Below are 57671 nucleotides of genomic sequence, written 5' to 3' on the forward strand. Positions count from 1 at the left end.
GGGGCCAGGGCTTTCCCGCGCCGACTTTCTCGGGCGAGTTCGACGTCGTTTCGCAGGCGCTCGTGAAGGACAAGCATTTGAAGCTGCAGTTGGCGCGCGGCCGCCAACGCTTCCAGGCCATCTGGTTCAACCATACGGAGACGCTGCCCGCGCGAGCGCGCGTCGCCTACCGGCTCGCGGCCGATAGCTGGAACGGCGTCGTGCGGGTGCAGATGATCGTCGAGCACGCGGTCAGCGCGTAAGCGGCCTGCCGAACCGCGCCGGCCGAGCCGGGAGCCGTGGCGGGCGGTCGTAGCCGCCCGCCGATCGGCTATAATTTCTCCTTTTTACGAAGCAAAAAGATCGACATGGAAGCCGAACGCCTGAACGCGATCGAAGGCTCTCTGGCAGACCTGCGCCGACGCGCGGGCGAGCTACGGGGGTATCTTTGACTACGACGCCAAATTTGCGCGCCTAGCGGAAGTCAACAAGGAACTCGAAGATCCGAACGTCTGGAACGACTCGAAGCATGCCCAGGCCCTCGGCCGGGAAAAGAAAACGCTCGAAGGCGTCGTTCTGACCCTCTCCGCCCTCGATGCGGACCTGCGCGATGCGCAGGATCTGTTCGACATGGCGCGTGAGGAAGGCGACGACGATACGCTCGTCGCCTGCGAGGAAGATGCGCAAAAGATCGAGGCGCGCGTCGCCGATCTGGAATTTCGCCGGATGTTCGCGAACCCGGCCGATCCGAACAATGCGTTCATCGACATCCAAGCCGGTGCCGGCGGCACCGAAGCATGCGATTGGGCGTCGATGCTGCTGCGGCAGTACCTGCGCTATTGCGAGCGCAAGGGCTTCAAGACGGAAGTGCTCGAAGAGTCGGAAGGCGACGTCGCGGGCATCAAGAACGCGACGATCAAGGTCGAAGGCGAATATGCGTACGGCTTTTTACGCACGGAAACGGGCATTCACCGCCTCGTGCGCAAGTCGCCGTTCGATTCGTCGGGCGGCCGGCATACGTCGTTCTCGTCGGTGTTCGTCTACCCGGAAATCGACGATTCGATCGAAGTCGACATCAATCCGGCCGACTTGCGTATCGACACCTATCGCGCGTCTGGCGCCGGCGGCCAGCACATCAACAAGACCGACTCGGCCGTGCGGATCACGCACATGCCCTCGGGTATCGTCGTGCAGTGCCAGAACGATCGCTCTCAGCACCGCAACCGCGCCGAAGCGATGGCGATGCTGAAATCGCGCTTGTACGAAGCCGAGATGCGCAAGCGTCAAGCCGAGCAAGACAAGCTCGAATCGAGCAAGACCGACGTGGGCTGGGGCCATCAAATCCGTTCGTACGTGCTCGATCAGAGCCGTGTGAAAGATTTGCGCACCAACGTCGAAATCAGCAACACGAAGGCCGTGCTCGATGGCGACCTCGACGAATTCATCAGCGCTAGCCTGAAGCAAGGCGTTTGAGCGCAGCGGATACACCCATGACCGAATCGACTCTCCCCACCGTCGACGCAGCCGTCGACGAGAACAAGATCATCGCCGAGCGGCGCGAGAAGCTGCGCGCGCTGCGCGACGCGGGCATCGCCTACCCGAACGATTTCCGCCCGACGCATCACGCTGGCGAGCTGCAATCGCAGTACGAGCAGACGGACAAGGAAGCGCTCGAAGCCACGGCGCTGACCGTCTCCATCGCGGGCCGCATGATGCTCAAGCGCGTGATGGGCAAGGCCAGTTTCGCCACCGTGCGCGACGGCTCGGGCCAGATTCAATTTTTCGTCACGCCGGCCGACGTCGGCGAGCAGACCTACGAAGCCTTCAAGAAATGGGACCTCGGCGACATCGTCGCGGCTCGCGGCGTGCTCTTTCGCACGAACAAGGGCGAGCTGTCGGTTCGTTGCACGGAGCTGCGCCTGCTGTCGAAATCGCTGCGTCCCCTGCCCGACAAGTTCCACGGCCTCTCGGATCAAGAGACGCGCTACCGTCAACGCTACGTCGACCTGATCGTCACGCCCGAGGCGCGCAATACGTTCGTCGCCCGCACGAAGGCCATTTCGTCGATCCGCAAGTTCATGTCGGACGCCGAGTTCATGGAAGTCGAAACGCCGATGCTTCACCCGATCCCGGGCGGCGCGGCAGCCAAGCCGTTCACGACGCATCACAACGCGCTCGATATGCAGATGTTCCTGCGCATCGCGCCCGAGCTCTATTTGAAGCGTTTGATCGTCGGCGGCTTCGAACGCGTCTTCGAAATCAACCGCAACTTCCGTAACGAGGGCGTGTCGCCGCGGCACAACCCCGAGTTCACGATGATGGAGTTCTACGCCGCGTACACGAACTACACGTGGCTCATGGATTTCGTCGAGCAGTTGATTCGCCAAGCGGCGATCGATTCGCTCGGCACGGCGAACATCGTCTACCAGGGCCGCGAGCTCGATCTGTCCAAGCAGTTCCATCGCCTGACGATCACGCAGGCGATCCGCAAGTACGCGCCCGACTACACCGACGCGCAACTGGCCGACGCCGCATTCTTGCGTACCGAACTGAAGCGTTTCGGCGTCGACACGACGCAGCCCACGTTCCTGAACGCGGGCATCGGGGCGCTGCAATTGGCGCTGTTCGAGGAAACGGCCGAATCGCAGCTCTGGGAGCCGACCTACATCATCGACTACCCGGTCGAGGTATCGCCGCTCGCCCGCGCCTCGGATTCGGTCGAAGGCATCACCGAGCGCTTCGAGTTGTTCATCACGGGCCGCGAAATCGCCAACGGCTTCTCGGAGTTGAACGACCCGGAAGACCAGGCCGCGCGCTTCAAGAAACAAGTCGAGCAGAAGGATGCCGGCGATGAAGAAGCCATGTATTACGACGCCGATTACATCCGTGCGCTCGAATACGGCATGCCCCCGACGGGCGGCTGCGGCATCGGCATCGACCGTCTCGTCATGCTGCTCACGGATAGCCCGAGCATCCGTGACGTGATCCTGTTCCCGCACCTTCGTCGCGAGGACTGACGAGGCAATCGCGATCACGAGTTTGTAACGATCGGTAAAAGCCGTCCGCAGCCGCGCTGCCGACGGCTTTTTTACTTTCGATCCGGCCCTCGTAAAGCGCCGCGCGTGCCGCATCGCGCCGAGCCGCCGCATCCGGCCCCCGCTTCACGCTCGACGGCGGCGTTACAAATTGAAACGACGGGGTCCGTGCGATGACGGACACTATCGCTGTCGTCATACACAAGCAAAGGGCCTCTTTCAATTCGGACGGAGGTACACCATGAATAACCCGACCACATCGCCCCGCCGCCTACATCCGCTCATCGCGGTCGCCGCGGGCACCGTCATCGTCGCAAGTCTCGCCGCCACCGCCGCCATCACCGGCGTGTTCCCGAAGGCGTCGAGTTCCAGCGTTCAGAACGATCAATCGCAAACCGCGCAAGTCGGATCGCAGCCCGTCGTCGATACCGCGGCCCCGGCCCCCGCAACGAACCAGCAACAGCCGGGTAACGAGCCCGCGCAGGCCCAAGCCGTGCAACGTGCGCCGGGGCAGGTACCTTACTCGAGCCAGCCCGGCCAGCCCTCCTACGCGCAGCAGCCGCCAAGCCCGAGCGCGCCGGCGGGGCAACAGCTCGCCCAACAACCCTATGCGCAGCAATCGCAACCGTATGCACAGCCGCAACAGCCGAGCGGTCAGTCGGCGTATTGCGCGAGTTGCGGCACCGTCGAATCGATCGTGACGGTTCGTCATGAAGGGCACGGCACGGGCATCGGCGCCGTCGGCGGCGCCGTGGCCGGCGGCTTGCTCGGCAATCAGTTCGGCCGGGGGACGGGCCGCGCGGCCATGACCGTGCTGGGTGCCGTCGGCGGCGGTTTCGCCGGCAATTCGGTGGAAAAACACTTGCGCAGCGACACGGATTATCAAGTCCGGGTACGCATGGAAAACGGCCACTTGCGCTACTTCACGTATCGCCAAGCACCGCCGTTCCAACAAGGCGAGCGCGTGCATGTCGAGCGCGGCACGCTCGTAGCGGGCTAGCGCAAACGCCCCGTCATCGCGCCACGCCGCCGGCTGCGGACAATCGGCGGACGTAAAAAAGGCGACCCGGTCATGATGAACGGGGTCGCCTTTTTTTACGCCGATGCGCGACGGCTAGTCGCCCACCGCGCTCGACGCTTCACTCGGCAGCGTCTTCGATCCAAGCCAATTGGATCGCTTCCAAGATTTTTTCGCTCGATCGATCGGGGTCGTCGTTGAAGCCGTCGAGCTCCATGACCCACCGATGCAGATCGGTGAAGCGAATCAATTGCGGGTCGATCTCGGGGTGTTTGTCGGTGAGGGCCATTGCGATTTCTTGTACGTCGGTCCACTTCATGGCTGCTCCTCCTTTAAAGTCTTAATGACACTGACCATCGTAACGGCTAGTGATTCTCTTTCGCGTGGTTGATCGTGTAGCGCGGGATCTCCACGACGAGATCCTTATCTTGCGGCACGCGCGCTTGGCACGACAGCCGCGACGTAGGCTCGAGCCCCCAGGCCTTGTCGAGCAGATCGTCTTCGTCCTCCTCCGACGGCTCGAGCGCTTCGAAACCTTCACGCACGATCACATGACATGTGGTGCAAGCGCAAGACTTTTCGCATGCGTGCTCGATCTCGATACCGTGCTCGAGCAGCGCATCGCAAATGCTTTCACCCGGCGCGGCCTCGAACACCGCCCCCTCCGGGCACAGTTCGACGTGGGGCAGGACAACGATTTGAGGCATAGGGAATTCCGTTCTGACTATATGGTGCGGGGCGGCGAGCGCCGACGCTCGCCTGTCATTGTAGAGCGGCACGCCGCCCGTTAGATTTCGTCGAGCTTGCGGCCTGTCAGTGCCTGGCGGATGCTCTTATCCATGCGCCTCGCGGCGAACTCGTCGGTCTCGGCGGCGAGCGACTTCGTTGCCGCCTCGATCGCATCGGCGTCCGAACCCTGCGCCGTTTCTCGCAAGCGCCCGAGGGCTTGCTCGACCTGCGCGCGCTCGTCGTCGGCGAGCAATTCGCCATCGGCCGCCAGTGCCGCCTGCGTCGCTTCGATCAAACGCTCGGCTTCGACCTGCGCCTCGCGCAACGCCCGGGCGCGCATATCGACCTCCGCCGTGCGGAAACTATCTTCGAGCATGCGAGCGATGTCGTCATCGGCCAAACCATACGAGGGTTTGACGACGACCGACGCCTCGACGCCCGAATGCTGCTCGCGGGCGAACACCGACAGCAAGCCGTCGGCATCGACTTGGTACGTCACACGAATGCGCGCCGCCCCGGCCGTCATCGGCGGAATGCCGCGCAGCTCGAAGCGCGCCAGCGAGCGGCAGTCGGAAACGAGTTCGCGCTCGCCCTGGACGACATGAATGGCGATGGCCGTCTGGCCGTCCTTGAACGTCGTGAACTCTTGCGCGCGGGCGACGGGAATCGTCGAGTTACGCGGAATGATTTTTTCGACGAGCCCCCCCATCGTCTCGACACCGAGCGACAGCGGAATCACGTCGAGGAGCAGCCAATCGTCGCCGGTGCGATTACCCGCGAGCAGATCGGCCTGAATCGCCGCACCGAGCGCGACGACTTGATCCGGGTCCAGATTGGTCAACGGCGGTTGTCCGAAAAACGCTTCGACAGCCTCGCGTATCACCGGCATACGCGTGGCGCCGCCGACGAGCACGACGCCTTTCACGTCGCTCGCGGCGATCTTCGCATCGCGCAATGCTTTCTTGGTCGGCACGAGCGTGCGTTCGACGAGCGAATGCACGAGCTGCGCGAACCGAGCCTGCGTCACTTCCACGGCGATCGGCGTGCCGTCGGACAGCGTCGCCTCGACCGTCACTTGCGGCGCCGCCGACAATGCCTCTTTCGCCGAGCGCACACGATCGAGCAGCAGACGCACGTCCTCGGGCGCGAGCCCTTGCGGCGCAAGGCCCGCCTCGGCCAAGACGTGACGGTACAGAACGTGGTCGAAATCGTCGCCGCCGAGCGCGGAATCGCCGCCCGCCGCCAGGACTTCGAACACACCCTTGGTCAGCTTCAGAATCGATAAATCGAACGTACCGCCGCCGAGATCGTAGACGGCGTACAGCCCTTCGGCGCCTTGATCGAGCCCGTAGGCGATGGCTGCCGCGGTCGGCTCGTTGAGCAGACGCAAGACGTTCAGACCGGCCAGCCGGGCCGCGTCCTTGGTGGCTTGACGCTGCGCTTCGTCGAAGTAGGCCGGCACGGTAATGACGGCGCCGACGAGTTCATCGCCGAGCGAATCCTCGGCGCGTTGCCGCAGCGTGGCGAGGATCTCGGCCGACACTTCCACGGGGCTTTTCACGCCGTCGATCGTACGAATCTGCACCATGCCCGGCGCGTCGATGAACTCGTACGGCGCGTTCTCCGCTCCCTCGACCTCGCTCTTGCCCCGGCCCATGAAGCGCTTGACCGACACGATCGTGTTGCGCGGATCGAGCACGGCCTGCGCTTTCGCCAGATGGCCGATGCGCCGGCCGCCGCGTTCCAGATAACGCACGACGGAGGGCAGCAGGACACGGCCTTCCTCATCAGGCAGCGCCTCCGGGACGCTATTGCGGACGGCGGCGACGAGCGAATTCGTCGTACCGAGATCGATGCCGACGGCGAGGCGCCGTTGATGCGGCGCGGGCGCCATGCCGGGTTCGGAGATTTGCAGTAAGGCCATTCTGATCTATATGGGTTCGTTCATCGTCGCCATTGCGGCGAGAACTCTATTATCCTGCGGGCGCGAACTCGGCGCGCTCAGTCTCAATGTTCGAGCCGCTCGATTTGGTGCGCGATCTCGCCGGCGAGGCGCTCGAGAAACATCAACTGCCGCACGGCCTCGGCGGCCGGTTGATCGGCGCCCGTATCGAGCAGCACCGCGAGCCGCTCGAAGCGCACGCGCTCGTCCTCGCGCAACTCGCCCTGCAAGGCCATCAACTCGCTGACGTTGCGCGCATCGGCCGCATCCTCCACCCGTTCGCGCCACTCCATCTGCTGCATCAAGAACGCGGGCTCCATGGCCGTGTTCTCGGCGGCGCCCACGTCGATCGCACGCAGCGAAAGCAGGTAGGTGGCCCGCTTGAGCGGATCGCGCAACGTCTGGTAAGCCTCGTTCGCGCGCGTGGCCCACTGCATCGCGACGCGCTTTTGCGCCTCGCCGGCGGCGGCGAAGCGATCGGGGTGAACTTGGGCCTGCACGGTCCGATAGGCATCTTCCAGCGCCTGCAAGTCGAGCGTAAAACGCGCGGGCAGATGGAACAGGTCGAAATGGCTGTCTTGGATCGAGGACATGGGGTCTATCGGGAGTCAATCGCCGAAAAAGCGTATCGCGCGCGGCCTGCCGGCAAGCACGCCGCGGCGCGGTACTACGCGCGCCGCCTAGAAACAAAAAGGCGGCCACCGCCGCCTTCTCGCCCGAGCGCGGGGCACGGGTGCGTCATACGCGGAACGACTCGCCGCAACCGCATTCGTCCTTCACGTTCGGATTGTTGAACTTGAAGCCTTCGTTCAACCCTTCGCGCGCGAAGTCGAGTTCGGTGCCGTCGATATAGGCGAGGCTCTTCGGATCGACGACGACTTTCACGCCGTTGCACTCGAACACCTGATCTTCCGGTTCGAGTTCATCCACGTACTCGAGCTTGTAAGCAAGCCCGGAGCATCCCGTCGTGCGTACGCCCAGGCGCAGGCCGAGTCCCTTGCCGCGACGGACAAGGTACTTCTGCACGTGCGCCGCGGCTTTTTCGGTCAAAGTGATCGCCATGATGCGGGTGCGCTTACGCGACTTGCTGCTTTGCCTCGTCGGCCGCTTGCGCGGAACCGTGACGCTGCTTGTAATCGGCCACCGCCGCCTTGATCGCGTCTTCCGCGAGGATCGAACAGTGGATCTTGACCGGGGGCAAGGCGAGCTCTTCGGCGATCTGCGTGTTCTTGATCGAGAGCGCTTCGTCGAGCGTCTTGCCCTTCACCCATTCCGTGACGAGCGAGCTCGACGCGATGGCCGAACCGCAGCCGTACGTCTTGAACTTCGCATCTTCGATCACGCCGTCGGCGCCCACGCGAATTTGCAGCTTCATGACGTCGCCGCAGGCCGGTGCGCCCACCATGCCGGTACCGACCGTATCGTCGTCCTTGGCAAACGAGCCGACGTTACGCGGGTTTTCGTAATGATCGAGAACTTTGTTGCTGTAAGACATGATCAAACTCCTAGATTCGTTTGGCGTGTGCGGTGACGAGCGCTTAGTGCGCGGCCCACTTGATCGTCGACAGGTCGATGCCGTCTTGATGCATTTCCCACAGCGGCGACAAGTCGCGCAGCTTGGCGATCTTGTTGTTGAGCAGGTTGATGACGTAATCGACATCTTGTTCCGTCGTGAAGCGGCCGACCGTGAAGCGGATCGAGCTGTGCGCGAGTTCGTCGTTGCGGCCCAGCGCGCGCAGCACGTACGAGGGCTCGAGCGAAGCCGAGGTGCAAGCGGAGCCAGACGACACGGCTACGTCCTTGATCGCCATGATCAACGATTCGCCTTCGACGAAATTGAAGCTGATGTTCAGGTTGTGCGGCACGCGGCGCTCCATGTCGCCGTTGACGTACACCTCTTCCATTTGAGTCAGGCCATGCAGCAAGCGGTCGCGCAACATGCGGATGCGTTCGTTTTCCGTCGCCATTTCCTCGCGCGCGATCCGGAACGCTTCGCCCATGCCCACGATTTGGTGCGTGGCCAGCGTGCCCGACCGCATTCCGCGCTCGTGGCCGCCGCCGTGCATTTGCGCTTCGATGCGCACGCGCGGCTTGCGGCGCACGTACAACGCGCCGATGCCCTTCGGGCCATACGTTTTGTGCGCCGAGAACGACATCAGATCGACCTTCAGGCGGCTCAGATCGATTTCGATCTTGCCCGTCGCTTGCGCGGCGTCGACGTGAAACACGATGCCCTTCTCGCGGCAGATCTCGCCGATCGCTTCGATATCCTGAATCACGCCGATCTCGTTGTTCACGGACATGACGGATACGAGAATCGTGTCGGGACGCAGCGCGGCCTTGAATACGTCGAGATCGATGAGCCCGTCGCTCTTGACGTCGAGATAGGTGACCTCGAAGCCCTCGCGTTCGAGTTCGCGGCACGTATCGAGCACGGCCTTGTGCTCCGTCTTCACGGTGATGACGTGCTTACCCTTGCTCTTGTAGAAGTGCGCGGCACCCTTGAGCGCCAGGTTGTCCGATTCCGTCGCGCCGGACGTCCAGATGATTTCGCGCGGATCGGCGTTCACGAGCGCGGCGACATCCTCGCGCGCTTGCTCGACCGCCCGCTCCGCTTCCCAGCCGTACGAGTGGCTGCGCGACGCGGGATTGCCGAACTGCTCGCGCAGATACGGGATCATTTTGTCCACCACGCGCGGATCGACAGGCGTCGTCGCGCTGTAGTCCATGTAAATGGGCAGGTGGGGCATCTGGTTACTCATCAATGGCTCCGGGGGAAATCGTTATGGCTTTCGGTTCGTCGCGTCTCACGAACTCGCGATATTGAATACGGAATTCGGCCCTTTCGGCACGGCACGCGCCGCCTCGACGGCAGGGCTTTCGGTGCGCCTGTCGCGCAACACGGCAGGCGACCCTTCCCGCGCGCGCTGCTGATCGACCAAATCCTGCAGCGACACGGAATCGAGGTACTCGACCATTTTTTGGTTCAGCGTCGACCACAACTCATGCGTCATACAATGGCCGTCGTGCTGCTTGGTGCCCTCGCACGAACCCTTGCCGCCGCATTGCGTGGCATCGAGCGGTTCGTCGACGGCGATGATGATGTCGGCCACCGTCACTTCCTGCGCCCGGCGAGCGAGGTTGTACCCGCCACCGGGCCCACGCACCGATTCGACGATCTCGTGGCGGCGCAGCTTCCCGAACAACTGTTCGAGGTAGGACAACGAGATCCGTTGACGCTGGCTGATACCGGCGAGCGTCACCGGACCCTGCTCCTGGCGCAATGCCAGGTCGATCATCGCCGTGACGGCGAAACGGCCTTTAGTGGTGAGTCTCATAGGGACGGAAAACCAGAATTCTCGACGATTTTGGTCAAGTATAAATACATGACGTTTTTAGTCAAGTATCCCCCCTTTATAGGCCCGGGTATTGGTGCCGGAATGAGCACGACGGCCGCCTATGGCTGTGCCAGCTCGGTGCGCAGATGCGCGAGCAGCCCTTCGCAAGCGGCTTCGACCTGATCGAGTACCGTTTCGAACCCTTCCCCGCCGCCGAAATAGGGATCGACTACTTCGCGGCCGCGCGCCGACGGCGCGAATTCCATCAGCAAACGCACGCGCTCGCGGCGCTCGGGCGGACATAGCCGGAGCAGATTGCTGACGTTTTCATCGTCCATCGCCAGCAGCAAGTCGAACCGATCGAAATCGGCCACGACGACTTGGCGAGCGCGCAGCGGCGACAAATCGTAGCCGCGCGTGCTTCCGGCGCGTTGCGCGCGTGCATCGGGCGCCTTGCCGACGTGCCAGTCGCCGGTGCCCGCCGAATCGATCCGGATCTGCTCGCCGAGCCCGGCGGCTTCGACCTGTGCGCGCATCACGGCCTCCGCCGTCGGCGAGCGGCAGATGTTTCCCAGACAGACGAAGCAAATAGAGACGGTTTTCATCGATCACGCCGCAAACGCGCGGGGGCCTCGGCCGAACGCAACTGCGCCGGAACGCGCGGTGGAGGCGCCGGCCTGAATTGAGTTCGTCATTATATCGGGCGGCACTCGGTCACGAAGCCTGCTGCGCGGCGGCCGGTGCGACGCCTTGGCGCACCGAGGAAGCCGTTTGGGGCACGCCGGCGTCGATCAATCCATAGGACACGGTGCGCGCCAATTCCGCCGTCACTTGGTCGGCAGCCAGCGGCTCGCGCGCCGCACCGGCGCCGCCGTACGCACGCAAGACAGCGAGAACGATCAGCGCTATTGCCAGCGCGACCGGCCAGTACTGGGAAAAATCGCCCGATCTTGTCGTTCTCATATTCGCGCCCCTTTCGCGGCGGGTCCGCGCCGATCGCGCACCCGCACTCATCCATGGCACGTATTCTATAAAGGCTATCTATCGAGACAAAGATGGGAATAGCGAATTCAGCGTTGCGTTCCGATAAACAATGAAGCCCGTCTGCCGCGCTCAGCCTTGATGGCTGCGCTGCGCGGCGTACAACTCCCGAAACGTGCGGCCCACCGGCGCCGGCATCTCGCGCGTGGCCGTCCACCCTTGGCCGAACGGCAGATGCGCGATCGAGCGCCGGCTTCCGCCCGCCCGCTCGAGCACCCTCACCGCCAGCTTCGTGACGAGCGCATAGAGCGTGGGCCGCATCGCGACGAATCCCCAGAGCGCCAGTCCCGCGCGCTCCGAGAATGGCCGTAAGCGACGCTCGACTTGCTTCTCGCGCAGCTTGCGCAAGAGATCGGAGATCGGGATGCCGACGGGGCACACCGCGTTGCATTCGCCGCACAGCGTGGCGGCCTGCGGGAGATCGAGCGCCTTGTCGAGCCCCACGTAGCTCGGCGTGAGTACGGACCCCATCGGTCCGGGATAGACCCAGCCGTAGGCATGGCCGCCGATCTTCTGATAGACGGGACAGTGATTCATGCAGGCGCCGCATCGAATGCAGCGAAGCATCTCTTGGAACGCTCCGCCGATGAGACCGGTGCGGCCGCCATCGACGAGCACCACGTAGTTGTGCTCGGGCCCGTCGAGGTCGCCCTCGCCGCGCGGCCCGGTCAGCAGCGAGAAGTAATTGGCCGCGATCTGCCCGGTGGCGCTGCGCGGCAAGAGCCGCATGGCCAACGCAAGATCCTCGAGCGTCGGCAGCACCTTTTCGATACCGGTGACGGCCACGTGCACGCGCGGCATGACCGTGCACATGCCCTCGTTGCCCTCGTTCGTCACGAGCGCGACCGAGCCGGTCTCGGCAATCAGAAAGTTGCCGCCCGTCACCCCCATGTCCGCGGACAGGAAATGCGGACGCAGCACCTCACGCGCCTCGCGCGTCATGTCGGGAATTTCGTTGAGCCGCGCCCGGCCGTGCGTGGCCGCGAACAGATCCGCGATTTCTTCTTTGTCCTTGTGAACGACCGGCGCGATGATGTGGCTCGGCGGTTCGTTGTCGTTGATCTGAAGAATGTATTCGCCGAGGTCGGTTTCGATCGACTGCACGCCCATCTCGCCGAGCACGGCGTTCAGCCGCATTTCCTCGGACACCATCGACTTCGTCTTGATGACCTTTTTCACGTCGTGCTTGCGCGCGATCTCGGCGACGAGCCGCGCCGCGTCGCTCGTCGTCTCCGCGTACAAGACCGTCGTGCCGCGGCGCGCCGCTTCACGCTCGAACGTTTCGAGCCAGACATCGAGGTTCTCGAGCGCCCGGTTACGGCGCGCCTTCAATTCCGAGCGAGTGGCCGGGAAATCGATCGCCTGCATCGCCGCCGCCCGCGCCGACACGAATTTCGTCGATAGTTTCTTCAGGTTCTGTTGCAAGCGCGGATTGGCCAAGCTGTCCTTGGTGCGCGCCTTGAAGTGCATCGATTGAACTTGCATGGAGGGGCTCGCTCGGTTCGGTCAAATGGGACGCGCTCAGCGTTCGGAATCGCCGGCCAGTACCTGGGCGATGTGCAGCACGCGCGTGGTCGTATCGCCCGAACGGCGCAGCCGCCCTTCGATGTTCAGCATGCAGCCGAGATCGCCCAGCACGACGCACCCCGTCCCGCTCGCTTGCACGTTGGCGCACTTTTCGTCGACGATGGCCGTCGAAATGTTGCCGTACTTGACGGCGAAGGTTCCGCCGAAACCGCAGCAGTGCTCGCAGTCCTTCATTTCGGTCACGGCCACGCCGCGCTGAGCAAGCAAAGCGCGCGGCTGCGCCTTGACCCCGAGTTCTCGCAGCCCCGAGCACGAGTCGTGGTAAGTGACCGGCCCCTCGAATGCGCCGGGCGCCAAGCGCACCTGGGCGACATTGACGAGAAAATCGGTCAATTCATAGACTTTCGCCCGGAGCCGTTCATATCGGCCCATCAGTTCGGGGTCGTCGCGCAGCAGATCGCCGTAATGCGAGGCGATCATCCCGCCGCACGAACCCGAGGGAACCACGACGTAGTCGAACTGCTCGAACTCGCGCAGCATCTTTTCGGCTAGATCGCGGGCGATACGCCGCTCGCCCGAATTGTAGGCAGGTTGCCCACAGCACGTCTGGGCCGGCGGCACGATCACGTCGTAACCGGCTTGCTCGAGCAGCTTGATGACCGAGAACCCGATCTCCGGGCGCATCAGGTCAATGAGACAAGTAACGAACAGTCCGACTCGCATGGTGGCCAAAAGTGAACGAAACGAGGTCGATTATCCGACGTTTGTGCCGTCCAACCACGCGAGAAGTCGAAAAAAGTGCATGCCCGCGATCCGAGGGCGTATTCGAACAGCGTTCGCTTTTTTCACAATACGAGATACAATGGGTTCACCGTTAATTGCCGCGTCAATCGATTTCCAATGAGCGAGACGAATCCGGACTCCAAAACGTCGATCCAAGTGATCGAACGCATGATGCGCCTGCTCGATGCCCTGGCTGCCCATACCGATCCGGTCAGCCTCAAGGAGCTCGCGCTGCGCACCGAGTTGCACCCGTCGACCGCGCACCGCATTTTGAACGACATGGTCACGTGCCGTTTGGTCGACCGCTCCGACCCGGGCACCTACCGGCTCGGCATGCGGCTGCTCGAACTCGGCAACCTGGTCAAAGCGCGCCTGTCCGTGCGCGACGCCGCGCTTGCGCCGATGCGCGAGTTGCACCGCGCGACCGGGCAGACGGTCAATCTGTCGGTCAGGCAAGGCGATGAGATCGTCTATATCGAGCGCGCCTACTCCGAGCGCTCAGGTATGCAGGTCGTCCGTGCGATCGGCGGGCGCGCGCCGCTGCATCTGACTTCGGTCGGCAAGCTGTTCCTCGCGGCGGACGAAGCCGCGCGCGTACGCGCCTACGCCATGCGCACGGGCCTATCGGGCCATACCCAAAACAGCATCACGGACATCTCCCGGCTGGAGCGCGAACTGAGCCAAGTCCGGCAGCAAGCTTGCGCGCGCGACAACGAAGAACTCGAGCTCGGCGTGCGATGTATCGCCGCGGGCATTTACGACGACACGGGCAAGCTCGTCGCCGGCTTGTCGCTCTCGGCGCCGGCCGACCGGTTGCAAGACTCATGGCTCGGTCAATTGAGCCAGACCGCGCTCGTCATCTCCGAGTCGCTCGGCTATCACCCCGAAGCGGCCGCCGCCGCGGAGGCGCAGCGCAAATCGAGCGCGCACTAACAACGCACTGAGCGAGCGCGGCGCGTAACGCCCCAACATGCAAAAGCCCCGCCTAGGCGGGGCTTTTTATTCAGCAAGGCCAATGGCGCGAGCCAGGGCCCGCGCCGAAATCAGGTGCCGCGTCCGCCGGCGTCCGCGCTCGTAATACGCTGGCCGCCGAAATCGTCGAGCCACTTACGCAGGCGCGTCGCGTCCGCAAAGCGCGAATACTTGCCCGTGGAGTCGAGCAGCACCATCACCATCGGCCGACCATGGATCGTCGCCTGCATGACGAGGCATTCGCCGGCTTCGTTGATGAAACCCGTTTTTTGCAGCCCGATATCCCAAGTGGGGTTCCGTACGAGCGCATTCGTGCTGTTGTAGGCCAGCACGCCCCTACCCGGATAAACGTCGTAGCTGCGGTCGGTCGAGAACTTGCGGATGAGCGGATATTGATAGGCCGCATCGATCATCTTCACGAGGTCGCGCGCCGTCGACACGTTCTCGCTCGTCAAGCCGGTCGGGCTTTCGAAGTGCGTGTCGTTCATGCCGAGCGCCTTGGCTTTGGCGTTCATCGCCGCAATGAAGGCCGGCCGGCCGCCCGGGTAATAGCGCGACAGCGCCGCCGCAGCGCGGTTCTCCGACGCCATCAGCGCGATGTGCAGCATATCCTCGCGCGTGAGCACCGAGCCCACGCGCAAGCGCGAGGTCGTATGTTTGATGTAATCGCGATCTTCATCCGTCACCTCGATTTGCTCGGTCAACGGCTCCTTCGAATCGAGCACGACCATCGCGGTCATCAGCTTCGAGATGGAGGCGATCGGTACGACGGAGGTCGAGTTCTTGTCGAACAGCACCTCGGAGGTATTTTGGTCGACGACGAAAGCGACGTTCGAACGCAGCGCGACGCCCTCGGGCGTTTCTTGCAGCCCGAAAGGCTGCCCGGCCGTCGGCGAACGCGGTTCGAACGCGACGCGGTGCACGACGCCATGACGGCTATGCCCGCGCAGCGTGTAGCGCACGCGGCGGCTGTCCTTGGCGCGCACCTCGGTCGCGGCGGCGGATTTCGCCTCTTTCTTTGCGTGCTTCTTGTGGTGACTGACGCGCGCGCCATCGGTAGCGGCAAACGCGTCGATCGGGGTCGCAACCGTCGCCACGGCGAGCCCGGCCACGATCGTGCCGAGCGCCACGCCTCTAAGCACGTTGAGCGACGAAAATAGAGCGATTTTCATGAAGTTCTGAAGCGAGGAGTGGCGAACGGTTGTCGGCAAGTGTAGTAAAGCTGCGAAAATTTCGCAATATTAAGCACTTATCGGCCGTCCTTGATCCAATTTGTAAATTCGGGAAGCGCCCGGCATGCACCATTCTTGCGCACGCGGCAGCTTCGCCTCTGGGGCCATAACCGCATAACGGCGATGTTTGTCCAAACTTGAGCGAATTGGTTCGCCCCAATTCTCAAGCGCAGCGGCCCCCGACGGCATGCGCGCGGGTGCGCCCGCGATCAAGTCGGCATAACGCGCCAACCCTGCAATCGGTTTACAGCGTTTTCCGCCATAACACAGCGCGCTGGCGCACGATCGCTACCCAGCGGGCCATCGCCCTTCCCCGGGCGCCTCCTGGCGTTGCGGCGGAAATGGCGGAAAGGGGACGAAAAACGGGGTGAAAAGGAGATGGAAACGGTTCCTTCGACGTGTCCCCACAAAGTCGCCAACGCATTGTTTTATCGACAATTTCGCGAGATGGTGCGATGCACAAAATGTGCTTGACATTTGTGCAAGCCGTTCTAAAATGGGAACCGTTGTTGCGACGCACAAAACACGTTTTGACTTAAGAAGCGCCTCGCAAGGTTTAGCCATTCCACCACTTTGGTCTGCCGGAACAGGCGGACATTCAGGAGCGAAAACATGACTCTGCTGACACCTGAGCAATTTGCCGCAGCACAGAAAGCGAATCTCGAAGCGCTGTTCGGTCTGACGAACAAGGCGTTCGAGGGCATCGAAAAGCTGGTCGAACTGAACCTGCAAGTCGTGAAGTCGACGCTCGCGGAAAGCCAGGAAAACGCACAACGTGCGCTGTCGGTCAAGGACGCGCAAGAGTTCGTCGCGCTGCAAGCCAGCCTGACGCAGCCGGTTGCCGAGAAGGTGCTGTCGTACGGCCGTCATCTGTACGAAATCGCCTCGGCCACGCAAGCCGAGTTCGCACGTGTTGCCGAAGCGCAGTACGAAGAGCAAAACCGTAAGGTGCAAGCGCTCGTCGAAAACGTCGCCAAGAATGCACCGGCCGGTTCGGAAACGGCTGTGGCCGTCATGAAGTCGGCAATCACGGCCGCCAACACGACGTACGAAACGGTTCACAAGGCAACGAAGCAAGCCGTCGAAATCGCGGAAAGCAACTTCAACGCCGCTGCCACGGCTGCGCAAAAGGCTGCTCAACAAGCTGCCTCGCAAGCTTCGCGCGCTGCCGCCACGAAGAAGACGGTCGCGTAATACTTCGGCACCCGCTCCGCGCCGACGTAGCGTAGTAAAAAATGGCGCGCTCCCGGAAGGGAGCGCGCCATTTTTGCATTTGCCCGCTACCAAGCGGATCTCCTCATTCGACACATCCGCCCGGTAGATACAAAAACGCGCCGCGCAGCTCATCGGCTAGGCGGCGCGCTGCGCTCACGGGCGCATCACTGCTTCACTTCTTGCGCTGCGGCGGCAAATCTGTGCACACGCCTTCGTACAGCTCGGCCGCCATGCCGATCGATTCGCCGAGCGTCGGGTGCGGATGAATCGTCTTGCCGATATCCGTCGCGTCCGCACCCATCTCGATCGCCAGACACACTTCGCTGATCAAGTCGCCCGCATTCAACCCCACGATGCCGCCGCCGATCACGCGATGCGTCTCTTCGTCGAAGATCAGCTTCGTGAAGCCCTCGTCGCGGCCATTGGCGATCGCGCGGCCCGAGGCTGCCCACGGGAACACCGCCTTGCCGTACTTGATCCCTTCGGCCTTGCACTGGTCTTCCGTCTTGCCCGCCCAAGCCACCTCGGGGTCGGTGTAGGCGACCGAGGGGATTTGAATCGCATCGAAGTACGCTTTCTCGCCGTGCGCGGCTTCAGCCGCGACGTGGCCTTCATGCACCGCCTTGTGGGCGAGCATCGGCTGGCCGACGACGTCGCCGATCGCGAAGATGTGCGGTACGTTCGTGCGCATCTGCTTGTCGACTTCGATGGAGCCGCGGTCGGTCACCGCCACACCCGCCTTGTCGGCACCGATCTTCTTACCGTTCGGGCTGCGGCCGACGGCCACGAGCACGAGGTCGTAACGCTGCGGCTCGGCCGGCGCCTGCTCGCCTTCGAACTTGACGTAGATGCCGTCGGATTTGGCTTCGGCCGACGCCGTCTTCGTGCGCAGCATGACGTTCGTGAAATGCTTCGCGCTGTATTTCTGCCAAACCTTCACGAGATCGCGGTCGGCGCCCATCATCAGGCCGTCGAGCATTTCCACGACGTCGATCTTCGCGCCGAGCGTCGCGTACACCGTCGCCATTTCGAGCCCGATGATGCCGCCGCCGATCACGAGCATGCGCTGCGGAATCTGACGCAACTCGAGCGCTCCCGTCGAATCGACGACGCGCGGGTCCTCGGGCATGAACGGCAACTTCACCGCTTGCGAGCCGGCCGCGATGATCGCTTGCTTGAACTTCACGACCTTCTTGCCGCCCTCGCCCTGCACTTGCATGTGATACGGATCGACGAACTCGCCGACACCGGTCACGACCTCGACCTTGCGCGCCTTGGCCATACCCGCGAGGCCCGTCGTCAACTTCTTGACCACGCCCGATTTGAACGAGCGCAGCTTGTCCAGATCGATTTGCGGCTTGCCGAACGTAATGCCGTGCTCGGCCAGCGCCGCGACTTCGTCGGTGATCAGCGCCGTATGCAGCAACGCCTTCGACGGAATACAACCGACGTTCAAGCACACGCCGCCCAGCGTCGAATAGCGCTCGACGAGCACCGTCTTCATACCGAGGTCCGCCGCGCGGAACGCGGCGGAGTAACCGCCGGGGCCCGCGCCGAGCACCAGCATGTCGCATTCGATATCGGCCGAACCCGAGAAACTGCCCGCTTGCGGCGCGCTTGCCGCTGCCGCGGCAGGTTGCGGCGCCGGTGCGCTCTTGGCCGCGGCGGGCGCCGCAGCCGGAGCCGGAGCTGCCGCGGCGGCGCCCGCCGATGCTTCGACCAATGCCACGACCGTGCCTTGCGACACCTTGTCGCCGGCCTTGATCTTCACTTCCTTCACGGTGCCGGCGACATCGCTCGGCACTTCCATCGAGGCCTTGTCCGATTCGAGCGTGAGCAGCGACTGCTCTTTCTCGATGACGTCGCCCGGCTTGATGTTGACTTCGATGACGTCGACATCCTTGAAATCGCCGATATCCGGCACCTTCACTTCAACGAGACTCATTCACGTCCCCTTCTTGTTGTCGACGATCAAAGGATCACGCGCCGGAAGTCGGCGAGCAGCGCTCCGAGATACGCGTTAAAGCGCGCGGCCGCCGCTCCGTCGATCACGCGGTGATCGTACGAGAGCGACAGGGGCAACGTGAGGCGCGGCACGAACTGCTTGCCGTCCCACACCGGCTTCATCGCGCTGCGCGACAAGCCGAGGATCGCCACTTCGGGCGCGTTGATGATCGGCGTGAAGTTCGTGCCGCCGATACCGCCGAGCGAGGAGATCGAGAAGCAGCCGCCTTGCATCTGGTCAGGCTTGAGCTTGCCGTCGCGAGCGAGCTTCGACAACTCCGCCATTTCCTTGGCGATCTCGATGAGCCCCTTCTTGTCCGCGTCGCGAATGACCGGCACGACGAGGCCGTTCGGCGTATCGGCCGCGAAACCGACGTGGTAGTACTGCTTGAACACGAGGTTATCGCCGTCCAAACTCGCATTGAACGTCGGGAACTGCTTCAGCGCGGAAACGACGGCCTTGATCACGAACGCCAGCATCGTGATCTTCACGCCGGCCTTCTCGTTTTCCTTGTTCAACTGCACGCGCAGCGCTTCGAGCTCGGTGATGTCGGCTTCGTCGTTGTTCGTGACGTGCGGAATCATCACCCAGTTGCGATGCAGATTCGCGCCCGAGATCTTCTTGATACGCGACAGCGGCTTCGAATCGACCGGGCCGAACTTCGTGAAGTCGACCTTCGGCCACGGCAGCAAATTGAGCTCCCCGCCGGTACCCGCGGCGCCGGCCGGTGCCGCGCCCGCGACCGCACGCTGGCCCGTCATGACACCCTTCACGAAGGCGGTGACGTCTTCCTGCGTGATACGGCCCTTCGGCCCGGTGCCCTGCACTTGCCCGACGTCCACGCCGAGTTCGCGCGCGAATTTGCGCACCGACGGCGAAGCGTGGCTCGGACGGCGCGCGCCCCCTTCGCCGGCCGGGATGACGGGCGCCTGCGCCAGTGCGGACGGCTGAGCGGGCACGGGATGCGTCGTCGCGTCGCGCGGCGCGTCGGACGGGGCCTCCACGGGCTTGGCCGGAGCGGCCGGTGCCGCTGCGGGAGCCGCCGCCGCGCCTTGCGCCTCGACGAGCACGATCAGCGTGCCCTCGGAGACGGAGTCGCCCACCTTGACCTTCACTTCCTTGACGACACCGGCCACGGGGCTCGGCACATCCATCGTCGCCTTGTCCGATTCGAGCGTGACGAGCGATTGCTCCTTTTCCACGCGATCGCCCGGCTTGACGGCCACTTCGATCACCGGGACGTCTTTGTAGTCGCCGATATCGGGCACCTTCACTTCCTGCACGGCGCCGCTCGCTGCGGGAGCGGGAGCGGCCGCGGGTGCCGCGGCGGCTTGCGCGGGAGCGGCCGCGCCGTTGGGCTGCGCGCTCTTCGCGGGGGCTTGCGCGCCGCCGCCGGCCGGCTCGAGCAGCACGATCAACGTGCCTTCCGAGACGGAATCGCCCTGCTTGACCTTCACTTCCCTCACCTTGCCCGCCTGCGGGCTCGGCACGTCCATCGTCGCCTTGTCCGATTCGAGCGTGACGAGAGATTGTTCTTTTTCGACGCTGTCGCCGGCCTTCACGAGAATTTCGATGACAGGCACATCTTTGTAGTCGCCGATGTCCGGCACCTTGACTTCGATCGCTTCACTCATTGTTCGTGTCTCCAGGGCACACGCAAGGCGCGCCCGCCGGGTTCGAAGCGGCGGGCGCGCATAGCCTCACGCGAAGGTGTTGCCTTAAACGGTCATCGGGTTGGGTTTGTTCGGATCGAGACTGTACTTCTTCAGCGCGTCGGCGACGAGCTCGCGCTCGATCGTGCCCTCGTCGGCCAGCGCGTTCAGCGCGGCGACGGTGACCCAGTAACGATCCACCTCGAAGAAGTGGCGCAGCTTCTCGCGCGTGTCCGAGCGGCCGAAGCCGTCGGTCCCGAGCACGACGTAACGACCCGGAACGTAGCCGCGGATTTGATCGGCGAGTGCACGGACGTAGTCGGTCGAGGCAATGACGGGACCCTTCGCGTCCTTGAGCAGCGTCTCGACGTGCGAGAGCTTGCGCGGCTCGGTCGGATGCAGCAGGTTCCAGCGCGCGATGTCCTGACCTTCGCGAGCGAGTTCGGTGAAGCTCGGCACGCTCCACAGATCGGCATCGACGTTCCAGTCGTTCTTGAGCAGATCGGCCGCCGCGATCACTTCGTTCAGGATCGTGCCGGCGCCCATCAACTGAACGCGCGGGCCCTTCGCTGCCGCATCGGCCTTCTTCAGCGAATACATCCCCTTGATGATGTGCTCGGCCACGTGCTCGCCCTGCGGGATCGCGGGGTGCTCGTAGTTCTCGTTCATCACGGTGATGTAATAGAACACGTCTTCCTGGTTCTGAACCATGCGGCGCAGACCGTCTTGCATGATCACGGCGAGTTCATAGCCGAACGTCGGGTCGTAGCTCAGGCAGTTCGGCACCGATTGCGCCCACAGCAGCGAGTGGCCGTCTTCGTGTTGCAAGCCTTCGCCGTTCAGCGTCGTGCGTCCCGCCGTACCGCCGAGCAAGAAGCCGCGCGAGCGCATGTCGCCGGCCGCCCATACGAGGTCGCCGATCCGCTGCAGGCCGAACATCGAATAGAAGATGTAGAACGGCACCATGATCTCGCCGTGCGTCGAGTACGACGTCGCGGCCGCGATCCAGTCGCACATGCCGCCGGCTTCGTTGATGCCTTCCTGCAGGATCTGCCCCGTCTCCGATTCGCGGTAGAACATGAGCTGATCGGAATCTTCCGGCACGTACTTCTGGCCGTCCTGGTTCCAAATACCGATTTGGCGGAAGAGCCCTTCCATGCCGAACGTACGCGACTCGTCGGGGACGATCGGCACGACGCGCTTACCGAGCGCCTTGTCCTTGAGCAAGATGTTCAAGATCCGCACGAACGCCATCGTCGTCGAGATCTCGCGGCCTTCGCCCGTGCCTTTGAGCAGCGGCTCGAAGGCGGACAGCTCAGGCACTGGCAGCGATTCGGCCTTTTCCCGGCGCGCGGGCAGGTAGCCGCCCAACTCCTGGCGGCGAGCACGCATGTACTCGAGTTCCTTCGAGCCTTCCTCGAACTTCAGGTACGGCACGTTGACGAGGTCTTCGTCGGAGATCGGCAGACGGAATTGATCGCGGAACACCTTGAGCTGGTCCACCTGCATCTTCTTTTGCTGGTGGGTGATGTTCATGGCCTGGCCGGCCTCGCCCATCCCGTAGCCCTTGATCGTCTTCGCGAGAATGACGGTAGGCTGGTCCTTGGCGTGCTGGGCCTCATGGAACGCGGCGTAAATCTTGTGCGGATCGTGGCCGCCGCGGTTCAGGTTCCAAATGTCTTCGTCGGACCAGTCCGCGACGAGCGCCTTCAATTCAGGCGTATTGAAGAAGTGTTCGCGGACGAATGCACCGGATTCGGACTTGTACGTTTGGTACTCGCCGTCGACCACTTCCATCATGCGGCGCATGAGCACGCCCGTCTTGTCGCGCGCGAACAACGCGTCCCAGCGGCTGCCCCAGATGACCTTGATGACGTTCCAGCCGGCGCCGCGGAACTCCGATTCGAGTTCCTGAATGATCTTGCCGTTGCCGCGCACCGGACCGTCCAGGCGCTGCAAGTTGCAGTTGATGACGAACACGAGGTTGTCGAGCCGCTCGCGTCCGGCCATGCCGATCGCGCCGAGCGATTCCGGCTCGTCCGTTTCGCCGTCGCCGAGGAACGCCCAGACCTTACGGCCTTCCGTCTTGGCGATGCCGCGCGCTTGCATGTACTTCATGAAGCGGGCTTGGTAGATCGCCATGATCGGGCCGAGACCCATCGACACGGTCGGGAACTGCCAGAAATCGGGCATCAGCCACGGGTGCGGATACGACGAAATGCCCTCGCCGCCGACTTCCTGGCGGAAGTTGTCGAGCTGGTTTTCCGTAAGCCGGCCGAGCAAGAAAGCGCGCGAGTAGATACCGGGCGACGAGTGGCCCTGCACGAACACGAGATCGCCGCCGTGTTCGGGCGACGGTGCATGCCAGAAATGGTTGAAACCGACGTCGTACAACGTGGCGGCCGACGCGAACGAGGCGATGTGGCCGCCGACGTTCGTATGCTTACCGGCGCGCAGCACCATCGCGATCGCGTTCCAGCGCGTATACGAGCGGATGCGGTGCTCGAGATCCTGGTCGCCCGGGATCTTCGCCTGGCGCGAAACGGGAATCGTGTTGATGTACGGCGTCTTAGCCGAGAACGGCAGATGTTCGCCGTGCACGCGCGCGAACTCGATCTGTTTTTCGATCAAGTAATGCGCACGGTCCGGACCGACGGCAGAAATGACCCCTTCGAGCGCGTCGAGCCATTCGCCGGTTTCCTGGGGGTCGTCGTCTTTATCGGCGGCGACATATTTCATGACTTCGTCGGGCACAGCGGACATTCTCGTCTCCTGGATTTTGGGGAATGCTCTACGAATGGACGACGCAGACCGGGTCGGACCGCGGCAACTGTCGGCGATTGTAAAGAGGCTTGCAGGGCCTTAGCAATCAATTTTTCGAATTACGAGATCATTTCTCATAATGCGGAATATTGCTGCGACGCACCCAAAATGAACGGCGATCGTGCGTGAATGTGTCGTCAGTTGCATCAAACGAGGCTGGAATACCCCTGTTTTACGCCAATTGGCGGTGTCGCGCTGCGCTACAATTCGAGCCATGTTGACCGATCGGCTTTTCGCACGTTCGGCGCGGTCGTCCGGACACCGGGCGGATTCGGCGCCGTCACGTTGGCACCACGGACCGTGGTGGTCCAATTCGTATTTGCTCACGCCTTTACTTTCCATCCTGGTGTTCCTGGTGGTGATGAGCCTCATCCTCTGGAGCTTGAACAGGCGCGAGCAACAGCAGCAGGAAGACACGTTGTATCGCAACGTGGCGTGGGCGCAGCAGCAGATCCGCCTGTCGATGACCGGCGCGCAAGAACAATTGCAGGCGCTCGCGCGCGACATCGCGGCCGGGCATTCGGATCAGCACGGCTTCGAGATGTCGACGGCCGACATCATGCAGGCGCACCCCGAGATTCTTTATCTGAACTGGTATACCGTTCAGAAATCGCCGCGCTGGCCGGACACGCCGCTGCCGCTGGCGGGCCAACGCTTCGCACGGCTGACCGACGCTCAGATGGACGAGGCCGTGCGGGCCGCGTTCGCCGATGCGCGCAGCACGCGGCGCCAGGTCTACTCGCCGCTCATCTATGACGACGTCGGCAACGGCTACCTCACGCTGCAAACGCCGATTTACCGGGATCGCGAATTCTTGGGTTCGATCGCGGCCGTCTTCTCGATCGAGGGCATCCTCAAGCACGACATCCCGCCCGAGCTCTCGGCGAAGTACAAGATCTCGATCACCGACGCGAACAACCGCGAATTGGCGACCACGTCGACGCGCCCGCGCCTGCCGCGCGACATCTTCTACGACTTGCCGCTCGATCCGCCCGGCCAAGGCGTGACCGTACGCGTCTATGCGTTTCCGCAAGTCACGAACTTCACGAACAACACGCTCGTGTGGCTCGTGGCTGGGCTCTCGTGCTTCGTGCTCTGGAGCCTATGGAGCTTGTGGAAGCACACGCGCCAGCGCTTCGAGGCGCAGCAGGCCCTGTACGCCGAGGCGTTTTTCCGTCGCGCGATGGAAAACTCCGTGCTGATCGGCATGCGCGTACTCGATATGCATGGGCGCATCACGCACGTGAATCCGGCGTTTTGCCGTATGACCGGCTGGGATGAAAGCGACCTCGTCGGCAAGACGGCGCCGTTCCCTTACTGGCCGCGCGATTCCTACCCGGAGATGCAACGCCAGCTCGACATGACGCTGCGCGGCAAGGCGCCCTCCTCGGGCTTCGAATTGCGCGTGCGGCGCAAGGACGGCTCGCTCTTCCACGCTCGGCTGTATGTATCGCCGCTCATCGACAGCTCGGGACGTCAAACGGGCTGGATGTCGTCGATGACCGACATCACCGAGCCCAAGCGCGCGCGCGAAGAACTCGCCGCCGCGCACGAGCGCTTCACGACGGTGCTCGAAAGCCTCGACGCGGCCGTGTCCGTGCTCGCGGCCGACGAAGCGGAATTACTGTTCGCGAACCGCTACTACCGGCATTTGTTCGGCATCCGCCCGGACGGCCACTTGGAGTTGGCGGGCGGTGGATTCGACAGCGCGCAAGCCTCGTCCGATTCGATCGATATGGTCGATACCTACGCCGGATTGCCGGCCGCCGCGCTGACGGAAAGCGCGGCCGACGCGCAAGAAATCTACGTGCAAAGCATCCAAAAGTGGTTCGAAGTGCGCCGCCAGTACATCCAATGGGTGGACGGCCATCTCGCGCAGATGCAGATCGCGACCGACATCACCACGCGCAAGCAGGCGCAGGAACTCGCGCGCCAGCAAGAGGAAAAGCTGCACTTCACGAGCCGCTTGATGACGATGGGCGAGATGGCCTCGTCGCTGGCGCATGAATTGAATCAGCCGCTGGCCGCGATCAACAACTACTGCTCGGGCACGGTCGCGCTCGTGAAGGCCGGCCGCACCACGCCCGACACGCTGCTGCCCGTGCTCGAAAAGACTGCTCAGCAAGCGGTGCGCGCCGGTATGATCATCAAACGCATCCGCGAATTCGTGAAGCGCAGCGAGCCCAAGCGGCAAGCGGCGCGCGTATCGGACATCGTGGCCGACGCCGTCGGTCTGGCCGAGATCGAAGTCAGAAAGCGGCGTATCCGTATCCTGACGGAAGTGCGTTCGCGCCTGCCCGTCATCTACGTCGATCCGGTGCTGATCGAGCAGGTGCTCGTGAACTTGCTCAAGAACGCCGCGGAGGCCATGCACGACGCTCGGCCGAACGCCGTCGATCCGACGATCCGCGTGATCGTCCGGCTCGATTCGGGCTTCGTCTGCATCAGCGTGATCGACCAAGGGCCCGGCGTGGACGAAGCGGCGATCGAACGGCTGTTCGAACCGTTTTACAGCACCAAATCGGACGGCATGGGCATGGGCCTTAACATTTGCCGCTCGATTATCGAATCGCATCGGGGCCGTCTGTGGGTTGTCAACAACGTCGATGGGGACGGCAAGATCACAGGCGCCACGTTTCACTGTAGTCTGCCGATCGGCGAACCTAGCGATCCGGGCCACGGCGGCCCGGTCGAGGCGCCGAGACCACAAACCGTTACGGGAGAGCTATGAGCAGCCCAGTCACCAGTCAAGAAACCGTCTTCGTGGTCGACGACGACGAAGCCGTCCGAGATTCGCTGCGCTGGCTTTTGGAAGCGAACGGCTATCGGGTGCAGTGCTTCTCGAGCGCCGAGCAATTTCTCGAGGCGTACCAGCCTGCCCAGCACGCCGGACAGATCGCTTGCCTCATCCTCGACGTGCGGATGTCCGGCATGAGCGGGCTCGAGTTGCAAGAGCGCCTTATCGCAGAAAACGCCTCGCTGCCGATCATCTTCGTCACGGGTCACGGCGATGTGCCGATGGCCGTCTCGACGATGAAAAAAGGCGCGATGGATTTCATCGAGAAGCCGTTCGACGAAGCCGAACTGCGCAAGCTCGTCGAGCGCATGCTCGATAAGGCGCGCAGCGAGAGCAGCACCGTGCAGCAGCAACGCGCGGCCGCCGAGCGTTTGGGCAAGCTGACGGCGCGCGAGCACCAAGTGCTCGAACGCATCATCGCCGGCCGCTTGAACAAGCAGATCGCCGACGACCTCGGCATCAGCATCAAGACGGTCGAGGCGCATCGCGCCAACATCATGGAAAAGCTCAACGTCAACACCGTGGCCGACTTGCTGCGCCTCGCGTTGTCGAACAAGCCCGCCAACCAGGCATGATTGCCGCGGCAAGCGCCCACGCAGGGCGCCTGCCGCCGCAGATCCCCTCGCCCGGCCGCTCCCGTCCGGGCGCCCTCCCCGCGCCGGCCTTGCATCCGACGCTATAATTACGCTTTTGTCGCGCGCGTGGTCCACGTGCCCGCTCTTACCGGCTTCGCTTAGCGCTTGGCCACGAGAGCCAAGAGCGCATTTCACGCCGCCCGTGGGTTCGCCCGCCGCGGGATCGCCCACGCTTGGGCCACAGCGCTTCGCGCGACCGCCGCATTTCATCGTCTCACTCTCGACCGACCACCATGACAGCCAAATTGATCGACGGCCTCGCCCTCTCCAAGACTCTTCGCGCCGACGTCGCCGCGCGCGCCGCCGCGCTCACCGCGCGCGGCCACCAGCCTGGGCTTGCCGTGGTGCTCGTCGGCGACAACCCGGCCAGCGAAGTCTACGTGCGCAACAAAGTGAAGGCCTGCGAGGACAACGGCCTTTACTCGTCGTACGACCGCTATCCGGCCACGCTTTCGGAAGCCGACTTGCTCGCGCGAATCGACGCGCTCAATCGCGATTCGCGCATCCACGGCATCCTCGTTCAATTGCCGCTGCCCGCGCATATCGATAGCCATAAGGTCATCGAAGCGATCGCCCCCGAAAAAGACGTCGATGGCTTCCATGTCGCCAACGCGGGCGCGCTGATGACGGGCAAGCCGCTGTTTCGCCCGTGCACGCCGTACGGCGTCATGAAAATGTTCGAGGCCTACGGCATCGAATTGCAAGGCGCGAACGCGGTCGTCATCGGCCGCTCGAACATCGTCGGCAAGCCGATGGCGATGATGTTGATCGACGCGGGCGCGACCGTCACGGTTTGCCACAGCAAGACGCGCGATCTCGCCGCGCATGCGCGCGCGGCCGACATCGTCGTGGCGGCCACGGGCCGTCGAAACCTACTGACGGCCGACATGGTCAAACCCGGTGCGACCGTCATCGACGTCGGCATGAACCGCGACGAAGCGGGCAAGCTGTGCGGCGACGTCGATTTCGCGGGCGTCTCGACCGTGGCAGGCCATATCACGCCGGTGCCCGGCGGCGTAGGCCCGATGACGATCACGATGTTGCTCGTCAATACGATCGAAGCGGCGGAACGCGCCGCCAACGAAGCATAAGCACGGTACGGCGGCGCACCCGCCCTTTCGACACCGACACCTACTACAGACAGGAACAGCGCTATGGTTTCGCATACGTCCGATTCGTCCAGCTCCAACGGCAAGGGTGTCCAAAGCGATAATCCGCTGCTCGATTTCTCGGGCCTGCCGCGCTTCGGCGACATCCGCCCCGCGCACATCACGCCGGCGCTCGACATCCTGCTGGAAAAAGCCCAAGCCGCGATCGATCATGCGACCGATCCGGCGACGCCCGCCAACTGGGCCGACGTCGTCGAAGCGACGGAAGCGGCCACGGAGCCCCTCTCGCGCGCCTGGGGCATCGTCGGGCATTTGAACGCGGTCGCCGATACCCCCGAATTGCGTGCCGCCTACGGCGAGAACTTGCCGCGCGTGACCGAGTTCTGGTCGAGCGTCGGTCAAAACTTGGCCTTGTTCGAAAAGTACAAGGCGATCGTCGCGAGCCCCGCCTACGCCGGGCTCAGCGACGAACGCAAAAAGATCCTGCAAAACGCGTTGCGCGATTTCCGCTTGTCCGGGGCCGAACTGCCCGAGGATCAAAAACCGCGCTTTTCCGAATTGCAAGAGCGCCAGGCAGCGCTCGCGAAGTCGTTCTCCGATCACGTGCTCGACGCGACCAACGCCTACGCTTACGTCGCGAAAACGGAAAGCGAGCTCGAAGGACTACCCGGCGACGTCGTCCAAGCCGCGCGCGAAGCGGCGCAAGAGGCGGGTATCGACGGCTGGAAATTCACGCTCCACTTCCCGTCTTACTTCCCCGTCATGCAGTACGCGGCGCACCGCCCGATGCGCGAGACCATGTATCGCGCCTATGTCACGCGTGCGTCCGAACTCGGCGCCACCTATGGCGGCGGCAAGGTCGAATGGGACAACACCGAGAACGTCGCCGAACTGCTCAAGCTCCGTCAAGAAGAAGCGCGGATGCTGGGCTACCGCAACTTCGGCGAAGTGTCGCTCGTGCCGAAGATGGCGGACACCCCCGAGCAAGTCGCCACGTTCCTCGAAGATCTCGCCAAACGGGCTCGCCCTTATGCCGAAAAGGACTGGGCGGAGTTGCGCGCGTTCGCGGCCGAAGAGCTCGGTTTGACCGAGCTTGCCCCTTGGGACGTCGCCTTCGCGGGCGAGCGTCTGCGCGAAAAGCGCTATGCGTTCTCGGAAAACGAAGTCAAGCAATACTTCCCCGAACAAGCCGTGACCGACGGGCTTTTCAAGGTCGCGCAGACGCTCTTCGGCGTGAAGATCCGTCGCGACGAAGCCGCCGTTTGGCATCCGGACGTGCGCTTTTTCCGTGTCGAGGACGAAGCCGGCACACTGCGCGCACAGTTCTACCTCGATCTGTATGCGCGCGAAGGCAAGCGCGGCGGCGCATGGATGGACGATGCCCGTTCGCGCCACAAGCGTAGCGACGGCAGCCTGCAAACGCCGGTGGCCTATCTGACCTGCAATTTCTCGGCGCCGGTCGGCGGCAAGAGCGCTTGCTTCACGCACGACGAGGTCATCACGCTGTTCCACGAGTTCGGACACGGCTTGCATCACATGCTCACGCGCGTGGACGAGCTTGGCGTATCGGGCATCAACGGCGTCGAATGGGACGCCGTCGAATTGCCGTCGCAATTCCTCGAGAACTTCTGCTGGGAATGGGACGTGCTCGCCGATATGTCCTCGCATGTGGATACCGGCGAGAAGCTGCCCCGCGAGCTATTCGACAAGATGATCGCCGCGAAGAACTTCCAAAGCGGGCTGGCCACGCTGCGGCAAATCGTGTTCTCGATGTACGACATGCGGTTGCATACGAGCTTCGATCCGCAAGGCCCGCAAAGCGCGAACGAGCTGGCACGCGAAATCAACGAGCGGTATCACGTGATTCCGCAAGCGAGCTTCTCGCGTTGGCCGAACACGTTCAGCCACATCTTCGCGGGCGGCTACGCGGCGGGCTACTACAGCTATAAATGGGCAGAGGTGCTGTCGGCCGATGCCTACGCCGCGTTCGAGGATGCCGCGAAGGCGGCCGAAGGCAGCGTGCTCGATGCCGAAACGGGTACCCGCTACCGCCAGGAGATTCTCGAAGTGGGCGGTAGCCGTCCGGCGATGGAATCGTTCAAGGCGTTCCGCGGCCGCACACCGACGATCGATGCGCTGCTGCGCCACAACGGGATGGCCGAATCACCGGCGAACTGAAGCCACGAAGCAGTATGCCGGGAGGCTAGCGCCGCAGCTTGAAATCGACTTCGAGCGGGCGCCCCGGCAGCGACAGCGTCGCGCGCGCGGGCGGGCTCTGCGCGACGACGTTGCCGCCCCGCACCACCGCCAACCGCGACGCACGCAATCGGATCGCCTCGATCGGATCGCGCGCATCGAGCACGACGCAGTCGCCCCGGCAGCCGGGCGCAATGCCGTAGCCTTCCAAGCCGATAATCCGCGCCGCATTCACCGTGACGGCATCGAACGCGGCGCGCATCGCATCGATGCCCGTCATCTGCGCGACGTGCAAGCCCATGTGAGCCACTTCGAGCATGTCGCCCGAGCCGAGGCTGTACCACGGGTCCATCACGCAATCGTGGCCGAATGCCACATCGATCCCGGCTGCCAGGATCTCCGGGACACGCGTCATGCCGCGCCGTTTCGGATAGGTATCGGCGCGTCCCTGAAGCGTGATGTTGATGAGCGGATTGGCGATCGCGGCCACACCCGACTCGCGCATCAGCGGCAACAGCTTGCTCACATAGTAGTTATCCATCGAGTGCATCGACGTCAGATGCGAGCCGGCCACGCGGCCGCCGAGCCCGAGGCGATGCGCCTCCTTGCATAACGTTTCGATGTGACGGGATAGCGGATCGTCCGATTCGTCGCAATGCATATCGACGGGCAGCCCTTTTTCCGCGGCGAATTCGCAGAGCAGCCGGATCGATTCCGCGCCGTCGGCCATCGTCCGTTCGAAATGGGGAATCCCCCCGACGACATCGACGCCCATCGCGATCGCGCGCTTCAAGTTATCGAACGCCCCCGCGGAACGCAACAGGCCGTCTTGCGGAAACGCGACCAATTGCAGATCGAGATATGGCGCCACGCGGCGCTTGACCTCGAGCAAAGCCTCCACGGCGAGCAAGCGCGGATCGCAGACATCGACGTGCGTGCGGATGGCGAGCAGCCCGCGCGCTACCGCCCAATCGCAGTATTGCAAGGCGCGCTCGACCAATGCCTCCTGCGTCAGTTGCGGCTTCAACTCTCCCCACAACGCGATCCCTTCCAACAACGTACCCGATGCGTTCACGCGCGGCAGACCGTACGACAGCGTGGCGTCGAGGTGGAAATGCGCGTCGACGAAAGGCGGGACGACGAGCGAGCCGGCGGCGTCGATCTCCCGCCCTGCCGCTGCCGTCAGATTCGGCTCGACGGCGACGATCCGTCCCGCGTCGATCGCGATATCGACAGGGGCGTCGCGCCCCGCTACATGGGTGCTCAATGCGGCGCGGCGGATGATGAGATCCATGAAGGCTCCTCGGATAAACGTCGATGCCCGATTCTATCGAGCCGCGCCGTGTTGCGGGTCTTCTTTGTCGAAGAGCACGAACTGGGCGCTGTCCGCTGCGTCGTCTTCCTCTAACCGGACACCGACGCCGAGTAAGCGTACCGGACGCGCGCGTCGTGCGAAGCCCTTTTCGAGCAGCGTGAGGAAAGTCGGTAGATGGGTCGCCCCGGCCACGCATTCCACTGTCGTTCTTTGAAAATCGGCGAAGCGGATCTTGACGTACAGCTTGCGAATCGCCGCGCGGGCGCCGGCCCGCTCGATGCGGGCGTCGAGTTGTTCGGCGAGCTCGCGGATCTGCGCCGCGCACGCCTCGAGCGTTTGCAAGTCCGTCACGTAGGTGGTTTCGACGCTGATCGACTTACGTTCTTGATCCGGTTCGACGGCGCGCCGATCGATACCCCGCGACAGGTCATGAAGCCTGCGGCCAAAAGCCCCGAACCGCTGGTGCAATTCGAGCAGCGGCCACGCGCGCAGATCTTGGCAGGTTTCGATCCCGAGTTGTTCGAGTTTGGCCGCCGTCACCTTGCCCACCCCGAAGATTTTACGCACGGGCAAGGCCGCCACGAACGCATCGACCTCGTGCGGACGGACGACGAAGAGCCCGTCGGGCTTATTCCAATCCGAGGCGATCTTAGCCACGAACTTGTTCGGGGCCACGCCGGCGGACACGGTGACGCCCACCGTCTCGCGCACGCGCTCGCGGATTTCGGCGGCCATCAAGGTGGCGCTGCCCTGGCAGCGGGTTGCCGCGCTGACGTCGAGATAGGCTTCGTCGAGCGATAGCGGTTCGACCACGGGCGTGTAGTCGCGGTAAATCGCCATGATCTGCCGCGACGCGGTTCGATACTTCTCCATCGACGGCGGCATGATCAATAGATCCGGGCACTTGCGCATTGCGAGCGCCGAAGACATCGCCGAATGCACACCGAAGCGGCGCGCCTCGTAGTTGCAAGTGGCGATGACGCCGCGATGCTCGGGCCGGCCGCCTACGGCCAGCGGGCGGCCGCGCAGGCTGGGATCGTCGCGCATCTCGACCGATGCGTAGAAACAATCGCAATCGCAGTGAATGATTTTACGAGCGAGCGCAGCCATCGCGCCGGGGGGCGCGGAAACGGACGGAGGGAAAGGAGGGGCTGGCGTACTCAATGTGAACGATACTGTACAAAATCACAGTATTCATTTCAAGTAGCCGCGCGGGCGATTTTCCGCTTTGTTGCGCCGCGTTTCGCGGCACGGGCGGGGCGTTGCGCGCCCCGTCCCGCCACGGGCGCGGATTAATGAGCCGAAGCCCGGAAAAACGCCACGGCGCCGCCGAGCTGTCGCCCTTGCTCGTCGAGCGACTGCGAGGCAGCCGCGGCCTGCTCCACGAGCGCGGCGTTCTGCTGCGTCACGCTATCCATCTGTGTAACAGCCGCGCTCACCTGCTCGATACCGCGACGCTGTTCGTCGGAGGCTGCTGCGATTTCACCCATGATGTCCGTCACACGCGTGATCGCGCGCGTAATTTCCGTCATCGTCGATCCCGCTTCACCGGCAAGCGACGAGCCTTGATCCACGGTCTCGACCGACGCCGCGATGAGGTCCTTGATTTCCTTGGCGGCGCTCGAGGAGCGTTGCGCGAGGCTGCGCACCTCGCTCGCCACGACCGCGAAGCCGCGGCCCTGCTCGCCGGCACGCGCCGCTTCCACGGCCGCATTGAGCGCGAGGATATTCGTTTGGAACGCGATGCCCTCGATCATGCCCGTGATATCGGCGATCTTGCTCGAGCGCTCGCTGATTTCGGTCATCGTATCGACGAGTTGCCCGACCACGCCGCTCCCATGCTGCGCCACGTCCGATGCACTCGACGCGAGCGTGCTCGCCTGCTGTGCGTTCTCGGCGTTCTGCCGCACCGTCGACGTCAATTGCTCCATGCTCGATGCGGTCAGCTGTAGCGAAGACGCTTGTTCCTCCGTGCGGCTCGATAGATCGAGGTTGCCGGCCGCGATTTGCGCGGTCGCCGTCGCGATCGTCTCGCTACCCGTCCTCACCTTGACGACGACGTTTCTCAAATTCGCATTCATTTCGTCGAGCGCGCTCAGCAGTTGGCCCACCTCGTCGCGCGTCGCGGCTTCGATCTCGCCGGTCAAGTCGCCCTTCGCGACGCGATGGGCGAATTCGACTGCGCGCGCGAGCGGCTGCGTGATCGAACGGGCCGCAGCGACACCCAGACCGAAGACGCCGACGATCACGACCAGCGAGGAGATTGCGTTCCACGCATCGGCGCTGCCGATCAGCGCGTCCGCTCGTTGGGCGCCCTGCTCGCCCAATTCCCGGTTGTATGCTCGATGCGCTTCGATCGCCGTGTCGAAACGTTGGGCGGCGTCGGTCAAGCTCCCATCGAGCAATTCCCCGGCTTGCTGCTTTTGATTGGCACGAGAAAGCGCGAGCACTTGATCGCGGATCTGCGCCGATTGCGCCATGGCGGCGCGATCGGCCGCGAGCATGTCGCGATCCTTTTGGTCGGAAATGAGCGAGTCGTAGCTCGAGAGCGCCTTGCGCAATGCGTTGCGCTGTTCGGCGATCTGCTGTTCGACCTGCTGCATCTTTTGAGGCTCGCTGGCCGCAACGTGTTTGCTCGTCAGCAACGTCATCGCATCGTAGGCTTTCAAGGCACTATCGAGCGCGAGGAAGCTCGGCACCGTGTTGTCGCTGGCATAGCTGGCGGCACGGAAGACGCGCCCCATTTGAAAAATACCGAAGCCCGTCACGGCGGCCAGAGCCAATGCGGCCACCAAGTTCAGCACCATCAGGCGCCGCGCGATCTTCAAGTCGTAAAACCATTTCATGCTGCTACTTCCTTTGAACGCATCGCACGGCATCGAAGCCGCCCGATGCGCGATAACGATGGGGACGGAAATCTATAGCGATGCACCTATCGAACGAAGGCCCGAATCGGCAGAGTGGCGTCCCACGCATTGCTCAGTTGTCCTAATTAATCGGCGCGGAATCGACGAGAACGTTTGCGCACGACATCGAATGTGAACCGGACGTTCCAGATAGATGGCGCTCAGTGCGGGCTTGCCGAGACGCAGATGCAAAGCTGCGTCCTCGGGGTTACCGCATGCAATATCGGCGTCTACGGCGACATGCTTGAGGTCGTGCGGCAAAAAAACAAACGGGGTGCGGAACGGAAAGACGCGCGGCAAGCGACGTGATCGAACGCCGGAAAAGCAAAAACCCGCCGGAGGCGGGTTTTCGTATTTGGTTGCGGGGGTAGGATTTGAACCTACGACCTTCGGGTTATGAGCCCGACGAGCTGCCAGACTGCTCCACCCCGCGTCAGAGAAATAAATTATATGGGACTTTCATCGCCGCGTCAAACAAAACAGTCGATGATCGTCATCGATGGGCGAGCTGCGTGGTCAATGCGATAAGATCGCATCCGCAAACCACCGAACCGCGCTGAACTTTTTGTCCAGCACAGACGCATTCAAACCATGAAAATCGCCACCTGGAACGTCAATTCTCTGAAGGTGCGGCAGCAGCACGTGATCGACTGGCTCGAACTGAGTCAGGTCGACGTGCTGTGCCTGCAGGAATTGAAACTGCCCGACGAAAAATTTCCTCGCGCCGAGCTCGCCGAAAAAGGCTATCGAAGCTGGTTCGCGGGACAAAAGACCTACAACGGCGTTGCCATTCTCGTGCGTGAAGGCATCGACGTGGACGAATCCGACATCGTCCGCAACATTCCCGGATTCGACGACGAACAACAACGCGTGATCGCGCTCACCGTGGGCGGCTCGCGCATCGTGTCCGCTTACTTTCCGAACGGACAAGCGCCGGGCACCGAGAAGTTCGCCTATAAGCTGCGCTGGCTCGACGCGCTGGGCCAATGGCTGCAAGACGAATTGCACCGTCATCCGAAGCTCGCTTTGCTCGGCGACTACAATATCGCCCCCGAGGATCGAGACGTGCATGATCCCAAGGCATGGGAAGGCCAAAATCTCGTCTCCCCCGAAGAGCGCGCGGCGTTCGTCAAACTCGTCGGATTGGGTTTCGTCGACGCATTCCGCCAGTTCGAGCAACCGGAGAAGACGTTCACCTGGTGGGACTACCGCATGCTGGCTTTCCGCCGCAACGCCGGCCTGCGTATCGATCACATCCTGCTCTCCCCCGCTCTCGCGCAAACGTGCACGCATTGCGAAGTCGACAAGACGCCGCGCAAATGGGATCAACCGTCCGATCACGCCCCCGTGATCGCGCAGCTTTCCTAATTCGTCCACCTGGTCCACCTCGCCCACCTCGCCAACCCAGCCGAGCTCGGCAGCCTTGGCGGTCACGCGCGAGACAGACGAAGCCGAACCGCGCGCCGCAATTAAAAGGCCGGCGCTCGCATCGAGCCGCCGGCCTGAATATCGCGCGCTACCGCTTCGCGCGCATCAAGACTCCAGATGCAACTCCTGGATCTTGCGCGTGATCGTATTACGGCCGATACCGAGGCGCTCGGCCGCTTCGACCTTGCGGCCGCGCGTGAAGTCGAGCGCTTCGCGAATCACGGCCGCCTCGAAGCGGCGCGCGAGTTCGTCCATGACGTCAACCGTGTTCTCGCGCAGCATGCGTGCCACCTCGGCGCGCAAGCCGCTTTCCCACACGCTCACCGGCAACGCCGTTGCCACGCCGCCTAGCGCGGCCGGGACGATGCCGGCCGCACCGTTGCGCTCGCCGTCGGGCAACGCTGAAGCGCCCGCCACCGCATGCGGTACAGCCGCGCCTGCGACGATCTCCGTGTTGGCCTCGGGCGCACTGCCCGACACGAGATCGGGCGGCAGATCCTTGATCTCGATCGTCTGAGCCGGCGCCATCACCGTCAACCAATTGGCGAGGTTCTCGAGCTGACGCACATTGCCGGGGAACGGCAAGGTCGCGAGATAAGCGAGCGCCGAGTCCGACACGCGCTTGGGCTCGACGCCGAGATCGCGGGCGCTCTTTTGCAGAAAGTGCCGCGTGAGCAACGGGATGTCCTCGCGCCGCTCGCGCAGCGGCGGCAAACGCAGCCGAATCACGTTCAGGCGGTGATACAAGTCCTCCCGGAACAACCCTTGCCGCACCCGCGATTCGAGGTTTTGGTGCGTGGCCGCGATCACGCGCACATTCGCGCGCAAAGGACTATGCCCGCCCACGCGATAGAACTGCCCGTCCGACAACACGCGCAGCAGGCGCGTTTGCAGATCGAACGGCATGTCGCCGATTTCATCGAGGAACAGCGTTCCGCTTTCCGCTTGCTCGAAACGGCCTTGACGCATGGCCTGCGCGCCGGTGAAGGCGCCGCGTTCGTGGCCGAACAGTTCGGACTCCAAAAGATCTTTCGGAATCGCAGCGGTGTTGAGCGCGATGAACGGACCGTTCGCGCGCGGGCTGTGCCGATGCAGGGCACGCGCGACCAACTCCTTGCCCGTCCCGGACTCGCCCGTGATCAAGACCGTCGCCGCCGAATGCGAGAGCCGCCCGATCGCGCGGAACATATCCTGCATGGCCGGCGCTTGCCCAAGCATCTCGGGCGCATCGGCCAGCACCGTCTCGCCCACGTGCGAACCGCGCAAGCTCTCGTCGACGGCGCGGTGTATCAATTCGACGGCCTTATCGACGTCGAAGGGCTTCGCGAGATATTCGAACGCGCCGCCTTGAAACGCCGCCACGGCGCTATCGAGATCGGAATAGGCCGTCATGATGATGACGGGCAACTCGGGCAAGCGTTCGCGTATCGCCTGCAATAATTCGAGGCCCGAGGCGCCCGGCATTCTGATGTCGGAGACGAGCACTTGAGGGCTTTCACGCTCGAGCGCGGCGAGCGCCTCGCGCACGTTGGCAAAGCTGCGCGTCGGAAAATTCTCGCGGGCCAGCGCTTTCTCGAGCACCCAACGGATCGATTGGTCGTCGTCTACTATCCAGATCGGCTTCATGGAGTGGGTCTTATCAATTGACGAGCGGCAACAAAATCTGAAACTCGGTGTGTCCGGGGCGGCTCTCGACCTCGATCAAACCGTCATGCTGCTGCACGAAGGTTTGCGCGAGCGTCAGCCCGAGGCCGCTGCCGTCTTCGCGGCCGGACACCAGTGGATAAAAAATGCGATCGCGAATGTCTTCGGGTATTCCGGGGCCGTTGTCGATGACACGCAAATCCAATGCCAATTTGAATAGGCGCTTGGATATCGTCACCTTGCGGGCCACGCGCGTGCGCAACGCAATGCGTGCGTCGCCCTGCCCGATTCGTTCGCGCAGCGCCTGAGCCGCGTTTCGCACGATATTGAGCAGCGCTTGTATGAGCTGCTCTTTGTCGCCCCGCAAGTCAGGCACGCTGACGTCGTAATCGCGCTCGATCGTGAGGCCACGCGGAAACTCCGCGAGGATCACCGCACGCACGCGCTCGCACACCTCGTGGATATTGACGTCGCCCACGACATGCGGATGTCGATGCGGCTCGAGCAGGCGGTCGACGAGCGTTTGCAAACGATCGGATTCCTTGACGATCACCTGCGTGTATTCACGCAACTCCTGCCGCTCGCGCACACCGAGCTCGAACTCGAGCAGTTGCGCGGCGCCGCGGATGCCCCCCAACGGGTTTTTGATTTCGTGCGCGAGATTGCGGATCAGTTGCTTATTGGCGATCGACAAATCGTGAATGCGCTCTTCCCGGTCGGTCCGCAAATGACGTTCGTTCTCGAACAACTCGAGCAGGACGTAATCTGGCGCGCTCTCGAGAAATCCGACCACCACGTGAACATGCAGCGGTTCGCGCCCGGGACGCTCGAGCACCGCATCGAGATGCGTCGCATGAAAACGGTGTTCGGCGATGGCGCCGATCGTCGCGACCAGCTCGTCGCCATTCGCGAACAACTCCGGCCACGACATCTGCATGAGCTGACGGCGCGACAAATCGAGCATGGATTCGGCCGACGGATTCGCAAAGGCGACGCGCAGCGTCCGTTTTTCGAGCACGAGCGTGACCGTTGGCAGTGCCTCGAGGCCAGGCAGCAAGCCCGATTGGGTCAGCGCCGCATCGTCGGAAAGCGGCTCGGCCCCACCTGTCTTCGGTTTCATCAAGTTCCTGAGCACCATCGTCGACTCATGAGCGCGAGTGCGCATCGAACGAAAAAGGGACGGCGCCGCCGTCCCTTCGAGACCGATCGCGGGCCGTTCGCGTCACGACGCACGGGCACGCCGAGCGCGAACCTCCCAGAGCTTCACGAGCGCTTCGCCGACGACAAGGGACGAAGCGCATCGCGTTGCTTACAGCGAGTAGTACATTTCGAACTCGATCGGATGCGTCGTCATGCGCAGGCGTTGCAGCTCGCCTTCCTTCAGTTCGAGGTACGCGTCGAGCATGCCGTCGGTGAACACGCCGCCGCGCGTCAGGAACTCGCGATCCTTGTCGAGCGCTTCGAGTGCTTGGTCCAGACCCGCGCAAACCGTCGGGATCTTCGCGTCCTCTTCGGGCGGCAAATCGTACAGATTCTTGTCGGCGGCTTCGCCCGGATGGATCTTGTTCTGCACGCCGTCCAAACCGGCCATCATCAGCGCCGAGAAGCACAGGTACGGATTGGCCATCGGATCCGGGAAGCGGGTTTCGATACGGCGGCCCTTCGGGTTGCTCACGTGCGGAATACGGATCGATGCCGAACGGTTGCGCGCCGAGTAAGCGAGCTTGACCGGTGCTTCGAAGTGCGGCACGAGACGCTTGTACGAGTTCGTCGTCGGGTTCGTGATCGCGTTCAGCGCGCGAGCGTGCTTAATGATCCCGCCGATGTAGAACAGCGCGAACTCCGAGAGGCCGGCATAGCCGTTGCCCGCGAACAGGTTCTGGCCGTCCTTCCAGATCGACTGGTGAACGTGCATGCCCGAGCCGTTGTCGCCGACGACGGGCTTCGGCATGAACGTCGCCGTCTTGCCGTACGTGTGCGCGACGTTATGAACGATGTACTTGAGCTGTTGCGTCCAGTCGGCGCGTTGCACGAGCGTCGAGAACTTCGTGCCGATCTCGTTTTGGCCTTGGCCGGCGACTTCGTGGTGGTGCACTTCGACCGGAATGCCGATTTGCTCGAGCAGCAGACACATTTCCGAGCGCATGTCTTGGAACGTATCCACGGGCGCGACCGGGAAGTAGCCGCCCTTCGTGCCGGGACGATGACCGGTATTGCCGCCTTCGAACTCCTTGCCCGACGACCACGGTGCCTCTTCGGAGCCGATCTTGACGAAGCAGCCCGACATGTCCGTGTTCCATTGGACCGAGTCGAAGATGAAGAATTCGGGTTCCGGACCGAAGAACGCGGTGTCGCCCAGGCCCGTACTCTTCAGATAGGCTTCGGCACGCTTGGCGAGCGAACGCGGATCGCGCTCATAGCCCTTGCCGTCCGCCGGCTCGACGACGTCACAGCTCAATACGAGCGTCGGCTCTTCGTAGAACGGATCGATAAAGGCCGTGTTGGCATCGGGCATGAGCAGCATGTCCGACGCTTCGATGCCCTTCCAACCGGCGATCGAGGAACCGTCGAACGCATGGCCGCTCTCGAACTTGTCTTCGTCGAACGCCGACAGCGGCACCGAGACGTGCTGCTCCTTGCCGCGCGTATCGGTGAAGCGAAAGTCGACAAACTTGACGTCCTCGTCCTTCACGAGCTGCATGACGTCGGCCACGGATTTACTCATATCCTCTTCTCCATTGATAGGTTCGGCGGTTCTTCGCTTTTCTCGCCCCGGTTCGTACGCCGAGGCTGGTCTTGCAAGCGATCGCCGCGGATAAAAGCAGCTTCCGTGCCAAGCTAGGTACGGATTGTTCCGCATGTCGGGCAGCGCCTTGCCGGGCCGCGCCCTGCGGCGGAACGGGCCACGCACCGCGCTGAACGGAGCGGGCGCCGAGCTGAGCCGCATGCGCACCATTTAAGTGCCATTTGCGCGTGAAAGGCAGGCCGACGTTTCCATTGTGGTGCATTGCCGTAGAAAATGCACATCTTTGGCGCACTCGCGCGCTTCGCGGTGCGTCGCCGTTGTGCGAGACCTACGGATGCGGCTGAGCGCTAGAATGTCTCTTTACGAACCGAGGAGACGAGCGGTCATGAGCTCACTGGACCAAATCTTCACGAAGGCCGGCGCGCGCCGCGCCGAGCACCAACTCCCCTATGCAGGAGCCGTATCGCCGAGCGAAGCCTTCGAGTTGTTGCAACTCGACCCCAAGGCGCGTCTCGTCGATGTGCGCACCCGCGCCGAACTCGATTGGGTCGGTCGTCCCCTGGTGGGCGACGGGCAGTACGTCCACATCGAATGGACGCGCTATCCGGGCGGCGTGCCCAACGCCGAGTTCCTCGACCAATTGAAACAAGCGGTGCCTTCGGCGGACACGCCCGTGCTCTTCCTGTGCCGCAGCGCGGCGCGTTCCAAGTTGGCGGCCGTCGCGGCCGCGCAAGCGGGCTTCGAGAAGGCCTACGATCTATTGGAAGGATTCGAGGGCGACAAGGACGGCAATGGTCACCGAAAAACCGTTACGGGGTGGTGCTTCCGCGGACTGCCTTGGATCGGGGCTTGAGAGGGAACGCGGACGGTATAGAGCCAATTGAATTCGAGCGTGCCATCAGCCCGGACGAACTCGAGTGGTGGCCCGAATCGATGCGCCTGGAAAGGCGACGCCGTTTTTACGTACCGCGCGTCATGCGACGCGCGGACGAATTCGGTGTCCGGCGCATAGGCGTAGGTACGGCGACCGAGCGCCCGGAGAATCTGCTCGACCGACGGAATCCATTCCTCGAACTCCTTCGGCAACTTCGTTTCAACTTGATCGCTGATGGACATATCGACTTGTTTAGCCCGGGTCAGCAACCTCCATCGTGGCAAGCGCAACGACTTTGTCGAGACGCGCGTTTTCGGCCAGCGCCAACATTCGAACCTGTGCGGGCGTAAGCGTGCCCCGATCCTCGAATGCCAGGCCCGCAAGCACTTCGGCGGGCGACAACTCATTGAGCGCATCTCGCTCCGTCACGAAAAAGGTATTGACCTGTATCCTCGATTTCCTGCCGAGTATCTCTAGTACGCGAGGCAGCAGTGAAGGGATATTCCCGACAAACTGCCAAGCTGGATAAGCACGTCCGTTTTTCATTCCCATCGGAACCACGCTATAAAACTTCACGTGATCCGCCCGATAAAGCGTGGTCTTCGACATGCCTGTACGCGAAATGATCTCTTCAGGGCTCAGCTTCGTAACCGGCAACGATGGGGGGGGAGCGGCGCATTCGACCGAGCTGTCGCGTATGAGAAGCTCGGCCAGCTTAATTTCAAGCGCACGCTTGGCTGGTTTGCTCGCGACCAAACGACGATTCGCGGTGGCCGAGTGCTCGCGCAGCGGGTCGAACACAACCTTGAGCAGCTCGTCCGCCAACCGGTCGATCAGCAGGCGTGGATCGCCCGCATACTGACCGTTGACGATGGCCCGCAGGTCCGCCTTCGTTACTGCTCCACTTCCCTTCGTTGCACGTTCCATTACGACTCCTTCAAGCAGAGAACCAAGGGCGGTGCCCCTGCCGGTACAATCGCGCGAGATCGCGAAGCGAGGCTGCGCGTACCGATACGCGCACGGGCACTGCCAATGCGTTTATTGTACATGTGTTTTCCCATTTTTCCCATTTGAACCATTTTTCCCAAGCCGCTCGGCGACGATAGGACCCAGTGCGCTTGCACAGCGAGAACGGCGCCGAACAGTCGCTTGCAGCGTAAAGCCGGTGGCCGCCAAGACGCGCCGATTCAAGCCGGGCTCGGACCGATTTCCTGGGCGTTACCCCATTCGGCCAAAGAGAGAGGAAAGGACGAGAGAAACGACAACCGGCGATGCGCCGGCCACGTCGATGGATAAGAGGGAGCACGCGAATGCGTGCCCCGGTAGGATCAGCGCTCTTCCGGCTCGACGATATCGCCGCCGAGCAGGTGCACGCCTTCTCTGAGCTTGACGAATGCGGCGGCCACCGCCTCCGGCTCGCCTTTGACGCCCAGGTCGATGTGCCGCCGGACGAAAACGCCGCCGCGTTCGGCATCGCCGACGCTCGGTAGACTAAACACCCGCACGCCCGGAAAATCGGCTTCGATTTTTTCCATGAGCGGCGTGAGCGTCGACTCCATCAACTCGAACACATACAGCGAACGCTCGGCGTGCGCGACGGCATGGTGCAAATGCGCGTATTTCGTATCGAGCACCCATTCGATCATCGGCCAGGCCATCACCGGAAAACCCGGCACGAAGTGATGATCGCCCACGGAAAAACCCGGAATCTTGTTGTAGCCGTTCGGAATGATCGCGGCGCCGCGCGGAAAGACGCCCATGTTCAGGCGATGGAGGTTCTCGGGGGCATCGAAGTCGATCGGCTCCGATGCGCTCCCCGGGTGCGATGCCGCTTGCATCTCGCGAATGCGCGACCGGATGAGTTCGGCCGCTTCGGGATGCAGTTCCAACGGCACGCCGAGCGCCTGGGCCGCGCACTGGCGCGTGTGGTCGTCGGGGGTGGCCCCGATCCCGCCCGTCGAAAAAACGATATCGCCGGAAGCAAAGGTGCGCGTAAGCGTAGCCTTGATCCGCTCGGGATCGTCGCCGACATATTCGGCCCAAGCCAAGGCCAGACCGCGCGCGCTCAGCAGTTCGATGACCTTCGGCAGGTGCTTGTCGACGCGCCGTCCCGAAAGAATCTCATCCCCGATAATGATCACCCCGAATGCCATAAACCGCCCTCACATGGATGGAAGCGCCTCGTCCGCGCGTAGCCGCCGCAAAGCGTCGAGGCAATAGTGGCCGAACCAAAGCGCCGAAAACACGAGGATAAACGCATAGATCCAGATCGTGGCGGCGGTGATCACCGGAAATAGCACGACGAGCCAAACGGACCACGCCCAAATCAGCGTCGGCACGGTCCCCATCAAGCCCGTCGCAACGCCGATCGCGAATAGCGGCCCTCGATGCCGGCGAATGAGTGCTCGCCGTTCGTCGGGGCTCGCGTGCAGCGCGAGCGCATCGTAGGTCATGACGCGGTAAGTCAGCCAACCCCACAGCAGCGGCGGAATGACGGCGAACAGCGGCGGAAAGAGCCACAGCGGCAGCGTGACGATGAACAGCACGATACCGACGATGGCCGTGACGAGCGAGTGCGCGAGCGAGCCGTACCACGACCCGCCGCGGCGCTGCTCGAGATCGGCGAAGCGGCGCAGTGACAGATGCCGTACGACGAGCGGCATCGAGATCGTCGCAATCAACAGCAACACCGTCGTGACGATCAGCGGAATGGACAGCGCGACGACGATGAACGGCGCCAGCGCGGCATGCAGCGAGCTGAGCCCAATCCAGGCGAACGCGTGATCGAGCGCGGAGCCGAACCAGGAATCGGCAAGCCAGGCGCGCGCGGCGCCGACGAGCGGCTGCCACATGAACCAGAAAAATGCGCCCCAGCCCACCGCGGCCACCGCAAACGGCATGAAAGTCAGCCATAGCATGCGCGGATGCAGCACGCTGGCCGTAGCTTTTCCGAGCGATCGCAAAAAGCCGCTCATACTAGGGCTCCGTCAGGCCGCGGCAGATCCCCCGCCGCCGTCGCGACGCAGACCAAGCCGCCTCGCGATACGCGCGAGCGCGAGCCAATGTTGTGCGACGAACCCCTCTCCATACGATTCACCCTCGAGTTGCTGACGGATGCCGGTGGGCTCGAGTGCCCGATTCCACGAAGCCGTCTTGAAGAGCATATCCCACCACGGAAAGAGCACGCCGAAGTTGCACCCGTACGCCGTTCCCTCGTGTCCGTAGCCGACCGCATGATGCCGGCGATGAAACGTGGGACTGACGATCAGTCGTTCGAGCAGCGGTCCGAACGGCAGCCGCGCATTGGCATGCTGCACGCTCTGCGCGAAATTCGTGACGGCGGTCAACACGACGAACTGCGTCGGCGCGATGCCGATCGCCAGCGCGATCGCCGCGAAAAATCCGGCTTGCACGACGTCGTCGAGCAGGTGGTTTCGATCGTCGCACCAGAGCGACATTTGCCGCTGACTGTGGTGAACCGCGTGCAATTCCCACCAGACGCCGAACCGATGCTGCCACCGGTGGTACCAGTAGCCGGCGAAATCGAGCACGACCAGATAGATGCCGAACGCGACCAGCGGCTGGGACGTCACGCCGGGCCACAGCGTATCGAGATTGATATTGGCAATGCCGTGGTAGCGAAGCCAGGCCTGCGTCTTATCGAAGATCGGCTGAAACGCGACGAAAAAGAACAGGTTGAACAGCCCGAGCTTCGCGATCCAGGTATAGAAGACGTCGACGCGCACCGCCTTGCGATCGCTCCAGCGTTCGACCGGCCGCCACGCCTCCAGCGGGCGCAGCAGCGCGTACATCGACACGATCGTCAGAAAACCGACGATCACCGGATAGAGCGCGTCGTAGGCGTCCTCGTCGTAATCCATCCAGCCGAACTTGAACAAGAGCGGCTGGATTACGTCCATGAACAGCCACGTCTGCAGCGACGAAACGACTCCGTCGAGCGACGACACGAGCCAATGCAGCATGATGCGGTGCCGCGTCCGTTAAGCGCCGTTGGGCGCCATCACCGGCGCGCGATCGTAAAAGAAGATACCGTGCGGCGAGCGGCCGACCGCGATCGTCTTGATGAGCTTGCGCGAGGCCATGTCGATGATGCCGACGTGTTTGGCGAAGCGGAACGTCACCCACATATAACGCTTGTCGGCCGTGAGTTCCATATCGTCCGGGCCGGGCATCAGGCCCGTAATGTCGCCGACGTTCGTCAGCGTGTTCTCGTCGATGATGCTGATCGTGCTGGCGACCCGATTGGACACGGCCACGTGCACCCCGTCGTCGAGCGAACGGAAGTTATGCGCGCCTTTGCCCGTCTGAATCCGTTTCACGACGCTTTGCTTGCGCCAATCGACGACCGCGACATCGTCCTCCCCCGTCATGCCGACGAGCAAGTAGTTGTCGCCCGGCGTGAGCCACAGGCCCGCCGGCGTGTCGCCGACGTTCATCTTCCACTTCACGGTTTGCGTCGCCAGATCCACCGCCGCCACCTGCCCCGAAACCTGCAGGGTGACGAACACCGTCTTGCCGTCCTTCGTGAAGGCCATGTGGCTCGGCATCGTCGCGAGCGGCAGCCGCTTCACGAGCGTCGGCGTTTCCGTCTTCGAATCGTACGAGTAAATATCGAGGCGATCGAGGCGCAGCCCCGTCGTCACGAACCATTTGCCGTCCGGCGAAAAACCGAGCTGATACGGATCTTCGATGTTTTCGAGGCGCTTTTGTACCCTACCCGTTTTCGGATCGACGAACATCAGATCGTTCGACACGGAATCGGCCACGATCAGCGAGCGTCCGCCGGGAGCCAACATCAAATGGTGGGGCTCTTTGCCCGTCGGAATTTTGCCGCCGACCATTTGCTGCGTCGCCTGATCGATCAGCGAGAGCGTTGCCTCGCCCGAATTGAGGACGACGACATCGTCCGCGCGCGCCGCCGGAGCCACCGCGATCGCGGCGCAAGCGGCCGTCAACGCGACGGCCGCGCGAGCGGCATACCGCGCGCGAGAAAAGAAAGAGGTAAGCATGAGAACTCGTTCGAAAAAACCGCTGCCATCATAAAACGTTTGCGAGTCGGCGCGGTTGACCCCGGTCCAAAAAACATCGGCGGGAGCGACGGATGAGCCGCGGATGTGGGGCGGCATCGCGCCGCCCGCGCTCATCGCTGCATCGACTCCCACACTTTGTGCAATCGCTTGACGGAGACAGGCATCGGCGTGCGCAGTTCCTGAGCGAATAGCGAAACGCGCAACTCCTCGAGCAGCCACCGAAACTCGGCCAGGCGCGCGTCCGCCACGCCACCGCGGGCCGACTGCGCGCGCTGGTACTGCGTAAGAAGCGGCTGCATCTCGGCGAACGAGCGTGTATCCCGGGCCGGGTCGGCCTTGAGCTTATCGATGCGCTGCCCGATCGCTTTCAGGTAACGCGGAAAATGCGCGAGCTGCGCATACGGCGTATCGACGATGAAGCGCTTGCCCATCAGCGCCTGAACCTGCTGCTGCATGTCCGCGTAAGCCTGCGCGAACGGCTTGGCCTGCGCGAGCTTTTTGGTGACGGCGGCGTATTCGGTAAGAATCTGCCCCACCAAACGGGCAATTTCCTGTGCGAGCAGCGAAAGCCGGCTCTTGCCTTCGTCGCGGCGCGCATGGAAGCTCGCATCGTCGGTGGGCAGCGGATCTTGCAGACAGGCGCGCTCGAGCGCCGTGTCGATCAATTGGTCGCGCAGCGCCTCCTGCGAACCCAGGGGCATGAACTGCATCGCCATCTCGCGCAAGCCCGGGAGGTTCTTCTCCAAGTACTTGACCGGTTCGCGCAGTTGCAGCGCGAACAAGCGCCGCAGCCCCGCCCGATGAATACGCGCGGCCTGCTCGGGCGAATCGAACACTTCCACGTCGCAATGCGTCGTGCGATCGACGAGCGCCGGATAGCCGAAGAGCGTCTGCCCGCCCCGCCGAATCTCGAGCAACTCGGGCAGCTTGCCGAAGTTCCAAGTCGTCAAATTGTCGTAGAGCGCGGTGGCGGCAGGCGCGGCCTGCCCGGCATTCGCGCCGGCTTTCGCCTCCGCGCGGCCGGCTGCGCCCCGTGCGGGGCTCGGCGCAGCCGCACCGGACTGAGCCGGATGCGCCGCGCCGCCGGCTAGCGTCACACCCGCGGCCAGCTTCTGAAAATGACGCTGCGCATCCGCGCCGAGCTCCGAGCGCAATTGAGCGAGGTTGCGGCCCATCGCAAGCTGACGGCCATGCTCGTCCACGACCTTGAAGTTCATGAACAAGTGCGCAGGCAACGTTTCGAGCTTGAAGTCGGTGGATTTCAGCGCGACTTGCGTTTGCTCGCGCACGTCGGCAATCAGCGTCTCCACGAGCCCGCCCAGGCCGAAGCGCGCCTCGTGGCGCGAGGCAAACGCAGCCGCGTACTCCGGCAGCGGCACGCAATGGCGGCGCAGCTTCTGCGGCAACGACTTCAGCAGCAATTGCACCTTCTCCTTCAGCATGCCCGGCACGAGCCATTCCGCGCGGCGCGGATCGATCTGATTGAGCGCGTAAAGCGGCACCGTCAGCGTCACGCCATCGCGAGGCGAGCCGGGTTCGAAGTGATATCCGAGCCCCATTTCGACGCCGGCCATCGCCATGCGTTTCGGAAAGAGATCCGTCGTGACGCCCGCCGCTTCGTGCCGCATGAGGTCGTCGCGCGACAAATAAAGCAAGCGCAGCTTCTCTTCGGGCTGCCCGCTCTTTTTCACTTCGTCGCGGTACCAGCGCTCGAACGCGGCGCCCGTGTGAATTCCCGCGGGCATCGCTTGATCGTAGAAGCCGTGAATCAATTCGTCGTCGACGAGCACGTCCTGCCTGCGCGATTTATGTTCGAGTTGCTCGATATCGAGCAGCAGCTTGCGGTTGTGCGCGAAAAACGCCAGCTTCGTGTCGAACTCCCCTTCCACGAGCGCGCCGCGGATGAACAGCTCCCGCGCGCGCGCCGGGTCCTCGTTGCCGAACGCGACGCGGCGCCGGTGGTAGACGGGCAGCCCGTACAGCGTGGCGCGCTCGAACGCGGTCACCTGCGCCGCCCGCTTCTCCCAATGCGGCTCCGATAGCTGCGTCTTCAGCAGATGGCCGGCCACCTTTTCGATCCATTCGGGCTCGATTTTGGCCAGGCAGCGCGCGTAGAGGCGACTCGTTTCGACGAGTTCTCCGGCCATGACCCAGCGTCCCGCCTTTTTCACGAGCGTCGAGCCTGGCCAGAGGAAGAATTTGATGCCGCGCGCACCGAGGTAGTGCGGCTCGTCGTCGGCTTTCAGACCGACGTTGCCGAGCAACCCCGTCAGCAGGGCCAAATGGATCTGCTCGAACGTCGCCTCGCTCTCATTCAAGCGCCAGCCATGTTCGCGCACGACCGTGAGCAGTTGCGAATGGACGTCGCGCCATTCGCGTAACCGCAGATGAGAGAGGAACTGCGCGCGGCAAGCGTCGATCAGTTGCCGGTTCGACTTTTTGTGCGCCACGGCCTCGCCGAACCATTTCCAAATGCGCAGCCACAGCAAGAATTCGGAACGCTCGTCGGCGAACCGCCGGTGCGCTTCGTCGGCTTGCTCCTGTGCGTCGGCGGGCCGCTCGCGCGGATCTTGCACCGATAACGCACTCGCGATGACCAATACTTCAGCCAGCGCTTGCTGATCGCGGGCGGCCAAGATCATTCGTCCCACACGCGGATCGAGCGGCAGGCGGGCCAATTCGCGGCCGAGCGGCGTGAGCGCGTTGTCTTCGTCGACGGCGCCCAGTTCGGCCAGCAGTTGATAGCCGTCCGCGATCGCGCGGCCCGGCGGCGGCTCGATGAACGGGAACGACTCGATCTCCGTCAGATGAAGCGATTTCATCCGGAGAATCACCGCTGCCAGCGACGAACGCAAGATTTCGGGATCGGTGAAGCGCGGCCGCCCTTGGAAATCGGCCTCGTCGAAGAGGCGGATGCACACGCCGTCGGCCACTCGGCCGCAACGCCCGGCCCGCTGGTTCGCCGCGGCCTGAGAGATCGGCTCGACCTGCAACTGCTCGACCTTGTTCCGATACGAATAGCGCTTCACGCGCGCGAGGCCCGTGTCCACGACGTAGCGAATGCCGGGTACCGTCAGCGAAGTTTCGGCGACGTTGGTCGCGAGCACGAGCCGTCGCGCGTTCGACGCCTTGAACACGCGCGACTGCTCCTCCGCCGAAAGACGGGCGAATAGCGGCAGAATCTCGGTATGCGGCGGGTGATGCTTGCGCAAGGCCTCGGCGGCTTCTCGGATTTCGCGCTCGCCGGGCAGGAACACGAGGACGTCGCCCGGCCCCTCCCGGCACAGCTCGTCCACGGCATCGACGATCGCATCCATCAGGTCCCGATCGGCGTCGCGCGTGCTTTTGACGCGATCCGGCCTGTCGGCGCGCTCGCGCCCCGTCGTTCCCTGCGCCGACTTGACGGCCGCGCTGGCCTCCTCGACGGGCCGATACCGAAGCTCCACCGGGTACAGGCGCCCGCTCACCTCGATCACCGGGGCCGGTTTCGACTCGGTGCCGAAATGACGCGCGAAACGCTCGGCGTCGATCGTCGCCGACGTGACGATCAGCTTCAAATCGGGCCGTTTCGGCAAAACCTGCTTCAGATAGCCGAGCAGAAAGTCGATGTTCAGGCTGCGCTCGTGCGCCTCGTCGATGATGAGCGTGTCATAGGCGCGCAACAGCGGGTCGGTCTGCGTCTCGGCCAGCAAGATGCCGTCCGTCATCAATTTGACCGATGCGCCCGGTGCGAGGTTGTCGGTGAACCGCACCTTGTAGCCGACGACTTCGCCGAACGGCGTGCCGAGCTCTTCGGCGATACGCCGCCCGGTGGCCGAGGCCGCGATCCGGCGCGGCTGCGTGTGGCCGATGAGCCCCGTGCCGCCGGCACCGAGACCGCGGCCGAGCGACAGGCAGATTTTCGGAAGCTGAGTGGTCTTGCCCGAGCCGGTTTCGCCGGACACGATCACCACCTGATTGTCGCGAATCGCGCGTGCGATCTCCTCGCGCCGGCCCGAAACGGGCAGCGCGGGCGGGAATTCGATCGGCGGAACGGGATTGGGCGGGGCAGCGGGACGCCGCGGGCCTTCGGCCTTACGCGGGGCGGCGGCGGGGCGCGCGGTATCGCTGCGCGCCGCACGCGGCCCTCGGACCTCACTGGCGGCCGGACTTTTGGATACGTTCGACATGGGGGCGCATTATAATCCCGGGATGAATTCTCAATCCGACCTCGCCCCCATGACCGAGAGCGCCCCGGCCCGTTCCGCGGCGCCCGAATCCGATGCCGTCTCGCACGCCCAGTTCGTCGACTGGATGCGATCGGTCGCGCCTTATATCCACGCGTTCCGAAATAAGACGTTCGTCGTCGGGTTCGGGGGCGAAGTCGTGCACGAGGGGCTGCTGAGCGCGCTCGTCTCCGACATCGCGCTCTTGCAGGCGATGGGGATCCAGATCGTGCTCGTGCACGGATCGCGCCCGCAGGTCGAGGAGCAGATGAATCTGCACGGCGTTCAGTCGGAGTTCTCGCACGGCATGCGCATTACCGATGCGCGCGCGCTCGAATCAGCCAAGGAAGCGGCCGGCGAAGTCCGGCTCGATATCGAAGCGGCGATTAGCCAAGGTCTGCCCAACACGCCGATGGCGCACGCCCACATCAGCGTCGTGTCGGGCAACTTCGTCACGGCGCGGCCGGTCGGTATTCTCGACGGCGTCGATTTCCAGCACACGGGCATCGTGCGCAAGGTCGATGCCGAGTCGATCAAGCATTCGCTCGCGAGCCGCAAACTGGTGCTGCTCTCGCCGCTCGGCTTCTCGCCCACGGGCGAGGCGTTCAATCTGTCGATGGAAGACGTCGCCTCCGCGGCCGCGATCGCGCTGCGCGCCGACAAGATCATCTTCTTGACCGAAACGCCGGGTCTCATGAACGATGCCGGCGAACTCACGCAAGAGCTGTCGCTCGACGATGCCTACAAGCTGCTCGACAGCGGCGAACTGAAGGGCGATCCGGCGTTCTACCTGAAGCACGCCGTGCGCGCCTGCCGCGGCGGCGTGCCGCGCGCGCACATCATTCCGTATTCGCTCGACGGCAGCCTGCTGCTCGAATTGTTCCTGCACGACGGCGTGGGCACGATGATCTCGTACGAGAACCTCGAAAGCTTGCGCGAGGCCACGCCCGACGACGTCGGCGGCATTCTCACGCTGATCGAGCCGCTCGAATCGGACGGCACGCTCGTCAAGCGCGGGCGTCACCAGATCGAGCGCGACATCGATCACTTCTCGGTGATCGAGCACGATGGCGTGCTATTCGGCTGCGCGGCACTCTACGCTTACCCGCAAGAGCGGATCGGCGAAATGGCGTGCCTCACGGTCGCGCCCGACGCGCAAGGTGCCGGCGACGGCGAGCGCTTGCTCAAGCGGATCGAGCAGCGAGCCCGTGCGCGCGGGCTCACGCGCATCTTCGTGCTGACCACCCGCACCGAACACTGGTTTCTCAAGCGCGGCTTCATCAAGGTCACCGTCGACGACCTACCGGAGGACCGCCGCCGTCTCTATAACTGGCAGCGCAAATCGCTCGTGCTGATGAAGCACCTCTGAGCGTTTCGGCCGCGCCGCTTACCCCTATCGACTACAGGAGAAACACACGATGGCCCGCATGATTCAGTGCGTCAAGCTCGGCAAGGAAGCCGAAGGACTCGATTTTCCGCCGCTGCCCGGCGAACTCGGCAAGCGCATTTACGAAGGCGTTTCGAAAGAAGCCTGGCAAACGTGGCTCAAGCAGCAAACGATGCTGATCAACGAAAACCGCCTGAATATGGCCGATCCGCGCGCGCGTCAGTACCTGATGAAGCAAACGGAAAAATTCTTCTTCGGCGAAGGTGCCGATCAAGCGGCCGGATACGTGCCGCCCACCGAAGGCTGAGCCACCGCTCTTCCATTCTCGATCACCGGCTCGCTCCATGGTGCGAGCCGGCACGCCCCTCTCCCCGTTAGACCTTCCCCGCTCGCTTACTCCCGCCGCGCTCTTGGGTGCCGGCTGAGCGAGCGCGCCCTTGCACGACGAACGTATGAAGTTCGGCGCGCACCGTTTCTCGTTCGTCGATGAAAAGCTTGCCGGCCGACACCGGCAGCGTGAAGCGGCGCGGGCCCGCACTACCCGGATTGACGAAGAGTATCCCTTCGCGCGTCAGTACCGACGGCTTATGCGAATGCCCCGTGACAACGACGTGCACCGCGAGGGCAAGCGGATCGAGTCGCAAATCGGCGATGTCGTGCACGACGTGGATACGGATGCCGCCAAGCGTCAGTGTCGTCGCTTCGGGTAACGCGTGGGCCCATGCGCCGCGGTCGTTGTTGCCGCGCACGGCCGTGACGGGGGCAATCTCGGCCAACGCCTGAAGCACCTCGGGAGAGCAGATATCGCCGGCGTGCACGATGGCGTCGACACCGGCCAGCCACCCGAGCGCCTCCGGCCGCACTAAGTCGTGCGTGTCGGAAATCAAGCCGATGCAAACGGTGGAGGACGAGTCAGACATAGCCGAAATGGGGCAACGCACGGCCGAAGGACGACGCTTGCCTGCCGGCACGCGCGATCGAACTCAAACGCCGGCCGCCGCGCACCCCTGACGATGTCCGAGCAGCCCGCGCGAGCGATGCAAAGCCGCACGCGCACCGCGCGTCGCCATGACCGCGCCCACCTGCCCGAGATTGAAATCGAGCGACACCATCAATTCCATGAGTTCGACCATCGGCAAGACGATGGTCGGGTTGTACAGCCGTTGTTCGATAAGCTTCTTCATGGCGACTCTCCTGCGAGCGGAGCAGCCTATGCCCCGTCATGCAATCTGAATGCCATTGTAGGGACACGCACGAAGCCGATAAATGCAATAAATCGAAAGTCAGAAGTCGCGAGAAACGAACAATCGCGGCCGACATCAAGCGAGCGGCGCGCCGACGAACGCCGGCAGGGCTTCGGCCCGCTCGGATAGCGCGGCCAGCGCCGGATAGCGGCTCGGCGCGATCTCCCCGGGCAAGATGTGCTGCGCGAAGCGCCATGCAACGGCCACCGTGATGTCCGGTTGCATGAGACGATCGCCGCACAGCCAGGCGCCCGCGCGGACAGCGCCGGCCACGTCCCGCTCGAGCGTATCGAAAGCCGCACCAAGCTGGGTTCGAACCCGTTCGAGCCACGGCGCGTGCCGCTTGTCCTCGGGACGCAGATTTTGCTCGTAAGCGATTTGCACGGTCTTCTCGCAAGCCGCCAGCGCGAATCCGATCAGATGCAGCGCATCGCGGCGCGCCGCCGTCTCTTGCGGCATGAGCCGCGCGTGAGGCGCGACGCGCTGGTCGAGGTAGTCGAGAATCAACGTCGAATCGATCAGTTGGGTGCCGTCGTCGACGACGAAAGTCGGGGCTTTCACCACGGGATTGATCTCCCGGAACTGGTCGAAGTGCCGGAATACGGATACGGGCCGATGCTCGAAAGCCATGCCGAGCACGGCCATCGACACCGCGACGCGGCGTACGAACGGGGAATCCATCATGCCGATCAGTTGCATCGATGCCTCTCTTGTTTATCAGGGATAGGAGTGCTGCGCTGAGCGAACCGCCAGTGTGCCGCGCAGTGTAGGCCTCTCGCAAGGGAGTGATCGTTCGATTGCAGAAAAAGAGCGGATAAAGGATAAAAAGGAAGTCAATCGTCGGCCCGAACGGGCAATCCGTTGTCCTTGGCGAAGCACATGACGAACTCGAACGCCTCGGGGCAAATCTCGGCCAACTCGCCGGAAACGCTTAGACACCTGATGCCGTCTTCGACGAAAGGAACGGCCAGCCATGTCGATGCCACGCTGGCGCCCGGCCGGCGCTCCCGCACGAACAGCGCGATGACGCTTGCGAGCCGCTCGGCCCAGTCACCCGGACGGAACGGCTTTCCGGCGTGCGTGATGCCGGCGATACGGTGGGTATGGGTTCGATTCGGCGGGTGATCGAGCGTCGTCATGCGTGATTGAGCAAGTGGGTCCGTGGCGGCGGGCCGTGCGGTACCGGCGAACGAACGTGACCGGGGCCGTCTTTCGCCCGCAGCCGGAAAGCGGCTACCGTTTCTTCGAGTAGCCGGGCCTGCTCCTCGAGCGAGGCGGCCGCGCCGGCCGCTTCTTCCACGAGGGCCGCGTTTTGCTGGGTGGCGGTATCCATATGCGAGACCGTGCGGCTGATCTCGACGATGCCCGCCGATTGCCGCGCGGATGCCGCGCTGATATCGGCGACGATTCTCGTCACTTCGCGCGCGGCATCGACGACGTTCGCCATCGTGGCCCCGGCCCGCTCGCCCATTTGCGTCGCACCTTGCACCTTGGCCACGGAGGCCGTCATGAGGGCGCGGATCTCCTTGGCCGCGGTGGCCGAGCGCTGCGCGAGCGCGCGCACCTCGCCCGCGACGACCGCGAAGCCTCGCCCTTGCTCGCCCGCACGCGCTGCCTCCACAGCGGCATTGAGCGCAAGAATGTTGGTCTGAAAGGCGATGCCCTCGATGGCGTCGATGATGTCGACGATATGCGTGGAATCGGCCGACATATCCGCGATCGCGTCGACGATCTCGCTCACCACCTCTCCGCCTTGCCGTGCCGTATCCGATGCGGTTGCGGCCAACGCGCGAGCGTCGCCTGCCTGGCGCGCGTTATCGGCTACGGTCGCGCTCAACGCTTGAAGGCTCGCCGCGGCTTGCTCGAGCGCTGCCGCCTGATGTTCCGTGCGCGCCGACAAATCGGCATTGCCGCTCGCCACGTCGTGCACGCCGTGCCGGATTTCGGCCGTTCCCTCTCGCACGCGCGTGACGGCGGCACTCAAGCTGAGCTGCATGCGCGCGAGCCCCGTCATCAGCCTGCCCATCTCGCCGCCATGCGAGGTATCGATCGTCGAAGTCAAATCGCCCGCGGCAATGCGCTCGAAATGCTCGATGGCGGTACCGATCGGCCGGACGATCGCAGCGCGCAGCATGCCGCGAGCAAACATCGCGAAGGCCAACGATACGCAGCCGACCACGGCGAAAAGCCACAGCAACGCGTGAAATCGCTCGCCCGCCGAGGCGAAATGTTTCCTCTGCGCCTGCACCTGGAAATTCATCAGTTGCAGCGCAGCTTGTTTATAGTCCGCGAAGCGCGCCTCGGGCGCTTGCCGCTCCACCGTTCGAAACGATGCGAAGTCGTCTTGATCGAGCGCCGCCACCTCCGGCTCGATCACCTCCTTGATCAGTTTGCCGCGCGCCGCGCGCAGTGCGCTTGCAAGCGAAGCCTCGGTCGCGTCCGCCACCGGCAATGCGTCGTACGTCGCGAGCGCGCGATCGCTCGCGTTCAGTGCCGCATGAACACGCTGGAGCGTCGGCCCCGTGGGCTTGCCCTGGGCGACGAGCGTCTCGTAGCCGCCCAGATCGACGCGAGCCTGCATGAGGTTCTCGCTACTATCGGCCAAGGCGATGAGCGCGGCGGTCTCGCCGCTGTACATCTTTTCGAGCGCGACGTTGGCGGATTTCAGCCCGGCAACGGACGCCGCGATCACGACCACGAGCGCAGCGCTATAGCCGGCGAGTGTCGCGTTCAACGCACCTCGAACGTTAGTGATCCTTACCATTGCCGTCTTCCCGAAAAAAAAGGCGGCAAGCGATCACGCTCGCCGCCTTCGAATTGCCGCCCGCGGGCGGCAACGTCTTGGAGGAGGTCAGGGAAATCAGAAGCGCGTGCGAATGCCCGTCGCCACTTCGAGCTGGTTCGTGTGGCCGAACGTCGTGCCCACCGTGTAGCCGCCGTGCAGCCTCATGTAGTCGGCGGCCAGGTACACCTCGGTACGTTTGGAAAAGTGGTAGAACGTCGAGGCGTAGACCGTTTCCTTGTAGCCGTTGTGCACGGTCGTCGCGGTCGCATCGAACAAGCCCGAGTTTGCGTTCGGGATGTTGCCGTCGGCGTTGTAGGCGGCGTTCTTCACGTGCATCTGCTGGTAGCCGAGCTCATAGTCGAGCGGGCCGTGCGGTGCGATCTTCATCGATACCGTCCATGCATTGTCCTCGCGATCCGGCAGCGAGCCCTGCTTGCCCGTGTAATGGAAGTAGCCTGCGTTGATACGGCCGATGCCGAACCGGAAATCGCCGCCCAACGAATAGGTCTGATCGACGAATCCGCCGTTGTTCACGTGGTTGTAGAAGCCGCCCACCGAGAAATTCGGACCGTTATAGCCTAGCGCCGCTTGATAGCCGGAGCCCGTGGCGAATTGCGTCGAATTGCTGAACTGATAGTCCGCCGCCGCGTAGATGCCGTTGGCGAACAGCTTCTTCCAGGCGATGCTGTTCTCGGAGCGGGTACCGGTCGGGCCCGCCGAGTAGAACACCAGTTGCTTGAAGTTGTTCGAGTTCGTATAGGCGCCTTCCTTGGTCGAGAACGTCGAGCTCACGTACGGGTCGCCGTACAAGCCCGAGAAGTCCTTCGCCACCGTGTCCTGGAAGCCCACCGTGAATTGGCCGAACGTCGGATTCACGAGCCCCACCCACGAGTCGCGGTCGAAGAGCTGGCCGCCGTCTTCCATGTTGCCGCTCGTCGGCACGAACTCGCTTTCCAACGTGAAGATGATCTTGTTGCCGCCGCCGATATCTTCGGCGCCGCGCAAGCCCCATCGGCTGCCGCTGAACCACGGTTCGCCGCCGACGTCGTTCGGGTGCCCCATCGAGATCAAATGATTGCCGGCTGCGTTCGCGTTCGTCGTATAGGCCACCGCCGACAAATCGATCAAGCCGTAAAGCTGCACGCTCGATTGCGCGTGCGCCCCGGTTGCCACCAAAGCGCCCGCCGTCAGCGCCAACGTTCGATAGGTCTTCTTCAAGATCATCTCCTCACTTACTGCGTTGAAATTGTGTTTTTGTGCGGCGCGCGGCACGGCTGGCACGCTTCGCTTCACGCGTCGCAATGGAGACAATCGTATCGATCCCTATCCTTCACGCTCCTTTCGCTGTTACTTAGGATTACTAAGTATTTTCACGTAAACGGCCCAATGTATTGGGCATTTATAACGAAGGTCGACTTACGAACCGTCCTTCGCGCGCAAGACGTAACCTAGCCCGCGCAGCGTCATGATCTGCGCGCTCGAGTGCGTCAGGTGTTTGCGCAGCCGGTGAATGTAGATGTCGATGGCGTCCGCGCTCGGTTCGTCCTCGAGACTGTAGACGCTGTCCATGAGGGCCGTCTTCGACACCGTCTTGCCTTGCTTGAGCATCAGCGCTTCGAGAATCGCATGCTCTCGGCGGCGCAGCGCGAGCGGCACTTCGTTATGGCTGAATTCGCGCGTGTTCGTGTTGTAATGCAGATCGCCGCACACGAGCGACACCGACTTGCCCCCGGCTTGCCGCCTGATCAGCGCCTTGATGCGCGCGATCAACTCGCGCGCATCGAACGGTTTGACGACGTAGTCGTCGGCGCCCGCGCTGAAGCAATCCACTTTGTCTTCGATCGATCCGTGCGCCGTGAGCATCAGCACGGGCGCATTGTCCCCGCGCCGCCGCAGCCGGGCGAGCACGTCCTTGCCGCTCATGCGCGGCAGCCGCATATCGAGCAAAATGACGTCGTAGCGCCCCGTTCGCAACACGGCGTCCGCCGTCTCCCCGTCCGGCACGCAATCGACGGCGAAGTTCTCTCCTTGCAACAAGTTCACGATCCAGTGAGAGAG

The 57671-nt window shown here is 63.3% G+C and carries 49 protein-coding genes and 1 tRNA gene (2 of these 50 only partly in view); 14 read left to right on the top strand and 36 right to left on the bottom strand.

Annotated elements, in window-relative coordinates:
- From recJ to C0Z18_RS01335, 4 genes are all read left to right on the top strand, one after another.
- Window positions 1–242: the final stretch of a single-stranded-DNA-specific exonuclease RecJ gene (recJ, locus tag C0Z18_RS01320; protein WP_102643542.1), read on the top strand. 1462 nt of this gene lie to the left of the window's left edge; only the last 242 of its 1704 coding nucleotides appear in the window; the start codon falls outside the window, past its left edge; it ends in the stop codon at window positions 240–242.
- 105 nt (window positions 243–347) lie between these two features.
- Window positions 348–1452, top strand: a protein-coding gene (gene prfB / locus C0Z18_RS01325) for a peptide chain release factor 2 (RefSeq protein WP_102643543.1) whose coding sequence is annotated in 2 segments (ribosomal slippage) — window positions 348–428 and window positions 430–1452 — 1104 coding nt in all. Because the reading frame shifts where the segments join, the coding sequence is not laid out codon by codon here.
- Window positions 1453–1469: 17 nt separating this feature from the next.
- Entirely contained in the window at window positions 1470–2996 is a 1527-nt protein-coding gene (gene lysS / locus C0Z18_RS01330; protein WP_102643544.1) for a lysine--tRNA ligase, read from the top strand.
- Between the two features lie 259 nt (window positions 2997–3255).
- The gene (locus tag C0Z18_RS01335; RefSeq protein WP_102643545.1) at window positions 3256–4014 is read left to right on the top strand and encodes an outer membrane lipoprotein; all 759 of its coding nucleotides are present in this window, start codon (window positions 3256–3258) and stop codon (window positions 4012–4014) included.
- Window positions 4015–4153: 139 nt separating this feature from the next.
- On the opposite strand, the gene iscX is transcribed toward C0Z18_RS01335, so the two are convergent.
- The 12 genes from iscX to C0Z18_RS01395 all read right to left on the bottom strand — a co-directional run bounded on the left by iscX (window position 4154) and on the right by C0Z18_RS01395 (window position 13332).
- Window positions 4154–4351 carry a Fe-S cluster assembly protein IscX gene (iscX, locus tag C0Z18_RS01340; protein WP_102643546.1) on the bottom strand — a complete coding sequence of 66 codons (198 nt, stop codon included), beginning with the start codon at window positions 4349–4351 and terminating at the stop codon, window positions 4154–4156.
- 46 nt (window positions 4352–4397) lie between these two features.
- Window positions 4398–4739, bottom strand: coding sequence for an ISC system 2Fe-2S type ferredoxin (gene fdx, locus C0Z18_RS01345; RefSeq protein WP_102643547.1), 342 nt, complete (start codon window positions 4737–4739; stop codon window positions 4398–4400).
- Window positions 4740–4819: 80 nt separating this feature from the next.
- Window positions 4820–6685, bottom strand: coding sequence for a Fe-S protein assembly chaperone HscA (gene hscA / locus C0Z18_RS01350; RefSeq protein WP_102643548.1), 1866 nt, complete (start codon window positions 6683–6685; stop codon window positions 4820–4822).
- Between the two features lie 83 nt (window positions 6686–6768).
- The gene (hscB, locus tag C0Z18_RS01355; protein ID WP_102643549.1) at window positions 6769–7296 is read right to left on the bottom strand and encodes a Fe-S protein assembly co-chaperone HscB; all 528 of its coding nucleotides are present in this window, start codon (window positions 7294–7296) and stop codon (window positions 6769–6771) included.
- Window positions 7297–7441: 145 nt separating this feature from the next.
- Window positions 7442–7765: an iron-sulfur cluster assembly protein IscA gene (gene iscA / locus C0Z18_RS01360; protein WP_102643550.1), complete on the bottom strand. Its 324-nt coding sequence runs from the start codon at window positions 7763–7765 to the stop codon at window positions 7442–7444.
- A gap of 13 nt (window positions 7766–7778) precedes the next feature.
- A complete protein-coding gene (gene iscU, locus C0Z18_RS01365; protein WP_102643551.1) occupies window positions 7779–8198 on the bottom strand; it encodes a Fe-S cluster assembly scaffold IscU in 420 nt (139 codons plus the stop codon).
- Between the two features lie 43 nt (window positions 8199–8241).
- A complete protein-coding gene (locus tag C0Z18_RS01370) occupies window positions 8242–9465 on the bottom strand; it encodes an IscS subfamily cysteine desulfurase (protein ID WP_102643552.1) in 1224 nt (407 codons plus the stop codon).
- A 45-nt stretch (window positions 9466–9510) separates the two neighbouring features.
- Window positions 9511–10041: a Fe-S cluster assembly transcriptional regulator IscR gene (iscR, locus tag C0Z18_RS01375; RefSeq protein ID WP_102643553.1), complete on the bottom strand. Its 531-nt coding sequence runs from the start codon at window positions 10039–10041 to the stop codon at window positions 9511–9513.
- A gap of 119 nt (window positions 10042–10160) precedes the next feature.
- The gene (locus C0Z18_RS01380) at window positions 10161–10646 is read right to left on the bottom strand and encodes a low molecular weight protein-tyrosine-phosphatase (RefSeq protein WP_102643554.1); all 486 of its coding nucleotides are present in this window, start codon (window positions 10644–10646) and stop codon (window positions 10161–10163) included.
- A 109-nt stretch (window positions 10647–10755) separates the two neighbouring features.
- Window positions 10756–11004, bottom strand: coding sequence for a hypothetical protein (locus C0Z18_RS01385; protein ID WP_102643687.1), 249 nt, complete (start codon window positions 11002–11004; stop codon window positions 10756–10758).
- 150 nt (window positions 11005–11154) lie between these two features.
- Window positions 11155–12567: a lactate utilization protein B gene (locus C0Z18_RS01390; RefSeq protein WP_102643555.1), complete on the bottom strand. Its 1413-nt coding sequence runs from the start codon at window positions 12565–12567 to the stop codon at window positions 11155–11157.
- A 36-nt stretch (window positions 12568–12603) separates the two neighbouring features.
- Complete coding sequence (locus tag C0Z18_RS01395; RefSeq protein WP_102643556.1) at window positions 12604–13332, bottom strand: (Fe-S)-binding protein; 729 nt, start codon at window positions 13330–13332, stop codon at window positions 12604–12606.
- A gap of 177 nt (window positions 13333–13509) precedes the next feature.
- On the opposite strand from C0Z18_RS01395, the gene C0Z18_RS01400 reads away from it, so the two are divergent.
- On the top strand, window positions 13510–14325 hold the full coding sequence (locus C0Z18_RS01400) for an IclR family transcriptional regulator (protein WP_102643557.1): 816 nt from the start codon (window positions 13510–13512) through the stop codon (window positions 14323–14325).
- Between the two features lie 110 nt (window positions 14326–14435).
- Here C0Z18_RS01400 and pbpG read toward each other — a convergent pair whose 3' ends face one another.
- On the bottom strand, window positions 14436–15536 hold the full coding sequence (gene pbpG, locus C0Z18_RS01405; RefSeq protein ID WP_102643558.1) for a D-alanyl-D-alanine endopeptidase: 1101 nt from the start codon (window positions 15534–15536) through the stop codon (window positions 14436–14438).
- A 672-nt stretch (window positions 15537–16208) separates the two neighbouring features.
- Between pbpG and C0Z18_RS01410 the strand changes: the two genes are divergently transcribed.
- A complete protein-coding gene (locus C0Z18_RS01410; RefSeq protein ID WP_102643559.1) occupies window positions 16209–16790 on the top strand; it encodes a phasin family protein in 582 nt (193 codons plus the stop codon).
- A 193-nt stretch (window positions 16791–16983) separates the two neighbouring features.
- On the opposite strand, the gene lpdA is transcribed toward C0Z18_RS01410, so the two are convergent.
- The 3 genes from lpdA to aceE form a co-directional block, all read right to left on the bottom strand.
- Window positions 16984–18756 (bottom strand): dihydrolipoyl dehydrogenase, encoded by a 1773-nt coding sequence (lpdA, locus tag C0Z18_RS01415; protein ID WP_102643560.1) that lies wholly within the window; start codon window positions 18754–18756, stop codon window positions 16984–16986.
- A 26-nt stretch (window positions 18757–18782) separates the two neighbouring features.
- Entirely contained in the window at window positions 18783–20450 is a 1668-nt protein-coding gene (gene aceF / locus C0Z18_RS01420) for a dihydrolipoyllysine-residue acetyltransferase (RefSeq protein WP_102643561.1), read from the bottom strand.
- Window positions 20451–20534: 84 nt separating this feature from the next.
- Window positions 20535–23231: a pyruvate dehydrogenase (acetyl-transferring), homodimeric type gene (aceE, locus tag C0Z18_RS01425; RefSeq protein WP_102643562.1), complete on the bottom strand. Its 2697-nt coding sequence runs from the start codon at window positions 23229–23231 to the stop codon at window positions 20535–20537.
- Window positions 23232–23505: 274 nt separating this feature from the next.
- On the opposite strand from aceE, the gene fixL reads away from it, so the two are divergent.
- The 4 genes from fixL (at window position 23506) to C0Z18_RS01445 (ending at window position 30010) form a co-directional block, all read left to right on the top strand.
- Window positions 23506–26022, top strand: coding sequence for an oxygen sensor histidine kinase FixL (fixL, locus tag C0Z18_RS01430; RefSeq protein ID WP_102643563.1), 2517 nt, complete (start codon window positions 23506–23508; stop codon window positions 26020–26022).
- Window positions 26019–26663, top strand: coding sequence for an oxygen response regulator transcription factor FixJ (gene fixJ, locus C0Z18_RS01435; RefSeq protein WP_102643564.1), 645 nt, complete (start codon window positions 26019–26021; stop codon window positions 26661–26663). The genes fixL and fixJ overlap by 4 nt, the downstream gene beginning before the upstream one ends.
- A 293-nt stretch (window positions 26664–26956) precedes the next feature.
- Window positions 26957–27814 (top strand): bifunctional methylenetetrahydrofolate dehydrogenase/methenyltetrahydrofolate cyclohydrolase FolD, encoded by an 858-nt coding sequence (folD, locus tag C0Z18_RS01440; RefSeq protein WP_102643565.1) that lies wholly within the window; start codon window positions 26957–26959, stop codon window positions 27812–27814.
- 63 nt (window positions 27815–27877) lie between these two features.
- Entirely contained in the window at window positions 27878–30010 is a 2133-nt protein-coding gene (locus C0Z18_RS01445) for a M3 family metallopeptidase (RefSeq protein ID WP_102643566.1), read from the top strand.
- 25 nt (window positions 30011–30035) lie between these two features.
- Here C0Z18_RS01445 and C0Z18_RS01450 read toward each other — a convergent pair whose 3' ends face one another.
- From C0Z18_RS01450 to C0Z18_RS01470, 4 genes are all read right to left on the bottom strand, one after another.
- On the bottom strand, window positions 30036–31322 hold the full coding sequence (locus C0Z18_RS01450; RefSeq protein ID WP_102643567.1) for an amidohydrolase family protein: 1287 nt from the start codon (window positions 31320–31322) through the stop codon (window positions 30036–30038).
- A 33-nt stretch (window positions 31323–31355) separates the two neighbouring features.
- Window positions 31356–32453 carry a DNA polymerase IV gene (gene dinB, locus C0Z18_RS01455; RefSeq protein WP_102643568.1) on the bottom strand — a complete coding sequence of 366 codons (1098 nt, stop codon included), beginning with the start codon at window positions 32451–32453 and terminating at the stop codon, window positions 31356–31358.
- A 182-nt stretch (window positions 32454–32635) separates the two neighbouring features.
- Complete coding sequence (locus tag C0Z18_RS01460; protein WP_102643688.1) at window positions 32636–34189, bottom strand: methyl-accepting chemotaxis protein; 1554 nt, start codon at window positions 34187–34189, stop codon at window positions 32636–32638.
- Window positions 34190–34605: 416 nt separating this feature from the next.
- Window positions 34606–34682, bottom strand: a tRNA-Met gene (locus C0Z18_RS01470).
- A gap of 158 nt (window positions 34683–34840) precedes the next feature.
- Here C0Z18_RS01470 and xth point away from each other — a divergent pair.
- Complete coding sequence (gene xth, locus C0Z18_RS01475; protein ID WP_102643570.1) at window positions 34841–35617, top strand: exodeoxyribonuclease III; 777 nt, start codon at window positions 34841–34843, stop codon at window positions 35615–35617.
- Window positions 35618–35782: 165 nt separating this feature from the next.
- Here xth and ntrC read toward each other — a convergent pair whose 3' ends face one another.
- From ntrC to glnA, 3 genes are all read right to left on the bottom strand, one after another.
- Complete coding sequence (gene ntrC / locus C0Z18_RS01480) at window positions 35783–37303, bottom strand: nitrogen regulation protein NR(I) (RefSeq protein ID WP_102643571.1); 1521 nt, start codon at window positions 37301–37303, stop codon at window positions 35783–35785.
- 13 nt (window positions 37304–37316) lie between these two features.
- Window positions 37317–38459 carry a nitrogen regulation protein NR(II) gene (glnL, locus tag C0Z18_RS01485; protein WP_102643572.1) on the bottom strand — a complete coding sequence of 381 codons (1143 nt, stop codon included), beginning with the start codon at window positions 38457–38459 and terminating at the stop codon, window positions 37317–37319.
- Between the two features lie 171 nt (window positions 38460–38630).
- Window positions 38631–40046: a type I glutamate--ammonia ligase gene (gene glnA / locus C0Z18_RS01490; protein WP_102643573.1), complete on the bottom strand. Its 1416-nt coding sequence runs from the start codon at window positions 40044–40046 to the stop codon at window positions 38631–38633.
- A 406-nt stretch (window positions 40047–40452) separates the two neighbouring features.
- Between glnA and C0Z18_RS01495 the strand changes: the two genes are divergently transcribed.
- Window positions 40453–40920 (top strand): rhodanese-like domain-containing protein, encoded by a 468-nt coding sequence (locus C0Z18_RS01495; RefSeq protein ID WP_102643574.1) that lies wholly within the window; start codon window positions 40453–40455, stop codon window positions 40918–40920.
- 273 nt (window positions 40921–41193) lie between these two features.
- On the opposite strand, the gene C0Z18_RS01505 is transcribed toward C0Z18_RS01495, so the two are convergent.
- The 6 genes from C0Z18_RS01505 to hrpA all read right to left on the bottom strand — a co-directional run bounded on the left by C0Z18_RS01505 (window position 41194) and on the right by hrpA (window position 50161).
- A complete protein-coding gene (locus tag C0Z18_RS01505) occupies window positions 41194–41868 on the bottom strand; it encodes a hypothetical protein (RefSeq protein WP_102643576.1) in 675 nt (224 codons plus the stop codon).
- 401 nt (window positions 41869–42269) lie between these two features.
- A complete protein-coding gene (locus C0Z18_RS01510; protein WP_102643577.1) occupies window positions 42270–43094 on the bottom strand; it encodes a competence/damage-inducible protein A in 825 nt (274 codons plus the stop codon).
- Between the two features lie 9 nt (window positions 43095–43103).
- Window positions 43104–43916 (bottom strand): EI24 domain-containing protein, encoded by an 813-nt coding sequence (locus C0Z18_RS01515; RefSeq protein ID WP_102643578.1) that lies wholly within the window; start codon window positions 43914–43916, stop codon window positions 43104–43106.
- A 12-nt stretch (window positions 43917–43928) separates the two neighbouring features.
- Window positions 43929–44924 carry a sterol desaturase family protein gene (locus C0Z18_RS01520; protein WP_102643579.1) on the bottom strand — a complete coding sequence of 332 codons (996 nt, stop codon included), beginning with the start codon at window positions 44922–44924 and terminating at the stop codon, window positions 43929–43931.
- Between the two features lie 18 nt (window positions 44925–44942).
- Window positions 44943–45971 (bottom strand): YVTN family beta-propeller repeat protein, encoded by a 1029-nt coding sequence (locus tag C0Z18_RS01525; protein ID WP_102643689.1) that lies wholly within the window; start codon window positions 45969–45971, stop codon window positions 44943–44945.
- 131 nt (window positions 45972–46102) lie between these two features.
- Window positions 46103–50161, bottom strand: coding sequence for an ATP-dependent RNA helicase HrpA (gene hrpA, locus C0Z18_RS01530; RefSeq protein ID WP_102643580.1), 4059 nt, complete (start codon window positions 50159–50161; stop codon window positions 46103–46105).
- A gap of 22 nt (window positions 50162–50183) precedes the next feature.
- On the opposite strand from hrpA, the gene argA reads away from it, so the two are divergent.
- Together argA and C0Z18_RS01540 are read left to right on the top strand one after the other, a co-directional pair.
- A complete protein-coding gene (gene argA, locus C0Z18_RS01535; protein ID WP_102643690.1) occupies window positions 50184–51566 on the top strand; it encodes an amino-acid N-acetyltransferase in 1383 nt (460 codons plus the stop codon).
- A gap of 49 nt (window positions 51567–51615) precedes the next feature.
- Complete coding sequence (locus tag C0Z18_RS01540) at window positions 51616–51891, top strand: oxidative damage protection protein (protein WP_102643581.1); 276 nt, start codon at window positions 51616–51618, stop codon at window positions 51889–51891.
- Between the two features lie 67 nt (window positions 51892–51958).
- On the opposite strand, the gene C0Z18_RS01545 is transcribed toward C0Z18_RS01540, so the two are convergent.
- The 7 genes from C0Z18_RS01545 to C0Z18_RS01575 all read right to left on the bottom strand — a co-directional run.
- On the bottom strand, window positions 51959–52504 hold the full coding sequence (locus C0Z18_RS01545; protein WP_102643582.1) for a metallophosphoesterase family protein: 546 nt from the start codon (window positions 52502–52504) through the stop codon (window positions 51959–51961).
- 63 nt (window positions 52505–52567) lie between these two features.
- Window positions 52568–52768 (bottom strand): hypothetical protein, encoded by a 201-nt coding sequence (locus C0Z18_RS01550; RefSeq protein ID WP_102643583.1) that lies wholly within the window; start codon window positions 52766–52768, stop codon window positions 52568–52570.
- A 135-nt stretch (window positions 52769–52903) separates the two neighbouring features.
- A complete protein-coding gene (locus C0Z18_RS01555; RefSeq protein ID WP_102643584.1) occupies window positions 52904–53527 on the bottom strand; it encodes a glutathione S-transferase family protein in 624 nt (207 codons plus the stop codon).
- A 134-nt stretch (window positions 53528–53661) separates the two neighbouring features.
- Window positions 53662–53967: a DUF3579 domain-containing protein gene (locus C0Z18_RS01560; protein WP_102643585.1), complete on the bottom strand. Its 306-nt coding sequence runs from the start codon at window positions 53965–53967 to the stop codon at window positions 53662–53664.
- A complete protein-coding gene (locus tag C0Z18_RS01565) occupies window positions 53964–55592 on the bottom strand; it encodes a methyl-accepting chemotaxis protein (RefSeq protein ID WP_102643586.1) in 1629 nt (542 codons plus the stop codon). Before C0Z18_RS01565 ends, C0Z18_RS01560 begins: the two co-directional genes overlap by 4 nt.
- 96 nt (window positions 55593–55688) lie before the next feature.
- Window positions 55689–56837 (bottom strand): porin, encoded by a 1149-nt coding sequence (locus C0Z18_RS01570; RefSeq protein ID WP_199189365.1) that lies wholly within the window; start codon window positions 56835–56837, stop codon window positions 55689–55691.
- Between the two features lie 192 nt (window positions 56838–57029).
- On the bottom strand, window positions 57030–57671 hold the 3' portion of the coding sequence (locus C0Z18_RS01575; RefSeq protein WP_102643587.1) for a response regulator. The gene runs 33 nt beyond the window's last position; 642 of the gene's 675 nt are visible here — the last part of the coding sequence; its start codon lies beyond the right edge, outside the window; the stop codon is at window positions 57030–57032.

This window comes from Trinickia dabaoshanensis, from assembly GCF_002879885.1.
Taxonomy (GTDB): Bacteria; Pseudomonadota; Gammaproteobacteria; order Burkholderiales; family Burkholderiaceae; genus Trinickia; species Trinickia dabaoshanensis.

Bases quoted from the DNA above. Each gene is read 5' to 3' on its own strand.
- hscB (WP_102643549.1), bottom strand. From the start codon at position 7,296: ATGTCCTCGATCCAAGACAGCCATTTCGACCTGTTCCATCTGCCCGCG.
- iscX (WP_102643546.1), bottom strand. From the start codon at position 4,351: ATGAAGTGGACCGACGTACAAGAAATCGCAATGGCCCTCACCGACAAA.
- lpdA (WP_102643560.1), bottom strand. From the start codon at position 18,756: ATGAGTCTCGTTGAAGTGAAGGTGCCGGATATCGGCGATTTCAAGGAT.
- C0Z18_RS01550 (WP_102643583.1), bottom strand. From the start codon at position 52,768: ATGAAGAAGCTTATCGAACAACGGCTGTACAACCCGACCATCGTCTTG.
- C0Z18_RS01505 (WP_102643576.1), bottom strand. From the start codon at position 41,868: ATGGAACGTGCAACGAAGGGAAGTGGAGCAGTAACGAAGGCGGACCTG.
- C0Z18_RS01520 (WP_102643579.1), bottom strand. From the start codon at position 44,924: ATGCTGCATTGGCTCGTGTCGTCGCTCGACGGAGTCGTTTCGTCGCTG.
- xth (WP_102643570.1), top strand. From the start codon at position 34,841: ATGAAAATCGCCACCTGGAACGTCAATTCTCTGAAGGTGCGGCAGCAG.
- glnL (WP_102643572.1), bottom strand. From the start codon at position 38,459: ATGGTGCTCAGGAACTTGATGAAACCGAAGACAGGTGGGGCCGAGCCG.
- C0Z18_RS01400 (WP_102643557.1), top strand. From the start codon at position 13,510: ATGAGCGAGACGAATCCGGACTCCAAAACGTCGATCCAAGTGATCGAA.
- aceF (WP_102643561.1), bottom strand. From the start codon at position 20,450: ATGAGTGAAGCGATCGAAGTCAAGGTGCCGGACATCGGCGACTACAAA.
- glnA (WP_102643573.1), bottom strand. From the start codon at position 40,046: ATGAGTAAATCCGTGGCCGACGTCATGCAGCTCGTGAAGGACGAGGAC.
- lysS (WP_102643544.1), top strand. From the start codon at position 1,470: ATGACCGAATCGACTCTCCCCACCGTCGACGCAGCCGTCGACGAGAAC.
- C0Z18_RS01545 (WP_102643582.1), bottom strand. From the start codon at position 52,504: ATGTCTGACTCGTCCTCCACCGTTTGCATCGGCTTGATTTCCGACACG.
- hrpA (WP_102643580.1), bottom strand. From the start codon at position 50,161: ATGTCGAACGTATCCAAAAGTCCGGCCGCCAGTGAGGTCCGAGGGCCG.
- C0Z18_RS01460 (WP_102643688.1), bottom strand. From the start codon at position 34,189: ATGAAATGGTTTTACGACTTGAAGATCGCGCGGCGCCTGATGGTGCTG.
- C0Z18_RS01385 (WP_102643687.1), bottom strand. From the start codon at position 11,004: ATGAGAACGACAAGATCGGGCGATTTTTCCCAGTACTGGCCGGTCGCG.
- C0Z18_RS01525 (WP_102643689.1), bottom strand. From the start codon at position 45,971: ATGCTTACCTCTTTCTTTTCTCGCGCGCGGTATGCCGCTCGCGCGGCC.
- argA (WP_102643690.1), top strand. From the start codon at position 50,184: ATGAATTCTCAATCCGACCTCGCCCCCATGACCGAGAGCGCCCCGGCC.
- C0Z18_RS01380 (WP_102643554.1), bottom strand. From the start codon at position 10,646: ATGAAAACCGTCTCTATTTGCTTCGTCTGTCTGGGAAACATCTGCCGC.
- pbpG (WP_102643558.1), bottom strand. From the start codon at position 15,536: ATGAAAATCGCTCTATTTTCGTCGCTCAACGTGCTTAGAGGCGTGGCG.
- C0Z18_RS01445 (WP_102643566.1), top strand. From the start codon at position 27,878: ATGGTTTCGCATACGTCCGATTCGTCCAGCTCCAACGGCAAGGGTGTC.
- C0Z18_RS01370 (WP_102643552.1), bottom strand. From the start codon at position 9,465: ATGAGTAACCAGATGCCCCACCTGCCCATTTACATGGACTACAGCGCG.
- ntrC (WP_102643571.1), bottom strand. From the start codon at position 37,303: ATGAAGCCGATCTGGATAGTAGACGACGACCAATCGATCCGTTGGGTG.
- C0Z18_RS01495 (WP_102643574.1), top strand. From the start codon at position 40,453: ATGAGCTCACTGGACCAAATCTTCACGAAGGCCGGCGCGCGCCGCGCC.
- C0Z18_RS01515 (WP_102643578.1), bottom strand. From the start codon at position 43,916: ATGAGCGGCTTTTTGCGATCGCTCGGAAAAGCTACGGCCAGCGTGCTG.
- fixL (WP_102643563.1), top strand. From the start codon at position 23,506: ATGTTGACCGATCGGCTTTTCGCACGTTCGGCGCGGTCGTCCGGACAC.
- C0Z18_RS01560 (WP_102643585.1), bottom strand. From the start codon at position 53,967: ATGACGACGCTCGATCACCCGCCGAATCGAACCCATACCCACCGTATC.
- C0Z18_RS01410 (WP_102643559.1), top strand. From the start codon at position 16,209: ATGACTCTGCTGACACCTGAGCAATTTGCCGCAGCACAGAAAGCGAAT.
- C0Z18_RS01555 (WP_102643584.1), bottom strand. From the start codon at position 53,527: ATGCAACTGATCGGCATGATGGATTCCCCGTTCGTACGCCGCGTCGCG.
- C0Z18_RS01565 (WP_102643586.1), bottom strand. From the start codon at position 55,592: ATGGTAAGGATCACTAACGTTCGAGGTGCGTTGAACGCGACACTCGCC.
- C0Z18_RS01390 (WP_102643555.1), bottom strand. From the start codon at position 12,567: ATGCAAGTTCAATCGATGCACTTCAAGGCGCGCACCAAGGACAGCTTG.
- fdx (WP_102643547.1), bottom strand. From the start codon at position 4,739: ATGCCTCAAATCGTTGTCCTGCCCCACGTCGAACTGTGCCCGGAGGGG.
- hscA (WP_102643548.1), bottom strand. From the start codon at position 6,685: ATGGCCTTACTGCAAATCTCCGAACCCGGCATGGCGCCCGCGCCGCAT.
- folD (WP_102643565.1), top strand. From the start codon at position 26,957: ATGACAGCCAAATTGATCGACGGCCTCGCCCTCTCCAAGACTCTTCGC.
- C0Z18_RS01395 (WP_102643556.1), bottom strand. From the start codon at position 13,332: ATGCGAGTCGGACTGTTCGTTACTTGTCTCATTGACCTGATGCGCCCG.
- aceE (WP_102643562.1), bottom strand. From the start codon at position 23,231: ATGTCCGCTGTGCCCGACGAAGTCATGAAATATGTCGCCGCCGATAAA.
- C0Z18_RS01335 (WP_102643545.1), top strand. From the start codon at position 3,256: ATGAATAACCCGACCACATCGCCCCGCCGCCTACATCCGCTCATCGCG.
- iscU (WP_102643551.1), bottom strand. From the start codon at position 8,198: ATGTCTTACAGCAACAAAGTTCTCGATCATTACGAAAACCCGCGTAAC.
- fixJ (WP_102643564.1), top strand. From the start codon at position 26,019: ATGAGCAGCCCAGTCACCAGTCAAGAAACCGTCTTCGTGGTCGACGAC.
- iscA (WP_102643550.1), bottom strand. From the start codon at position 7,765: ATGGCGATCACTTTGACCGAAAAAGCCGCGGCGCACGTGCAGAAGTAC.
- C0Z18_RS01510 (WP_102643577.1), bottom strand. From the start codon at position 43,094: ATGGCATTCGGGGTGATCATTATCGGGGATGAGATTCTTTCGGGACGG.
- iscR (WP_102643553.1), bottom strand. From the start codon at position 10,041: ATGAGACTCACCACTAAAGGCCGTTTCGCCGTCACGGCGATGATCGAC.
- C0Z18_RS01540 (WP_102643581.1), top strand. From the start codon at position 51,616: ATGGCCCGCATGATTCAGTGCGTCAAGCTCGGCAAGGAAGCCGAAGGA.
- C0Z18_RS01570 (WP_199189365.1), bottom strand. From the start codon at position 56,837: ATGATCTTGAAGAAGACCTATCGAACGTTGGCGCTGACGGCGGGCGCT.
- dinB (WP_102643568.1), bottom strand. From the start codon at position 32,453: ATGGCTGCGCTCGCTCGTAAAATCATTCACTGCGATTGCGATTGTTTC.
- C0Z18_RS01450 (WP_102643567.1), bottom strand. From the start codon at position 31,322: ATGGATCTCATCATCCGCCGCGCCGCATTGAGCACCCATGTAGCGGGG.